Annotated in this window: 44 protein-coding genes and 5 pseudogenes (2 of these 49 cut by a window edge); 22 read left to right on the top strand and 27 right to left on the bottom strand. The window is 65.3% G+C overall.

Going from position 1 to position 57,671, the window contains the following annotated elements:
- The 6 genes from OKW40_RS23820 to OKW40_RS23795 form a co-directional block, all read left to right on the top strand.
- Positions 1-2,113, top strand: the 3' portion of a protein-coding gene (locus OKW40_RS23820; protein WP_429491799.1) for an acyl-CoA dehydrogenase. 386 nt of this gene lie to the left of the window's left edge; only the last 2,113 of its 2,499 coding nucleotides appear in the window; its start codon lies beyond the left edge, outside the window; its stop codon occupies positions 2,111-2,113.
- 144 nt (positions 2,114-2,257) lie between these two features.
- Positions 2,258-3,673: a 3-oxoacyl-ACP reductase gene (locus OKW40_RS23815; RefSeq protein WP_429491797.1), complete on the top strand. Its 1,416-nt coding sequence runs from the start codon at positions 2,258-2,260 to the stop codon at positions 3,671-3,673.
- 14 nt (positions 3,674-3,687) lie between these two features.
- Positions 3,688-4,620, top strand: a complete 933-nt coding sequence (locus OKW40_RS23810) for a MaoC/PaaZ C-terminal domain-containing protein (RefSeq protein ID WP_090804158.1) — start codon at positions 3,688-3,690, stop codon at positions 4,618-4,620.
- Between the two features lie 59 nt (positions 4,621-4,679).
- On the top strand, positions 4,680-5,981 hold the full coding sequence (locus OKW40_RS23805; protein WP_429491795.1) for an acetyl-CoA C-acetyltransferase: 1,302 nt from the start codon (positions 4,680-4,682) through the stop codon (positions 5,979-5,981).
- A gap of 37 nt (positions 5,982-6,018) precedes the next feature.
- A complete protein-coding gene (locus tag OKW40_RS23800) occupies positions 6,019-7,806 on the top strand; it encodes an AMP-binding protein (RefSeq protein ID WP_429491793.1) in 1,788 nt (595 codons plus the stop codon).
- A 97-nt stretch (positions 7,807-7,903) separates the two neighbouring features.
- Complete coding sequence (locus OKW40_RS23795) at positions 7,904-8,842, top strand: DUF1571 domain-containing protein (protein ID WP_429491792.1); 939 nt, start codon at positions 7,904-7,906, stop codon at positions 8,840-8,842.
- Here OKW40_RS23795 and OKW40_RS23790 read toward each other — a convergent pair.
- The 5 genes from OKW40_RS23790 to OKW40_RS23770 form a co-directional block, all read right to left on the bottom strand.
- Positions 8,839-9,267 carry a hypothetical protein gene (locus OKW40_RS23790; protein ID WP_429491790.1) on the bottom strand — a complete coding sequence of 143 codons (429 nt, stop codon included), beginning with the start codon at positions 9,265-9,267 and terminating at the stop codon, positions 8,839-8,841. The genes OKW40_RS23795 and OKW40_RS23790 overlap by 4 nt on opposite strands.
- 60 nt (positions 9,268-9,327) lie before the next feature.
- Positions 9,328-10,905: an FAD-binding oxidoreductase gene (locus tag OKW40_RS23785; protein WP_429491788.1), complete on the bottom strand. Its 1,578-nt coding sequence runs from the start codon at positions 10,903-10,905 to the stop codon at positions 9,328-9,330.
- Positions 10,906-11,001: 96 nt separating this feature from the next.
- A complete protein-coding gene (locus tag OKW40_RS23780; protein WP_429491786.1) occupies positions 11,002-11,910 on the bottom strand; it encodes an anti-sigma factor family protein in 909 nt (302 codons plus the stop codon).
- Positions 11,910-12,470 carry a sigma-70 family RNA polymerase sigma factor gene (locus OKW40_RS23775; protein WP_429357042.1) on the bottom strand — a complete coding sequence of 187 codons (561 nt, stop codon included), beginning with the start codon at positions 12,468-12,470 and terminating at the stop codon, positions 11,910-11,912. The genes OKW40_RS23780 and OKW40_RS23775 overlap by 1 nt, the downstream gene beginning before the upstream one ends.
- A gap of 26 nt (positions 12,471-12,496) precedes the next feature.
- Positions 12,497-12,634, bottom strand: coding sequence for a hypothetical protein (locus tag OKW40_RS23770; RefSeq protein WP_167368637.1), 138 nt, complete (start codon positions 12,632-12,634; stop codon positions 12,497-12,499).
- Positions 12,635-13,071: 437 nt separating this feature from the next.
- On the opposite strand from OKW40_RS23770, the gene hfq reads away from it, so the two are divergent.
- Positions 13,072-13,545 (top strand): RNA chaperone Hfq, encoded by a 474-nt coding sequence (gene hfq / locus OKW40_RS23765; protein WP_184044097.1) that lies wholly within the window; start codon positions 13,072-13,074, stop codon positions 13,543-13,545.
- A gap of 30 nt (positions 13,546-13,575) precedes the next feature.
- On the opposite strand, the gene OKW40_RS23760 is transcribed toward hfq, so the two are convergent.
- Positions 13,576-13,803, bottom strand: coding sequence for a hypothetical protein (locus tag OKW40_RS23760; RefSeq protein ID WP_429491784.1), 228 nt, complete (start codon positions 13,801-13,803; stop codon positions 13,576-13,578).
- 192 nt (positions 13,804-13,995) lie between these two features.
- Here OKW40_RS23760 and OKW40_RS23755 point away from each other — a divergent pair, with 192 nt between their 5' ends.
- A complete protein-coding gene (locus OKW40_RS23755; protein ID WP_090805694.1) occupies positions 13,996-14,187 on the top strand; it encodes a hypothetical protein in 192 nt (63 codons plus the stop codon).
- A 241-nt stretch (positions 14,188-14,428) separates the two neighbouring features.
- Here the strand turns inward: OKW40_RS23755 and OKW40_RS23750 are convergent, their stop codons facing one another.
- Complete coding sequence (locus OKW40_RS23750) at positions 14,429-15,145, bottom strand: DUF2968 domain-containing protein (protein ID WP_184066800.1); 717 nt, start codon at positions 15,143-15,145, stop codon at positions 14,429-14,431.
- A 205-nt stretch (positions 15,146-15,350) separates the two neighbouring features.
- Here OKW40_RS23750 and OKW40_RS23745 point away from each other — a divergent pair.
- Positions 15,351-15,538 (top strand): annotated as a pseudogene (locus tag OKW40_RS23745) (ShlB/FhaC/HecB family hemolysin secretion/activation protein); the annotation flags it as partial.
- A gap of 201 nt (positions 15,539-15,739) precedes the next feature.
- Entirely contained in the window at positions 15,740-16,225 is a 486-nt protein-coding gene (locus tag OKW40_RS23740) for a DUF2147 domain-containing protein (RefSeq protein ID WP_429491783.1), read from the top strand.
- A 159-nt stretch (positions 16,226-16,384) separates the two neighbouring features.
- On the opposite strand, the gene OKW40_RS23735 is transcribed toward OKW40_RS23740, so the two are convergent.
- The 6 genes from OKW40_RS23735 to typA all read right to left on the bottom strand — a co-directional run bounded on the left by OKW40_RS23735 (position 16,385) and on the right by typA (position 26,223).
- Positions 16,385-16,843, bottom strand: coding sequence for a transposase (locus OKW40_RS23735; protein WP_429491781.1), 459 nt, complete (start codon positions 16,841-16,843; stop codon positions 16,385-16,387).
- Between the two features lie 99 nt (positions 16,844-16,942).
- Positions 16,943-18,040, bottom strand: a complete 1,098-nt coding sequence (zapE, locus tag OKW40_RS23730; protein WP_090804139.1) for a cell division protein ZapE — start codon at positions 18,038-18,040, stop codon at positions 16,943-16,945.
- An 88-nt stretch (positions 18,041-18,128) separates the two neighbouring features.
- Positions 18,129-19,571, bottom strand: coding sequence for a dihydrolipoyl dehydrogenase (gene lpdA / locus OKW40_RS23725; protein ID WP_429491779.1), 1,443 nt, complete (start codon positions 19,569-19,571; stop codon positions 18,129-18,131).
- Between the two features lie 138 nt (positions 19,572-19,709).
- The gene (gene odhB / locus OKW40_RS23720; protein ID WP_184029896.1) at positions 19,710-20,984 is read right to left on the bottom strand and encodes a 2-oxoglutarate dehydrogenase complex dihydrolipoyllysine-residue succinyltransferase; all 1,275 of its coding nucleotides are present in this window, start codon (positions 20,982-20,984) and stop codon (positions 19,710-19,712) included.
- Between the two features lie 141 nt (positions 20,985-21,125).
- Positions 21,126-23,987, bottom strand: a complete 2,862-nt coding sequence (locus tag OKW40_RS23715; protein ID WP_429357035.1) for a 2-oxoglutarate dehydrogenase E1 component — start codon at positions 23,985-23,987, stop codon at positions 21,126-21,128.
- A 406-nt stretch (positions 23,988-24,393) separates the two neighbouring features.
- Positions 24,394-26,223: a translational GTPase TypA gene (typA, locus tag OKW40_RS23710; RefSeq protein ID WP_090804133.1), complete on the bottom strand. Its 1,830-nt coding sequence runs from the start codon at positions 26,221-26,223 to the stop codon at positions 24,394-24,396.
- A 326-nt stretch (positions 26,224-26,549) separates the two neighbouring features.
- On the opposite strand from typA, the gene OKW40_RS23705 reads away from it, so the two are divergent.
- The 4 genes from OKW40_RS23705 (at position 26,550) to OKW40_RS23690 (ending at position 31,561) form a co-directional block, all read left to right on the top strand.
- A complete protein-coding gene (locus OKW40_RS23705) occupies positions 26,550-27,065 on the top strand; it encodes a MarR family winged helix-turn-helix transcriptional regulator (RefSeq protein ID WP_429491777.1) in 516 nt (171 codons plus the stop codon).
- A 52-nt stretch (positions 27,066-27,117) separates the two neighbouring features.
- Positions 27,118-28,638: an efflux transporter outer membrane subunit gene (locus OKW40_RS23700; protein ID WP_429491776.1), complete on the top strand. Its 1,521-nt coding sequence runs from the start codon at positions 27,118-27,120 to the stop codon at positions 28,636-28,638.
- Positions 28,639-28,721: 83 nt separating this feature from the next.
- Positions 28,722-29,963, top strand: coding sequence for an EmrA/EmrK family multidrug efflux transporter periplasmic adaptor subunit (locus OKW40_RS23695; protein ID WP_184029918.1), 1,242 nt, complete (start codon positions 28,722-28,724; stop codon positions 29,961-29,963).
- A gap of 125 nt (positions 29,964-30,088) precedes the next feature.
- Positions 30,089-31,561 (top strand): DHA2 family efflux MFS transporter permease subunit, encoded by a 1,473-nt coding sequence (locus OKW40_RS23690; RefSeq protein WP_429492047.1) that lies wholly within the window; start codon positions 30,089-30,091, stop codon positions 31,559-31,561.
- A gap of 123 nt (positions 31,562-31,684) precedes the next feature.
- Here OKW40_RS23690 and truB read toward each other — a convergent pair whose 3' ends face one another.
- From truB to rimP, 5 genes and pseudogenes are all read right to left on the bottom strand, one after another.
- Positions 31,685-32,620, bottom strand: coding sequence for a tRNA pseudouridine(55) synthase TruB (gene truB, locus OKW40_RS23685; RefSeq protein ID WP_187610397.1), 936 nt, complete (start codon positions 32,618-32,620; stop codon positions 31,685-31,687).
- 78 nt (positions 32,621-32,698) lie between these two features.
- The gene (rbfA, locus tag OKW40_RS23680) at positions 32,699-33,064 is read right to left on the bottom strand and encodes a 30S ribosome-binding factor RbfA (protein WP_008922231.1); all 366 of its coding nucleotides are present in this window, start codon (positions 33,062-33,064) and stop codon (positions 32,699-32,701) included.
- A 222-nt stretch (positions 33,065-33,286) separates the two neighbouring features.
- Entirely contained in the window at positions 33,287-36,208 is a 2,922-nt protein-coding gene (gene infB, locus OKW40_RS23675) for a translation initiation factor IF-2 (protein WP_184066774.1), read from the bottom strand.
- A 94-nt stretch (positions 36,209-36,302) separates the two neighbouring features.
- Positions 36,303-37,778 (bottom strand): transcription termination factor NusA, encoded by a 1,476-nt coding sequence (gene nusA, locus OKW40_RS23670; protein WP_176120042.1) that lies wholly within the window; start codon positions 37,776-37,778, stop codon positions 36,303-36,305.
- A pseudogene (rimP, locus tag OKW40_RS23665) lies at positions 37,775-38,234 on the bottom strand (ribosome maturation factor RimP). Before rimP ends, nusA begins: the two are co-directional and overlap by 4 nt.
- A 654-nt stretch (positions 38,235-38,888) precedes the next feature.
- On the opposite strand from rimP, the pseudogene OKW40_RS23660 reads away from it, so the two are divergent.
- Positions 38,889-39,358 (top strand): annotated as a pseudogene (locus OKW40_RS23660) (IS110 family transposase); the annotation flags it as partial.
- Positions 39,359-39,660: 302 nt separating this feature from the next.
- Here the strand turns inward: OKW40_RS23660 and rluB are convergent.
- The 4 genes from rluB to OKW40_RS23640 form a co-directional block, all read right to left on the bottom strand.
- Complete coding sequence (gene rluB, locus OKW40_RS23655; protein ID WP_429491774.1) at positions 39,661-41,436, bottom strand: 23S rRNA pseudouridine(2605) synthase RluB; 1,776 nt, start codon at positions 41,434-41,436, stop codon at positions 39,661-39,663.
- A 63-nt stretch (positions 41,437-41,499) separates the two neighbouring features.
- The gene (gene scpB, locus OKW40_RS23650) at positions 41,500-42,552 is read right to left on the bottom strand and encodes an SMC-Scp complex subunit ScpB (RefSeq protein WP_429491772.1); all 1,053 of its coding nucleotides are present in this window, start codon (positions 42,550-42,552) and stop codon (positions 41,500-41,502) included.
- Between the two features lie 374 nt (positions 42,553-42,926).
- Positions 42,927-44,147 carry a pyridoxal phosphate-dependent aminotransferase gene (locus OKW40_RS23645; RefSeq protein WP_429491770.1) on the bottom strand — a complete coding sequence of 407 codons (1,221 nt, stop codon included), beginning with the start codon at positions 44,145-44,147 and terminating at the stop codon, positions 42,927-42,929.
- A gap of 190 nt (positions 44,148-44,337) precedes the next feature.
- On the bottom strand, positions 44,338-45,240 hold the full coding sequence (locus tag OKW40_RS23640) for a LysR family transcriptional regulator (RefSeq protein WP_184029942.1): 903 nt from the start codon (positions 45,238-45,240) through the stop codon (positions 44,338-44,340).
- Positions 45,241-45,643: 403 nt separating this feature from the next.
- Here OKW40_RS23640 and OKW40_RS23635 point away from each other — a divergent pair.
- Both OKW40_RS23635 and OKW40_RS23630 read left to right on the top strand, forming a co-directional pair.
- Positions 45,644-46,039, top strand: a pseudogene (locus OKW40_RS23635) (transposase); the annotation flags it as partial.
- Positions 46,040-46,373: 334 nt separating this feature from the next.
- Positions 46,374-46,625 (top strand): hypothetical protein, encoded by a 252-nt coding sequence (locus tag OKW40_RS23630; RefSeq protein ID WP_090804114.1) that lies wholly within the window; start codon positions 46,374-46,376, stop codon positions 46,623-46,625.
- A 373-nt stretch (positions 46,626-46,998) separates the two neighbouring features.
- On the opposite strand, the gene OKW40_RS23625 is transcribed toward OKW40_RS23630, so the two are convergent.
- Positions 46,999-47,322, bottom strand: coding sequence for a hypothetical protein (locus OKW40_RS23625; protein WP_018418368.1), 324 nt, complete (start codon positions 47,320-47,322; stop codon positions 46,999-47,001).
- A gap of 265 nt (positions 47,323-47,587) precedes the next feature.
- On the opposite strand from OKW40_RS23625, the gene OKW40_RS23620 reads away from it, so the two are divergent.
- The 3 genes from OKW40_RS23620 (at position 47,588) to OKW40_RS23610 (ending at position 49,239) form a co-directional block, all read left to right on the top strand.
- Complete coding sequence (locus OKW40_RS23620) at positions 47,588-48,307, top strand: YdcF family protein (protein ID WP_429491768.1); 720 nt, start codon at positions 47,588-47,590, stop codon at positions 48,305-48,307.
- Between the two features lie 199 nt (positions 48,308-48,506).
- Complete coding sequence (locus OKW40_RS23615; protein ID WP_090804113.1) at positions 48,507-48,746, top strand: hypothetical protein; 240 nt, start codon at positions 48,507-48,509, stop codon at positions 48,744-48,746.
- 235 nt (positions 48,747-48,981) lie between these two features.
- Complete coding sequence (locus tag OKW40_RS23610; RefSeq protein WP_090804111.1) at positions 48,982-49,239, top strand: DNA-binding protein; 258 nt, start codon at positions 48,982-48,984, stop codon at positions 49,237-49,239.
- An 80-nt stretch (positions 49,240-49,319) separates the two neighbouring features.
- On the opposite strand, the pseudogene OKW40_RS23605 reads toward OKW40_RS23610, so the two are convergent.
- Positions 49,320-49,481 (bottom strand): annotated as a pseudogene (locus tag OKW40_RS23605) (putative quinol monooxygenase); the annotation flags it as partial.
- A 492-nt stretch (positions 49,482-49,973) separates the two neighbouring features.
- Here OKW40_RS23605 and OKW40_RS23600 point away from each other — a divergent pair.
- Entirely contained in the window at positions 49,974-51,269 is a 1,296-nt protein-coding gene (locus tag OKW40_RS23600; protein WP_429357181.1) for a sensor domain-containing phosphodiesterase, read from the top strand.
- Positions 51,270-51,281: 12 nt separating this feature from the next.
- On the opposite strand, the gene arfB is transcribed toward OKW40_RS23600, so the two are convergent.
- Positions 51,282-51,686, bottom strand: coding sequence for an alternative ribosome rescue aminoacyl-tRNA hydrolase ArfB (gene arfB / locus OKW40_RS23595; protein ID WP_429491766.1), 405 nt, complete (start codon positions 51,684-51,686; stop codon positions 51,282-51,284).
- A 189-nt stretch (positions 51,687-51,875) separates the two neighbouring features.
- Here arfB and OKW40_RS23590 point away from each other — a divergent pair, with 189 nt between their 5' ends.
- Positions 51,876-52,517, top strand: coding sequence for a VC0807 family protein (locus OKW40_RS23590; RefSeq protein WP_090804107.1), 642 nt, complete (start codon positions 51,876-51,878; stop codon positions 52,515-52,517).
- A 55-nt stretch (positions 52,518-52,572) separates the two neighbouring features.
- Here the strand turns inward: OKW40_RS23590 and OKW40_RS23585 are convergent, their stop codons facing one another.
- Together OKW40_RS23585 and recB are read right to left on the bottom strand one after the other, a co-directional pair.
- Positions 52,573-54,663 (bottom strand): AAA family ATPase, encoded by a 2,091-nt coding sequence (locus OKW40_RS23585; protein ID WP_429491764.1) that lies wholly within the window; start codon positions 54,661-54,663, stop codon positions 52,573-52,575.
- A protein-coding gene (gene recB, locus OKW40_RS23580; RefSeq protein ID WP_429491762.1) for an exodeoxyribonuclease V subunit beta crosses the window boundary here: on the bottom strand, positions 54,660-57,671 show its 3' portion. It continues 714 nt past the right edge of the window; the window shows 3,012 of its 3,726 coding nt (coding positions 715-3,726); its start codon lies off the right edge, out of view; it ends in the stop codon at positions 54,660-54,662. The genes OKW40_RS23585 and recB overlap by 4 nt, the downstream gene beginning before the upstream one ends.

The raw sequence follows: 57,671 nt of genomic DNA, 5'->3' as shown, positions 1-57,671 counted from the left end.
GTTCCTCGACGTCGAATGCGAGCAGCTGTGCGACCTCGCGAACGACTGGGAAACCACGATGGTCTGGCAGGACCTGTCGCCGCCAACGTGGCAGTTCATCAAGCAGCACGGCTTTCTCGGCATGATCATTCCGAAGCAGTACGGCGGCAAGCAGTTCTCCGCGTACGCGCATTCGCAGGTGATCATGAAGCTCGCGACGCGCTGCTCGGCCGCGGCCGTGTCGGTGATGGTGCCGAACTCGCTCGGCCCGGCCGAGTTGCTGATGCACTACGGCACCGACGCGCAGAAGAACTACTATCTGCCGCGTCTCGCGCGCGGCGAGGAAATCCCCTGCTTCGCGCTGACGAGCCCGTATGCCGGGTCCGACGCCGCCGCGATTCCCGATGTCGGCATCGCTTGCCGGGGCCTGCACGAGGGCCGCGAGACGCTCGGCTTTCGCGTCACGTGGGACAAGCGCTACATCACGCTCGGGCCGATCGCGACCGTACTCGGCCTCGCGTTCCGCGCGCTCGACCCCGACCATCTGCTCGGCGCGAACGACGAACCGGGCATCACCTGCGCGCTGATTCCGACCGAACACCCTGGCGTCGACATCGGCCGGCGTCACTGGCCGTTGAACGCGGTATTCCAGAACGGCCCGAACTCGGGCAAGGACGTGTTCATTCCGCTCGACTGGGTGATCGGCGGACGCGCCCAGGTCGGCAACGGCTGGCGCATGCTGATGGAGTGTCTGGCGGCGGGCCGCGCGATCTCGCTGCCGTCGTCGAACGTCGGGATGGCGAAGATTGCCGTGCGCGGCACCGGCGCATATGCCGCGATTCGGCGCCAGTTCCGCACCGCCGTCGGCAAGTTCGAGGGCGTGCAGGAAGCGCTCGGCCGCATGGGCGGCAACCTGTACGTGATGGACGCCGCGCGCCGGCTGTCCGCGCAGGCGGTCGACCTCGGCGAAAAGCCCTCCGTCATTTCGGCGATCGCCAAATATCACATCACCGAGCGCGCGCGCATGGTCATCAACGACGGCATGGACGTCGTCGCCGGCAAGGGTATTTGCATGGGGCCGTCGAACTTTCTGGCGCGCGCGTATCAGCAAATGCCGATCTCGATCACCGTCGAAGGCGCGAACATTCTGACGCGCTGTCTGATCATCTTCGGCCAGGGCGCGATTCGCTGCCATCCGTACGTGTTGAAGGAAATGACGGCGACGCGCGAGCCCGATCGCGCGAAAGCCTTGCGCGAGTTCGACGCGGCGTTCTTCGGTCACGTGAATTTCACGGTGTCGAACGTGGTGCGCAGTGCCGTGTATGGGCTGAGCGGCGGCGCGCTGATCGCGAAGCCGCGCCGCGCGTATGCGCCGCTCCATGCGTACTATCGCGCGGCGACGCGTCTGTCGGCCGTGTTCGCGTTGCTCGCCGACGTGTCGATGTTGGTGCTCGGCGGCGATCTGAAGCGTCGCGAACGCATCTCGGGACGCCTCGGGGACGTGCTGTCGCAGCTGTTCCTGATCTCGGCGACGCTGAAGCGTTTCGAGGACGAAGGCCGACAGCACGACGACTTGCCGCTCGTGCGGTGGGGCGTCGAGGATGCGCTGTACAAGGCGCAGCACGCGCTCGACGGCGTGCTCGCGAACTACCCGAACCGGGTCGCCGCGACGCTCGTGCGTGTGCTCGCATTCCCGTTCGGCCTGCCGCATCGCGAGCCGTCGGACCGGCTCGGCAGCGAGATCGCCGAACTGATGCAAACGCCCGGCGCCGCGCGCGAGCGGCTCGTCGCCGACTCGTACGTGCCGCACCCCGACGTCGATGCGCTCGGCTATGGCGAGCTCGCGTTCGCGCTCAATCCGCAGTTCACGCAAATCGAGCAGAAGCTGCGCGAGGCGGTGAAGCAGGGTCTGCTCGAACCGCTGCCGCAAAGCCTGCCGCAGTTCGCCGCATGGACCGATGCGGCGCAACGCCAGGGCCTCGTCGACGCGGACGAGCGGCGCGTGCTCGACGACTACGCGCGCTACGGCGCGCAGGTCGTCAAGGTCGACGATTTCCCGGCCGACTTCGACCTGCTCGCGAGCTTGCAACAGCGCAAGCAGGCGCTCGAAAAGGCGCTGGAACTGGTGGCCTGATGCGCGCGCTGACGCAGAAAAAACTACCGACCCAGCGCGGCAAACCGTACCCGAGTCACGCAACTCAAGGCACACTGACACACGTCCGGCGCCCCTGAAAATCACGGGGCTGCCTGCGGCGCGTCCAGCAGAGCAACCGATAACATGAACGACTCCTACCTGAAGTTCGTCAACTCGCCGTTCGGCGGCCGTCTCGCGCGCTCGCTCGGGCTGCCGAAGCCCGAGGTGCTGCGGCGCTATCGCGCGGACCGGCCCGAGTTCGACGGACTGATCGCGATCGGCGCGGGCCGCGAGCCGCGCCTGTTCGACGCGCTCGCGAGTCTGATCGCCACCATCGGCATGACGAGCGTCGCGCACGAAAGCGCCGGGCTGTGGGTGCCGCTCGCCCATCGCCACGGCCTGATGACCGGCCGCTTCGAGCCGGCCGAAGCCGGTGCGCCGGGCAAGCTTGCCGCGTTGATGTTCGACGCGAGCGGTATCGACGACAGCAGCCTGCTCGAACCGCTGCACGGCTTTTTCCACGACACGCTGCGCTCGCTCGGCAAGTGTGGGCGCATCGTCGTGCTGGGCCGGCCGCCCGAGGCCTGCGCGAGCCCGCGTCAGTGGACTGCCCAGCGCGCGCTCGAAGGGCTCGTGCGCTCGCTCGGCAAGGAAGCGCGGCGCGGCATCGCCGCGAATCTCGTGTACGTGGAGGAAGGCGCTGAAAACGCCATCGAGGCGACGCTGCGCTTTTTCCTGTCGCCGCGCTCGGCCTATGTGTCCGGTCAGGTGGTGCGGATCGCGGCACATGGCGCGCTGCCGCACGACGCGCCCGCGTTCGACTGGCGCCAGCCGCTCGCCGGCCGGCGTGCGCTGGTCACGGGCGCGGCGCGCGGCATCGGCGCGGCGATCGCGAGCGTGATCGCGGCCGAGGGCGCGCATGTGATCGGCCTCGACATTCCGTCCGCGCGCGACGCGCTCGATGCGACGATGCGGCAGCTGAACGGCAGCCCGCTCGCGTTCGACATCGCCGCGCCCGAAGCGCCCGCGCAGATCGCCGCCGCGCTCGACGAGCTCGGCGTCGACATCGTCGTGCACAACGCCGGCATCACGAAGGATAAGACCATCGCGAAGATGACCGACGCCGTCTGGCAAAGCGTGATCGACATCAACCTGAGCGCGCAGGAACGCATCGACGACGCGCTGCTCGCGGGCGGCATCTTGCGCGACGGCGGGCGCATCGTCGCGGTGTCGTCGATCAGCGGCATCGCGGGCAATCGCGGCCAGACCAACTACGCGACGTCCAAGGCTGGCGTGATCGGCCGGGTGCAGAGCATGGCGCCGCCACTGCGCGCGCGCGGCATCACGATCAACGCGGTCGCGCCCGGCTTCATCGAAACGCAGATGACCGCGAAGATTCCGCTCGCGATCCGCGAGACCGGCCGCCGCATGAACTCGATGAGCCAGGGCGGCCAGCCCGTCGACGTCGCGCAGACCATCGCGTGGCTCGCGCACCCGGGCTCGGCTGGCGTGACGGGCCAGGTCGTGCGCGTGTGCGGTCAAAGCCTGATTGGCGCCTGAACGGGAGCATGGGTATGGACGAACCGCGTGATCCGTTCGGCAGCCGTCAGCTCGCTCCCGCGCCGGGCGACGGCGCGCGGCCGAAAACCGTCGTCATCGAAACGCTGCCCGCGCCGGCCAAGCTGTACGGGCGCGCGCTGACAGGCATCGTCAAGCGCGGCCGCGACACGCGGCTGCCGCCGTTGCGGCTCGTGCGCCCCGCCGTCGTGCTCGAGCCCGGCCCCGTGTGGCGCTATGCGCGCGTGTGCGGCTTCATTCCCGAGCACGGCGTGCCGCTGACCTACCCGCACCTGCTCGCGTTTCCGCTGCATCTGCTGATGCTGACCGACCCCGCGTTTCCGTGGCCCGCGCTCGGTCTCGTGCATTTGGCCAATCACGTGCGGCTGCGCCGCCCGCTCGCCTACAAGGACCTGCTGCGCATCGAGGTCGAATTCGGCGCGCTGCTGCGTCACGACAAGGGCCAGGCGTTCGTCGTGCATACGCGCATCTATCGGCGCGGCGAGGCGGTGTGGGACGGCGACAGCATCTATCTGAAGCGCGCGGTGCCGGCGCTCGGCCATCCGCTCGAAGCGTTGACGCTCGGTCCCGATGCGCTGCAACGGATCGCGCGCTGGCAGCTCGCGCCGCAACTGGGCCGCGACTACGCGAGCGCGTCCGGCGACTACAACCCGATCCACATCAGCGCGCTGTCGGCGAAGGCGTTCGGCTTTCCGCGCGCGATCGCGCATGGCATGTGGACGCTCGCGCGCGCGGCGTCGTCGCTGCAGCCGCCGAAGCCGCTCGCCGAAGCAACGCTCAGCGCCGAGTTCAAGGTGCCGATGCTGCTGCCGGGCGAAGCGTCGCTGTGGAGCGCATCGCCTTCGCTGATCGAGCGCGATCTCGAGGTGCGCGATATCGCCGGGGAAAAGCCGCATTTGCGCGGGCGCATGCAGTGGCGGCTGCTGTGAACCGCGAGCGCGCCGTTCGCATCGAACAATAATCTGGAAACGACCCAAAGGAGCCGAGTATGTCCCACCCGCAACCTGCCGTGCGCCGCGTCGCCGTCATCGGGGGCAACCGGATTCCGTTCGCCCGCTCGAACACCGTGTACGCGAGCGCATCGAATCAGGACATGCTGAGCTTCACGCTGCAAGGGCTGATCGATCGCTATGACCTGCACGGCGTGCGTCTCGGCGAAGTCGCGGCGGGCGCCGTCATCAAGCATTCGCGCGACTTCAACCTGACGCGCGAGTCCGTGCTGTCCACCACGCTCGCGAAGGAAACGCCCGCCTACGACGTGCAGCAGGCCTGCGGCACCGGCCTCGAAGCCGCGATCCTCGTCGCCAACAAGATCGCGCTCGGGCAGATCGACGCGGGCATCGCGGGCGGCGTCGATACCACGTCCGACACGCCGATCGGCGTCAACGAGCGCATGCGCAAGATCCTGCTCGAAGCGAATCGCGGCAAGAGTACCGGTCAGCGTCTCGCCGCACTCAGCAGGCTGCGGCCCGGCATGTTGTTCAGGCCGCTGTTGCCGCGCAACGGCGAGCCCCGCACGGGGCTGTCGATGGGCGAGCATTGCGAGCTGATGGCCAAGCGCTGGAACATCTCGCGCGAGGCGCAGGACGTGCTCGCGTACGAGAGCCATCGCAAGCTCGCCGATGCGTACGCGCGCGGCTTCGTCAACGATCTGATGACGCCGTACAAAGGCCTCGCGCGCGACAACAACCTGCGCGCCGACCTGTCGCTCGAAAGGCTTGCGAACCTGAAGCCCGTGTTCGACCGCGACGCGGGCACGCTGACCGCCGGCAACTCGACGCCGCTGACCGATGGCGCATCCGCGGTACTGCTCGCGAGCGAAGCGTGGGCGGCCGAGCGTGGCTTGCCCGTGCTCGCGTATCTGAGCTGGTCGGAAACCGCGGCGGTCGACTTTTTCGACCAGCAGGAAGGCCTTCTGATGGCGCCCGCCTACGCGGTGCCGCGCATGCTCGCGCGCGCCGGCCTCACGCTGCAGGACTTCGATTTCTACGAAATCCACGAAGCGTTCGCGGCCCAGGTGTTGTGCACGCTCGCGGCATGGCAGGATGACGAATATTGCCGCACGCGGCTTGGCCTCGCCGGCGCGCTCGGTGCGATCGACCGCACCAGGCTCAACGTGAACGGCGGTTCGCTCGCGACCGGCCATCCGTTTGCGGCGACGGGCGGACGTATCGTCGCCGCGCTCGCGAAGATGCTGGCGCAACTCGACCAACCGGCCGGCAGCGCACGCGGGCTGATCTCGATCTGCGCGGCGGGCGGCCAGGGGGTCGTCGCGATTCTGGAACGCTAGCGCGGCAGCGCATACCAACATTTTCAGGAGGCAACCGATGACCGAGCCCACCCAAGCCCCGCTGCACGTGCCGGACGCAGGCGGCACGCCTCGTCAAAACCCGGTGCCCCACCCCGCTCCGAACACCGACGGCATCTGGTACGCGTCCTATCCGGACGACGTGCCGCGCGACATCGACGTCACGCAATACGAGTCGATCGATCAGTTCTTCGACGAATGCACCGCACAGTTCCGCGAGCGCGTCGCGTACGTGAGCGTCGGCGCGAACCTGACCTACGGTGAACTGGGCCGCAAGGCGAGCGCGTTCGCGGCGTACCTGCAAAGCATCGGCGTGGAGCCGGGCGAGCGCGTCGCGATCATGCTGCCGAACACCTTCCAGTATCCGGTCGCGCTGTTCGGCACGATCAAGGCGGGCGCGGTGGTCGTCAACGTGAATCCGCTCTACACGGTGCGCGAACTCGCGCACCAGCTAAAGGACAGCGGCGCGCAGACGATCGTCGTATTCGAGAACTTCGCGAAGACGCTCGAAGATGCATTGCCCGGCACCAAGGTGCGCAACGTGATCGTGACCGGGCTCGGCGATCTGCTCGCCGACGGCGCGAACCTGAAGGGACACCTGCTCAATTTCATGCTGCGTCACGTGAAAAAGATGGTGCCCCCTTACAAGCTGCCGCAAGCGGTGCCGCTCCTGACAGCGCTTTCGGCCGGTTATGCGCGGCCGCACACACCGGTGCGCGCGACCCACGAAGACATCGCGTTCCTGCAATACACGGGCGGCACGACCGGCGTCGCGAAAGGCGCGATGCTCACGCACCGGAACATCGTCGCCAATCTGTTGCAGGCGAAGGCGTGGGCCGCGGGGCAGCTGTCCGGCGAGGGCGAAACGGTGCTCACGCCGCTGCCGCTTTATCACATCTACTCGCTGACCGTGAATGCGCTGATCTTCATGGGGCTCGGCGGGCGCAACATCCTGATCGCGAATCCGCGCGACATGAAGCGCGTGATGATGATCATCCGTCACGAAAAATTCACCGGCATGACCGCGGTCAACACGCTCTATAACGCGTTCCTCGACAACGAGGAATTCTGTCGGCGCGACTTCTCGGACCTGAAGCTCGCGATGGCGGGCGGCATGGCGACGCAGAAAGCCGTCGCCGAGCGCTTCAAGGCGGTGACGGGCAAGCCGATCATCGAGGGCTACGGACTCACCGAGTGCTCGCCGATCGTCTCGATGAATCCGGTCGATCTGACCAATCTGCGCGACTTCGAGGGCTCGATCGGCTTGCCCGCGCCGTCCACGCAGGTGCGCTTCAGGAAAGACGACGGCAGCTGGGCCAATATCGGCGAGGCGGGCGAGCTGTGCGTGAAGGGCCCGCAGGTCATGAAGGGCTACTGGAACCGCCCCGACGAAACCGCGAAGGTGATCGACGACGACGGCTGGCTCGCGACCGGCGACATCGGCGTGATGGACTCGCGCGGCTTTATCCGTCTGATCGATCGCAAGAAGGACATGATCCTCGTGTCGGGCTTCAACGTGTATCCGAACGAAATCGAGGACGTGATCGCAGCGCATCCGGACGTGCGCGAAGTCGCCGCGATCGGCGTGTCCGACCCCGCGCAGGGCGAGCGCGTGAAGGTGTTCATCGTGCGGCGCACGCCGACACTGACCGCCGAGCAGGTGATTGCGTACTGCCGCAAGAATCTGACTGGCTACAAGGTGCCGAAGCTCGTCGAGTTCCGCGACGAGCTGCCGCAAACCAACGTCGGCAAAATTCTGCGCCGTGCGTTGCGCGACGAGGAACTCGCGAAACAGAAGTCCGCCTGACGGGAATAAGCGTTGCTTCAAAGCGTTATTGCTTTGTTGCTTCGCGTTATTGCCTTGCAGGTTGCATGAGCGGCCGCGTCACTTTCTGGAGAAATTCATGAAGCACCGCATGACCGCCCGTTCGCATCGCCGGCGACAGCGCTTGCTGGGTGCGCTGCTCGTCGCGCTCGGCCTGCTGTCGGTGCCGACGGCCTTCGCGCAGAACGACGATCGCCCGCCCCCGCTCAACACCGCGAGCGCCGTCAAGCCACCCACCACGCCGGCCGCGCAGGTCGGCATGCTGACGCTCGACCAGCAGGTCAAATGGCTGCGCGCCGCGCAGCAAAGCGGCACGCTCGAAAAGCTCGACGACGCGCAACTGGTCGCGCTGTTCCAGTCGCTCGATCCGCTCGCGCTGCCGCGCTATATCAAGGAAGGGCCGAACGACTACCCGTCGTACGAGTTCACGATGTCGCGCTCCGAGCGCATTCGCGGCATATGGCCCGACAAGCCCGATCACATGCTGGTGCGCGTCGCGCACGACCCGCTGCGCATCTACGCGAAGTGGCTGCCCGACGGCGCGCACGCGGGCCAGGAAATCATCTACGACGAATCGAAACGTAGCGACGAAACCTACGGCCACCTCGGCGGCATCATGAACGTGATGCCGTTGTGGACGTCGCTGACCGGCGCGCTCGCACGCTCGCAATCGAATCACAGCGTGCGCGATCTCGGCACCGAGTACGTTGCCGATCAATACCTGAGTGAAGGAAAAAAATACACCGAGGCCGGCTTGCCACGTTCGGTGCGGATCGCAGTGAAGACCATCGACGGTGTGCGCGTCGTCGCGTTCACGTTCGAAACACCGGTCGGCCAGCCACAGTTCTACGCGAAAAAAGAAACGCTCGGGCTCGATCTGCGTCATCCGTTCTTTCGCAGCGTCCAGTCTTACGACAACGACGGCAAGATTTTCGAGCAGATCGTGTTCGAGAGCATCACGCCGAGGACATTCGACGATTCGACCTTCGATCCGAAGAACAAGGACTACAAGTTCTAGCGCGCGCTGCGCGGCGTCAGCGCGAAGGCCACGTGGGCGGGTTGCGCGTCCAGCCCCTCGCGCGCTTCGTGACGATGCTCGACGAAGCGTCCCGTGCGAAGCGCGAGGTGTTGCAGGACGAAGTAATCGGACGCGCGCGTAAAGCCGATCAGCGCGGGCATCGCGTGCGGGGTCCGCCCATCGTCGAGCAGTGGCGCAAGTGTGGTGAACCAGAGCGCACCCGCATCGTCGCCGGTTTCGAAGGTCGGCAAGCGAAGATGCGCGGCATAGCGTGCGAACGACGCGCCGCATTCGAGCGTCGAGTCGACGATCGCGAACGCGCGCGCATCGTCAGCGCACGCGGCGGCTTGCGCGAGCCACGGCCATGCGCCGCCCGCGGCCGTCGCGAGGCATGCACCGGTGAGCATGAAAGTGCGTCGATCCATTGGCGTGTACGTTCCGTTCTGTTTGCGCTTCGGTCTGCCGTGCGTGTCCGCACGCGTCGTTCACGTGTACCCCCGCCGGTCGCGCCATGCCGCCGGCCAGATGCCCTGCTTGCCCGGCGCGAGAATGCCGTTCGGATCGAGCGCATCCTTCAGCGTTTCGGCGAAGCGCAGCGACGCACCGTCGTTGAAGCTGTATTGCGCGGCCGCGAAATCCATGTACGCGAGATGCGCGCGATATTCACCGTAGCCGGCCGCGCGCGCGTCGCTCATCAGCGAGCGCAGCAGCGCGCCGGCCTGCTCCACCTGGTTCGCGTCGTCGCGATCGAAAATCGCCGCGAAAATATGATGCAGATGCCGCGCGCCCGCGGTGAAGCCACCGTAGTAGTCGAAGCCGTATTCGGCGGCGCGCGCTTTCACCATCGTGTACTGGCGCATCGCGTCGCGCCCGGTCGCCGGACAGATCGGCGCGAAGTCGACGTGCGCGCCCGCGCCGCCGCGCCAGTCGAGCATGCGAAACGCGGTCATCGCGGGAATGCCGGCCATGTTGCGATCGCCGCCGCCAGTCGGCTGAGCATCGCCCGCATAGCGCGCCGCCGTGAGCCGCGCCTCTGGCACCCGCGCGAACGCGCGCTCGATCAGCGCGTAGCGCGCATCGATCAACTCGGGCGTGCCGTACAGCGCGAAATGCAGGTTCCAGCGCCCGACGCCGAGTTTGTCGAGCATCGCCTGCACCGCGCTCCCGGGCATCGCGCCCGCGCCGTCGTACCACTGCCGGCGTGGCGACAGGCTCGCCGCGCGCCGCAATCCACCCTCGATCACCGCGTGATTGCGGATCGTGCCGTCGAGCCGCAACGGCCGCAGAATCTCGACGATCTCCTCCAGATCGGCCTCGCGACGAAACTGGATTTCGCCGAGCAGATACGCGGGCGGCGCGGGCATCAGCCACACGCCGAGTTTCGTCACGATGCCGTAGTTCGACTGCATGAACATCGCATCGAACGACGGCCCGTAGCCCGGCTGATAAAGCTGCCACGCAGTGCCGATCTCGACGCCGCCCATGCCGGTGCGCAGCACGTCGCCGTTGGCGAGCACGACCTCCATCCCGCATTGGGCCGCCGCGTGATCGCCGTAGTCGGTATAGCCGAAGCCGCGCTCCAGCGTGTTGCCGACCACGCTGCCCCAGCCGGCAGCCGGTGGATCGACCCACAGCTTGTAGCCCTTGTCGCGCAGATGCGCGTACAGATCGAAATAGCTGACGCCCGGTTCGACCAGCGCATAGGCGAGCGTTTCGTTGACTTCGAGGATGCGGTTCATGCGCTGCAAGTCGAGCACGACCGAGCCGCTGAGACGCGGCGCCGCGCCGCCGTACGCGAAGTTGCGCCCGGTCGACACGGTCCACAGCGGAATCCGGTACTGATTGGCGATGCGCAGCACCGCGCGGATTTCATCGACCGACGCGGGCAGCAGCGCGGCGCTCGCGACAAACGCCCCCGGCTCGCCAGGCGCGAACGGATCGACATAGGCGGCGAGGCCGGCGTCGGAACGCAGCACGTGCGCTTCACCGACGATCGCGCGCCAGCCGGCGAGCGCCCGGTCGAACTGCGCGGCGGACAGGTTGGGCGGCAGCGTCTGGGGCAAGGCGTCTCCTTGTCGGTCGGGCAACCCGCGGGTGCAGTCGCGCGGGCAGCTATGCGTGCGTCGCCGCTGACGGCCTTGACGACACGCTACCGCCCGCTACTGCTGCCACGTCTCGGGCTTACCACCGAGCTCGCTGCACACGTCGATCGCGATCTCGCGCAGCTTGCCTTCCGCGATCGCGCCAGACAGCGCGTAGCCCATGCCGTCGCTGATCCAGTAGAAGGTGCGGCGGTTGCCGTCGCGAAACAGACGGAACGCGGTTTCGTTGCGGGTGACGCCGGTCACGTACAGCGTCAGGCGCGCGCCGGTCTGGTTCTCGTACATGAACTGCGCAGCCGGCCCGGCCTCGCCGGGCAACAGCCGGCCGCCCACCAGCGAATAACCATACTCCTGCAGCGACGGCACCGACAGCGGACGATTCAGCCGCTTCGACAGCCAGGTGATCAGATGCTCCTCTTCGCTCGCGGCGACTTCGACCGGATGACGCCGCTCCGGCGAGTACACCGCATACGCGACATCCGCGCGCTGCGCAAAACCGGCCGGCTGTCCGCCGAAGCCGCTCCACGCGCCGCCGGTTAGCCGCGGCGCGAGCGGACCGAGGGCCAGCGCGAGCCCGGCGCCGGCCGCGAGCCAGCAGGCGGCGAGACCCGCGCGCTGCCACCACGGCCGCGTCCGACGCACGACGATAAAAGCCGGCTCCTCCGCCTCCGTGGGCTGGCTGCCTGCATAGCTTCGCTCGCCGGCTTCAGCGGTTTGCTGCCGATCGTCGGCCCGCTGCCCTGCTTGCGCTTGCCGCGCATCGCTGTCCGGCGCGCTGCACAGCGCCCGCAGCGCCGCCTTCTGCGCGCGCCACGCGGCCACGCGCGCGGTGGCCTGCGGATGCTGGCGAAGCTGCGTTTCGATCGCGGCGCGCTGCTCTTCCGGCAATTCGCCATCGACATAGGCCGACAGCGCGCGCAGATCGAGCTCGTCATGCAAGCCGGAATCGGAGTCGTCGTTGTTCATTATCGGTTTCTCACCACTTTCAGCGGCGCGACTTTATGCGCCGCCCGCGGCGCACGGGGCTGCGGTCCGTGCATCGGTCCTGGCGGCTCCTCGCACAGCAACGCGCGCATATGCTCGCGCGCCCGCGACAGCCGCGACATCACCGTACCGATCGGCACCCCCAGCGCGCTCGATGCCTGCTGGTACGACAGCTCCTCGACGCACACCAGCAGCAGCACCTCACGCTGCTCGAGCGGCAGGCAGTACAGCGCGCGCTGCACGTCGCGCAGCACCAGACCGTCGACCTCACCTTGCGGCGCCTCGAGATTGCGCCACGGCGCGCTTTCGTCGTCGACGGCGATCTCGCGGCGCCCGCGCAGCTGGTCGATGTACAGATGCCGCAGGATCGTCAGCAGCCACGCGCGCAGGTTGCTGTTCGGCCGGAATGCCGACCAGCGCGCAAGCGCGCGCTCCGCCGTATCCTGCACGAGATCGTCGGCCCAGGCGCGGTCGCCCGTCAGCGCGCGCGCATAGCGGCGCAGCTGGGGCAGCCACGCGATCACTTCCGCTTCGAATGTCACCCGGCGTGCCAGGCCCGGTCGCGGCGTTAGTAGCCGCCGCCGCTGCTGTTGCTGTTGTTGCTCGAACCCGACGCGGCGTTGTCGGTATCGGCCGCGTGCGCGAGGGAGCCGCACGCGAGCGCGAGCAGGACGAAGAGCGCTGACAGAATACGGGATGCTTTCATGGTGAGCCTCCTGGCAGATGCCCGGCACGCGATCGACCGACCGGCGCGGCGGGCGGCAGGCCGCGGAATGCGGTACTGCCATACTGGACTCAACGCCGCGATCGCGTGGTTTATTCCATCGCCGTCGTGGCGCTGTTTCGCTGCGCTGTTTCTCCGGGCTTTTCGCGGCGCTTCGACGCCGCCGCCGTGGTCGCGCAACATGCCCCTATGTTCTTCCTTTTCCGCCAACCATGCCGGCAATGCCTGGAGAGACCGGAAGTAGACGACATTGACCAGCAGATTCGTAACTCAACGTTACAGTCCCGCGTTATCGGATGCTTATGTGCTCACAAGTCGTTATAGTGGACAAAGTTCGCCCCGTCGACGCGTTCTGCCCCCGCATAGGGTAGAAAGGGTAAAATCGCGGCGAACCACCGTCTATCTAACCTGAATTGTCCATGGCTTCCGCAGAATCGCATCCGCAAAACGACTTCATGAACGCTGCGCGCAAGGAACGAAAGCGCGTCGAAATCTATCTGGTCAACGGCATCCGCCTGACCGGATGCATCGAGTCGTTCGATCAGTACCTGGTGATGCTGCGCACGCCGGTTGGCCTGCAAGGCATCTACAAGCGCGCGATCTCCACGATCCAGCTCGACACCGGCACGCGGCCGGCGCCGCGCACGGGCCGAACGTCGCATGGCGAACATGGCGCGCGCGGTCCCCATGGTTCGCGCGAACATCGCGAGCCGCGCGAAGGGCGTGAATCGTACGGCACGCCGTCGGCGGAACGCGCGCCGAGCGAGCGCAGCGGCAACTCCGAAGGTCCGGTGGTCGTCACGCGGCGGCGGCGTCTGTTTGGCACCGGCGGCGAAAGCGGCAATCATGGCGGCAACCACGGCGGCGGCAGCTCCGGCGGCAATCAGGAATAAATACGAAGAAGCTGTAGCGGCCGCGCCTCGCTACTCCGCGGACGAACCGAGGCGCCGCAGAATTTTCTCCAGTTGGGTCGGCTGACGCTCGGTCAGCTCGAATCTCCCCTTGACCGCCAGCACGCGGCGGCGCCAGTAGCCGGCGTCGAACAGGTGCAGCGCCGGTTGCCGCGTCGCCCAATCCAAGTGTTCCAGTTCGGCTTCCACGACGTGGGCTGCGAGCACTCGTCGCGAGCCCGCCGGCTTTTTCCCGTTCATCTGGTTCGCTGTGTGATGGATCGATGGAGGTGTCGTTCGCGGCTCGAGCGCGGCTCAAGCGCGGCTCGAGCGCGGCCGGGACACTCGGTGCCGGCCAGCTTTAAACGACGCGCCTGCGCCATCTCGCGGTCGTTCGCCGATAGCCGCGATGCGCTATGCTGAATGATCGACCCTCTACCGATGGAGCGCGCCATGACCAGCAAAAACCAGCATGCCTCCCGACCGGCGCGCACGCGCCGGACGCCCCCGACGTCCGCCGATACGCGGCTCGACGAAGCGCTGATGGAAAGCTTTCCCGCCAGCGATCCGATCGCCGTCGACGTGACGCAGCCGCCTCGCGAACGGATGCGCAAAACGCAAGCGGATACGCGCAAGCGGCATTGAAGTCGCGCCGTCTTGCGTCGTACGACGGCGGCGCACAACGACGCGGCAACGAGCCGTCAGGGCTCGCGAAAAATGCCGAGTGCAAATGCCGAAAAGCCCGGCGGTAAAAGTGCGATGCGCGGGCTGGCGGGGTATGGAAAGCACCGCTCAAACATAACAACGGTAACGCCCGCGGACGAGCCGGACGGCGCACCGATTTCCGCGCCGTCCCGCCACTCCACCCAGGCTCACACCGTCGTGCTCAATGCACCGGCAAGCCGCTATTGAGCTGACGCTGCAGGTCGCGCACCTGGCGCTGGGCGACGCGCAACTGATCCTGCGCGGCGGCCTTCTGCTGCGCCAGTTCGGTCGCCTCGGCGCGCTTCTGCTCCTGCTGGCTCGCGACGATGCTTTGCTGCTGACGCGCGACGTCGAGGTCGGCCTGCAGCCGGCTCGCGCGTTCCTGCGACAGCGCGACCATGCGCTGCGTGAACGCCTTCTGCGCTTCGAGTTGCGTACGGCGGATCTCGATGTCCGACAGTTGCATCGTCTGCCGCGCGAAATCCTTGTAGATCAGCTCGGCGCGCGCGGCGTCCTGCGACTTGATCACGCGCCAGAAGTTTTTCTGCTGGAACAGCGCGACGTAGTAGGTCATCTCCTTGCCGTAGAACAGCAGGCTCGCGCCATAGCTGCCGTTATACGTGGTGCGCAATTCGCTCAGATCCGGGCCGTGGATCATCTGCTGCAATTCAGCCACGTTCCCGGTGGCGGATTGCCGGTTTTCATCCGGCGTCAGTGCAGTGGTTTCCGCCTGGCCGGCCTGCGAGGTGTCGGGCAACGCACTCGTCGTACCCGGCTGGGACACGACCGTACCGCTCGCACCACTGTTCTGCAGAGCCTGTGCATTCGCGCCCTGAAGGGCCCCCAATACGATGCATGCGGCCAGAGCAATCTCTCGTAGCTTCGACTTTCGGTCCATGTGATACCTGTTGAACAGATTTTGTTTTAGTAGAAAACGGGGAATTATTACTCACTTTGGCGGCTTTCGGGCTCTTCGTCGAAAATATGGTACTTGCGCGTTTGCTTCTATAACAGGCACAAGCGTAGTCCCGCCTCACCGGCGCAGCGGTAGACGACGATCCGTTCGATTCCCTGCCGCTGATCGCTCGTCGGCGAGGACATGCCATGAGCCGGGCGATGCGTCGGGCGATTCCGGCTGGGGCGCGACGGTCGAGGCCAACCGGCCGATCACGCTCGGCTTCACATATGCGCACTGCTACAGCCTCGATGTGTCCGTCGGAAAAGCGCTCGGTGATGCGCCGCATCGCACAGTCCGCGCATCAACGCGAGGTTCTGCTACCAGCTGAATTGACACGCTTCAGAAGTGCCGCGAGCGGATTAGAAGCTCCACTATCAAACGACACATGCACTTTCGCGTATTCTGCGCTGACGCTGCAAACGGCACACCGCTGGCATCGTTCCGCATCGCGAGGGCCGGTACCGCACATCCGACCACGATGCCCATAACGCCGCGCGACCATGATCGCGCTGTCTCATATCAAGGAGGAAGGCAATGACGCAATTCACTCGACGTGCCGGCGCGCTTGCGCTGCGCACCGCCCGTCACGCCGCGCTCGCCGGCGCCCTGCTCGCCAGCGCCGTGACCGCGATGGCGCAGACCGATACACCGATCGGCACGTGGCAAACCATCGACGATCACACGGGCCAGCCGAAGGCGCTCGTGCAGATCACACAAGACAGCAATGGCGAACTGAACGGCAAGGTTATCAAGGGTCTCGGCGCGAACGACCAGCCGGATCGCCGTTGCACCGAATGCACCGACGCGCGCAAGGATCAACCGGTCCTCGGCATGACCATCATCAACAGCATGAAGAAGGATGGCGACGCATGGGATCACGGCCAGATTCTCGATCCTGAAAACGGCAAGGTCTACAAATGCAAGATGCATCTCGAGGACGACGGCAACAAGCTCGTGGTGCGTGGCTACATTGGGGTCGCGCTGCTTGGCCGCTCGCAAACGTGGATACGGCAGCAATGAGGGTCGACGTGCGGCGCATGCGTGGCGCCTGGCACGTCGCCTGAATGTGCGCATGATGCTGCAACGATGCGCGCTCTGCGTCAGGAGGTGCAACATAAAAAACGGCCGGCGATCAAGAATCGCGCGGCCGTTTTCATTGGGGCAAGCTGTTTGCGATGCTCATGCTGCCTGCTTGAGCGGTGCAGCGTAAGCGATCGGCGACGCCGGCACCGACGTGGCCGGTACCGGATCGTATGCGGCGGCCGGAATACGAAACGCCGCGGGCACGCGCTTGGACGCGGCGCGCTTGTGCCGCACGCTCGCGTGCGTGCGCATACGCGCTTCCATCAATCTGCAGAAATCTTCGCTCGCGGTGCCGAGCAGTTGCTCCGTGACGTGCTTGAGCACGCCCAATTCGTACCACGACTTGAAGCGGCGATGACAGGTCTGATATGACGGGTAGCGGCGCGGCATTTTGGACCAGGTGGCGCCGTTATACATGACCCAAAGCACGCCGTTGAGCACCGAGCGGGTATCGGCAAGTGGACGGCCACGCATTTCGGTACGCGGCCGGAGTTCGGGCAGCAGTGGCGCAACGCGCTGCCATTCTTCATCGGTGATTTCGCGATACGGGTACATGCTTCCTCCTTTGTCAGAACAACGACAAAAGATAGCCAGTCATCCGTGCGCGGAATATCAGACCACTCCGAATCCTGAAAATATGTCGTGCGCGGTAGCTCAGGTTAGGGACGTGTCGACGATCCGGCGCGGCGTGTCGAGATACTCCTTCGACTGCATCTCGACGATGCGCGACACCGTACGCGTGAATTCATTAGCCATCGGACCGTCGACGTACAACTGCTCCGGCGGCACCGCAGCCGACATCAACAGCTTGACCTTGTGGTCGTAAAACACGTCGATGAGCCACGTGAAGCGGCGCGCTTCCGACGCCATGCGCACCGACATCTGCGGCACGTCCGACAGGATCACCGCGTGAAAGCGGGTCGCGAGTTCGAGGTAGTCGTTCTGCGAGCGCGGGCCCCCGCACAGCGTCGCGAAGTCGAACCAGACCACGCCATCCGCGCGGCGCAGCGCCTTCAGCTCGCGCTTCTCGATATGCAGCAGCGGGCTTTCGTCGGGCACCGCGGCGAGGCGCGCGAAGGCGTCGCGCAGCGCCTTGCCGGCGGCGGCGTCCAGTGGCGTGTGATAGACCTCCACCTGCGCGAGCGTGCGCTGGCGATAATCGATCCCCGCGTCGACGTTGATCACGTCGAGCTTCTGCTTGATCAGTTCGATCGCGGGCAGCATGCGGTCGCGATGCAGGCCGTCCGGGTACAGCGTGTCGGGCGCGTAGTTTGACGTCATCACGAACTGCACGCCGTTCTCGAACAGCTTGTCGAGCAGGCGATACAGGATCATCGCGTCGGCGATATCCGAGACGTGGAATTCGTCGAAACAGATCAGCCTATAGCGCTTCGCAATGCGGCGCGCGAGTTCGTCGAGCGGATCGGCCCGGCCTTTGAGTTCTTCAAGCTCGCGATGCACTTCGCGCATGAACTCGTGGAAGTGCAGACGGGTTTTGCGATGCAACGGCACGATCATGTAGAAGCTGTCCATCAGGAAGCTCTTGCCGCGGCCCACGCCGCCCCACATGTACACGCCGCGCGGCAGATCGGGGTGAATGATCAGCTTTCTGAACGCGTTCGAGCGGCGCGACTTGTATGCGACCCACTCTTCATAGCACCGCTGCAGGCGGTCGACCGCCGCGCGCTGCGCCGGATCGGATTGATAACCGCGCGTCTGCAGTTCTTTTTCGTAGTATTCGGTGACGTTCATCGTGTTGCTGCAAAAAGAAAGGCGGGAGGGATTGAACCCCGCCCGCCTTTGGTGATGCCAAGGTTGCGTTTCGCTCAGGCGTGCGTACTTACATGTTCAGCGCGCGCTTGTCGACGGCGAGTGCCGCTTCGCGCATGACTTCCGACAGCGACGGGTGCGGATGGCAAATACGGCCGATGTCTTCCGACGCCGCCTTGAACTCCATCGCCACCACGGCTTCCGCGATCAGGTCCGATGCGTTCGCCGAGATGATGTGCACGCCGAGCAGTTCGTCGGTCGTCGCGTCGGCGATCATCTTGACGAAACCGTCCGCCTTGTTGATGCCGAGCGCGCGGCCGTTCGCCATGAACGGGAACTGGCCGGTCTTGATCTCGCGGCCTTCCGCTTTCAGTTGCTGCTCCGTCTTGCCGACCCATGCGATTTCCGGTTCGGTGTAGATCACCCACGGAATGCAGTTGTAGTCGATGTGCGGCTTCTGACCGTCGATCACTTCGGCAACCAGCACGCCCTCGTCCTCAGCCTTGTGCGCGAGCATCGGGCCACGCACCACGTCACCGATCGCGTACACGTTCGGCACGGCCGTCGCGCAGTGGTCGTCCACGTCGATGAAGCCGCGCTCGTTGGCCTTCAGGCCGATCGCTTCGAGGCCGAGGTTGTCGGTGTTCGGCACGCGGCCGACCGACACGACCAGGCGGTCGGCTTCGAGCGTCTGCGCGTTGCCGTCCTTGTCCGTGTAGGCGATCGTCACGCCGTTTTCGCTCGTCTTCACTTCGCCGACCTTCACGCCGACTTGGATGTCGAGACCTTGCTTCTTGAACTGCTTGGCCGCTTCCTTCGACAGCGCCTGGTCAGCCACGCCGAGGAATTCCGGCAGCGCTTCGAGCACGGTCACGTCCGCGCCGAGGCGGCGCCACACCGAGCCGAGTTCCAGACCGATCACGCCTGCGCCGATCACGGCGAGCTTCTTCGGTGCCGTGTCGAACGACAGTGCGCCTTCGTTGTCGGCGATCAGCTTGTTGTCGACCGGAATGCCCGGCAGATGACGCGCCTTCGAACCCGTTGCGATGATCACGTTCTTCGCCGTGACGACTTCGCTGCTTGCACCATCTTCGCCTTCGCCGCTCACTTCGATCTGCACGCCGGCGTCCGTCTTGCCGGTGAACTTGCCATGGCCCTTGAGCCACGTGATCTTGTTCTTGCGGAACAGGAATTCGATGCCCTTGGTCATCTTCTCGACGATGCCGTCCTTGCGGCCCATCATCTTCGAGATATCGACCGAAACGTTTTCCACCGAGATGCCGTGGTCGGCAAGGTGATGCGACGCGTTCTCGAACTCTTCCGACGAAGCGAGCAGCGCCTTCGACGGAATGCAGCCGACGTTCAGGCAGGTGCCGCCGAGCTTCAGCGTGCCGGCCGGGTTCTTCCACTTTTCGATACATGCGACGGTCTTGCCGAGCTGCGCTGCGCGGATGGCGGCGATATAACCGCCAGGGCCTGCGCCGATCACGACGACGTCAAATTCTTTGGACATGACAATCCCTTTGATGGCGGAACGGCGCCGGGCCACTCGAGGTGGCGCGCGCCGTTCCTGTACTGCGGAATGCTAAAGACGTGCTACGGATGACGCCGGCCCGCGCAAACCACGGGCCGGCGTCGGTGGAACGTGCGCTTACAGGTCGAGCAGCAGGCGAGCCGGATCTTCCAGCGCATCCTTCATCGCGACCAGCGACAGCACTGCTTCGCGGCCGTCGATGATACGGTGGTCGTACGACAGCGCGAGGTAGTTCATCGGGCGGATCACGATCTGGCCGTTTTCGACCACTGCGCGTTCCTTGGTGGCGTGCACGCCGAGAATCGCGGACTGCGGCGGGTTGATGATCGGGGTGGACAGCATCGAGCCGAACACGCCGCCGTTCGAGATCGAGAACGTACCGCCGGTCATTTCTTCGATGGACAGCTTGCCGTCCTTCGCCTTCTGGCCAAATTCGGCGATCTTCTTCTCGATGTCGGCGAGGCTCAGCTGATCTGCATTGCGCAGGATCGGCACCACCAGACCGCGCGGCGAACCGACAGCGATACCGATGTCGAAGTAGCCGTGGTAGACGATGTCGTTACCGTCGATCGACGCGTTCACGAGCGGGAACTTCTTCAGCGCGTGAACAGCCGCCTTCACGAAGAACGACATGAAGCCGAGCTTCACGCCGTGTTCCTTCTCGAACTTGTCCTTGTACTTGTTGCGCAGCTCCATGACCGGCGCCATGTTCACTTCGTTGAACGTCGTGAGGATGGCGTTGGTTTGCTGCGACTCGAGCAGACGCTCGGCGATACGAGCACGCAGACGCGACATCGGCACGCGCTGTTCCGGACGGTCCTTCAGCCATTGATCGGCCGATGCCGGGGCCTTGACGTCCGGCAGCGACGGCTTCGCAGCCTTCGGTGCGGCAGCCGGAGCCGGTGCAGCCTTGGCAGCCGGAGCAGCCTGGCCGGCGACGAGCACGTCGCCCTTCGTGATACGGCCGTCGCGGCCGGTGCCGGCGACGTCGCCCGCAGCCAGACCCTTCTCTGCCATCAGCTTGCCGGCAGCCGGCGAAGCAGCGGTGTTCGACCCCGTTGCGACAGCGGCCTGAGCCGCCGGTGCGGGAGCCGCGGCAGCGACCGGAGCCGGCTTCACTTCGGCTTCGACAGCGGCGGCGCCTGCGGTGCCTTCCGTGTCGATCTTCGCGATCACCTGCTCAGCCGTGACCGTGTCGCCGTCGTTCGAAATGACTTGCGCGAGCACGCCTGCTGCCGGTGCCGGCACTTCGAGCACGACCTTGTCGGTCTCGATTTCGATGAGGATTTCGTCCTGAGCGACAGCCTCGCCGGGCTTCTTCTTCCACTGCAGCATGGTTGCCTCCGAGACCGACTCGGAGAGCTGGGGAACCTTGACTTCAACAATAGCCATTATGAGTATCCTGAATACGTATCGGGTGACGGCGCTTCTTCACGACCGCCTGCGAACCGTGAACGCCGCGCCTGAACCTCATGGGAAACGTTCGGCGCGGCGCGGGAAAGCGCACTGCGCTTTCCCGGCTCGTCTGTTTCTTTATTTAGCGATCGACGCGCTCTTGAGACGGCCGAAAGCGCCTTCGATCAGCGCCTTCTGCTGCTCGTAGTGCTTCGCGTAGTAGCCGACTGCAGGCGAAGCCGAAGCCGGACGGCCGCTGTACGCCAGCTTCTGCCCTTCCTTCATGCCTTCCTTCAGATGGTGCTCGATGTAGAACCACGGGCCCTGATTCTGCGGCTCGTCCTGCACCCACACCACTTCGGTTGCGTTGTCGTACTTCTTCATTTCCGCTTCAAACTGCTTGTGCGCGAACGGATAGAGCTGTTCGATACGGATGATCGCAACGTCGTTCACCTTCGCTTCGCGGCGATGCGCGACCAGGTCGTAGTACACGCGGCCCGAGCAGGCCAGCACGCGCTTGACCTTCTTCGCGTCGATGGTTTCGTCCACTTCGCCGATGACCGGCTGGAACGAACCCTTCGCGAGTTCCGACAGATCCGACACGGCTTCCTTGTGACGCAGCAACGACTTCGGCGTCGCGACGATCAGCGGCTTGCGGAATAGGCGGATCATCTGGCGACGCAGCAGGTGGAAGACCTGCGCCGGCGTGGTCGGCTGAACGACCTGCATGTTGTGGTCTGCGCACAGTTGCAGGAAACGCTCGATACGCGCCGACGAGTGCTCCGGACCCTGGCCTTCGTAGCCGTGCGGCAGCAGCATGGTCAGGCCCGACACGCGGCCCCACTTCACTTCGCCCGACGAGATGAACTGGTCGATCACGACTTGCGCGCCATTCACGAAGTCGCCGAACTGCGCTTCCCACGCGACGAACGTGTTCGGTTCAGCGGTCGAGTAACCGTATTCGAAGCCGAGCACCGCTTCTTCCGACAGCACCGAGTCGATCACCGTGAACTTCGCCTGACCTTCGGCGATGTTCTGCAGCGGCACGTAGGTGCCGTCGTTCCAGCGCTCGCGGTTCTGGTCGTGCAGCACTGCGTGACGGTGCGTGAACGTGCCGCGGCCCGAATCCTGACCGGTCAGACGAACTGCGTAGCCCGAAGCGACCAGCGATGCGAACGCGAGGTGCTCGCCCATGCCCCAGTCGAGCTTCGCTTCGCCGCGGCCCATGGCGCGACGGTCGTTGATCACGCGCTCGACGAGCGGGTGAACCTTGAAGTTTTCCGGAATCGTGGTGATGCGTTCGGCGAGGCGCTTCAGTTCCGCGAGCGGCACGGCCGTGTCGGCCGCGTCGGTCCACTTGCGGTTCAGGAACGGCACCCAGTCCACCGCGTACTTGCTCTTGTAGTTCGAGAGCACCGGGTCGACCGTGTGGTGGCCCTCGTCCATCGCCCTGCGATAAGCCTTGACGAATTCCTCGCCATCCTCGGCCTTGATGACGCCCTGCTGAACGAGCTTTTCAGCGTACAGCGCGCGCGTGCCGGGGTGCTTCGAAATCGTCTTGTACATCAGCGGCTGCGTGACCGCCGGGGTGTCCTGCTCGTTGTGGCCCAGCTTGCGGAAGCAGACGATGTCGACGACGACGTCCTTGTGGAACTGCATGCGGAAGTCGATCGCCATCTGGGTGGCCAGCACGACCGCTTCGGGATCGTCACCGTTCACGTGCAGCACCGGCGCTTCGATCATCTTGACGACGTCCGAGCAGTACAACGTGGAGCGCGAGTCGCGCGGGTCCGACGTCGTGAAGCCGATCTGGTTGTTGATGACGATGTGCAGCGTGCCGTGCGTGCCGTAACCGCGCGTTTGCGCGAGGTTCAGCGTTTCCATCACGACGCCCTGGCCGGCGAAAGCCGCGTCGCCGTGGATCTGCACCGGCAGCACCTGAACGCCGTTTTCGTCGCCGCGACGGTCCATACGCGCCTTCGCCGAGCCCTCGACCACCGGGTTGACGATTTCGAGGTGCGACGGGTTGAACGCGAGCGACAGGTGAACCGGGCCGCCTTCCGTCGCGACGTCCGACGAGAAGCCCTTGTGATACTTCACGTCGCCAGCCGGCAGATCATCGACGTGCTTGCCTTCGAATTCGGCGAACAGGTCTGCCGGCATCTTGCCGAGCGTATTGACCAGCACGTTCAAACGGCCACGGTGAGCCATCGCGATGACGATTTCCTGAACGCCGCGCAGACCGCCGTGACGCACGACTTCGTCCATCGCCGCGATGAAGCTCTCGCCGCCTTCGAGCGAGAAGCGTTTCTGGCCGACGTACTTGGTGTGCAGGAAACGCTCGAGGCCTTCGGCGGCCGTCAGGCGATTCAGGATGTGCTTCTTCTTGTCGTTGTTGAAGCTCGGCGTCGAACGGATCGATTCGAGGCGTTCCTTCCACCAGCGCTTCTGCTCCGGATCGCTGATGTACATGTACTCGGCGCCGATCGTGCCGCAGTACGTGTCGCGCAGGGCTTTGACGATCTCGCGCAGCGTCGCGCGCTCGAACCCGAAGTACAGATTCGTTGCGCTGAACTCCTGGTCCATGTCGGCTTCGGTGAAGTCGTAGAACGCGGGTTCAAGTTCGGGGATCGCGGGACGCTCGCGGCGCTTCAGAGGATCGAGATTGGCCCATTGCGAGCCGAGGAAGCGATATGCGCCGATGAGGGACTGGACGTAAACCTGTTTGCGGGCGGTTGCGAGATCTTCGCCGCCGACCGTTGCGCGCGGCAGGAAGGCATTGGCCTTGGCGCGCTGGGCAAACGATTCGACGATCGGGCCATGGGCCACGTCGTTGGCGTTGCTGCCGTCCGATGCGGGCACGTTCTGCAACGCATCGAAATAGCTGCGCCAGGTCTCGGGCACTGACGCCGGATTATCGAGATACGCTTCGTACATTTCTTCAACGTACGGAGCATTGCCGCCGAACAGATAAGAGTTCGACTGGAATTGCTTCATCATTTTTACGCTCACCTTTCTTCGAGTTTCTCGAGAAATAGGCGGGTTACCGAACCTTCCGCGACACGGCCTGACCGTTTAGCGGATTGCGCGAATCAAGTCTTGCTTGGAAGGACCTAAAACTTTGCACCCGGGAGCATAGCACAGAACGAATAGCCCAGATAGCGAACGGCACAGGCGCAAAGCCTGTGATGGCGGGCGTTTCGCGGGCGACGGGGTGCCTTTTCACAGCGCGCAACAGTGTTCTGTGAGAAATGAAGGCGAACGGCGCAATGGGTGTCTACATGTGTGCCGCCCCGGAAAGTGGCAGGCATGATGCAGCGCCAAACGTTTTGATGCGCCAAAAACAAGGAAGCCACCCGAAGGTGGCTTCCGCTTCCTGCTATCCAGAAGGATATTCGAGTCCGGCTTATTCGCCGGCAACCTTGTTGCGGCTCGCGCTGCGGCGCTCGTGTTCCTTCAGGTAGCGCTTGCGCAGACGGATCGACTTTGGCGTGACTTCGACCAGCTCGTCGTCGTCGATGAACTCGACCGCGTATTCGAGCGACAGCTGAACCGGCGGCACGAGACGCACGGCTTCGTCGGTGCCAGACGCGCGCACGTTGGTAAGCTGCTTGCCCTTGATCGGGTTCACGACGAGATCGTTGTCGCGGCTGTGGATGCCGATGATCATGCCTTCATACAGCGCTTCTCCCGGCGCCACGAACATGCGGCCGCGGTCCTGCAGCTTCCACAGTGCGTATGCGACTGCCGCGCCGTCGTCCTGCGAGATCAGCACGCCGTTGCGACGTTCGCCGACCGCGCCTTCCTTGACCGGCTGGTAAGAATCGAACGTGTGGCTCATCAGACCCGTACCGCGCGTGAGTGTGAGGAATTCCGACTGGAAGCCGATCAGACCACGCGCCGAAATACGGTACTCGAGACGCGTGCGGCCACGGCCGTCCGATGCCATGTCGAGCATTTCGCCCTTGCGGCGGCCAAGTTCTTCCATCACGCCGCCCTGGTGGGGGTCTTCCATGTCGACGGTCAGATTTTCGTACGGCTCGTGCTTCTCGCCGTCGATTTCCTGCATCACGACGCGCGGACGCGACACGGCCAGCTCGTAGCCTTCGCGGCGCATGTTTTCGACCAGAATGGTCAGGTGCAGCTCACCGCGGCCGGCCACTTCGAACGTCGTTTCGTCGCCGGTATCGCGCACGCGCAGCGCGACGTTGTGATTCAGTTCCTTCATCAGGCGGTCGCGAATCTGGCGGCTCGTGACGAACTTGCCTTCACGGCCCGCGAGCGGCGACGAGTTGACGAGGAAGTTCATCGTCAGCGTGGGTTCGTCGACGGTGATCATCGGCAGCGCTTCCGGCTGTTCCGGCGAGCAGATCGTCACGCCGATGCCCACTTCCTCGATACCGTTGATCAGCACGATGTCGCCCGCCTCAGCCGAGTCGACCTGCACGCGATCGAGACCCTTGAACGACAGCACCTGGTTGATCTTGCGATTGAGGATTTCGCCTTCCGGGCCCGATCGCACCGCGACGGCCATGCCCGGCTTGATGCGGCCGCGCGTGATACGGCCAATGCCGATACGACCAACGTATGACGAGTAGTCGAGCGACGTGATTTGCAGTTGCAGCGGACCTTCCGGGTCGGCCGGGCGCACCGGCACGTGCTGCAGGATTGCCTCGAACAAAGGACGCATGTCGCCGTCGCGTACATCAGGCGTGAGACCCGCGTAGCCGTTCAGGCCCGATGCGTAGACGATCGGAAAGTCGAGCTGCTCTTCGCTGGCGCCGAGCTTGTCGAACAGGTCGAAGGTCTGGTTGATCACCCAGTCGATCCGCGCGCCCGGACGGTCGACCTTGTTGACCACGACGATCGGCTTCAAACCCAGTGCGAGCGCCTTCTTCGTGACGAAGCGGGTTTGCGGCATCGGGCCTTCCACCGCGTCAACGAGCAGCAGCACCGAGTCGACCATCGACAGCACGCGCTCCACTTCGCCGCCGAAGTCGGCGTGCCCCGGCGTGTCGACGATATTGATGTGCGTGCCCTCGTACTCCACCGCGCAGTTCTTCGACAGGATCGTGATGCCGCGCTCTTTTTCGATGTCGTTCGAGTCCATCACGCGCTCGGCGATCTGCTGGTTCTCGCGGAACGTGGCGGTCTGACGGAGGAGCTGGTCGACGAGCGTGGTCTTGCCGTGGTCGACGTGAGCAATGATGGCGATGTTGCGTAGGGCGCGGGTCATAGGAAACCTGAAGACGGTTGAGTGCGCCGCTTGCTTATGCTGCTGGTTGAGGAGCCAAACCACGACAACAAGCCCAAAGCGCACTTTTGGGAACCCAAAATTATAGCACGCACGGATGATCCTTTTCCGGTATTCCCCGATAGACCGTCCGCTCCCCGCGCCTGCGCGAGTTGCGCGAATCGCGCCTTGCCCCGCCCTGCGTCATTCCGTACGGTTTGTTGCTTGAGCGCGAAATAATCCTTGCCTAAGCTGTATTAACGCTTGTCGCGTCAATCAACAGCCAGCTATACTAATGCCTAGTCAACCATTGCATTCGCACGAGAATCATGACGGAGCCGTCCAACGAATCCACGCCGGATCTCAGCGAGTACCAGCTCGGCGAAAGCGTCGGCTATCTCATCTCACGGGTGAAATCGACGCTATCAAACCTGATCACACAGCGCAGCATGGCCGAACTCGGCATCACCAGCCAGCAGGGCAGCATCCTGTTCATGGTGGCGAGCGGCAAATGCCTGCTCGCGGCTGAGTTGGCGCGTGAATACGGTATCGACGCAAGCGCCGTCACGCGCCTGATCGATCGGCTCGAAAAGCGCGGCCTGCTCACGCGGGTGCGCAGTAACGAAGACCGGCGCGTCGTGCGCCTCGCGTTGACGCCGGAAGGCCATGCGATCGCGGCTCGCATGCCGGCCATTTTCAATGGCGTGCTCGATAACCTGCTGAGCGGGTTCACCCCGGAAGAAGTGGGCTTCCTGAAGAGCATGCTGCGTCGCGTGCTCGTCAATTCCGGCGAACACTCGGGACTTTCCCGCGACGCCGCAAGCCATCCCAATAGCAAATCGTAATAGCTTGCTTGCTGCGTCCATCAATACATTCCACTCAAAGAAGAGTCGAGCGATGAAATCCCTTTCCCTGTCCGCGCCCGCGCTGTCGAGCCGGGCCGCTGTCGCCGCCGCGGTGACGGCGCTCGCCCTCACGGGGTGCGCGAACTACTTCGGCGTCAAAAGCGACAAGCAGATCGCGTCGCCGACGCAGTACGAGTCGACGCAGAGTCTGCCCAACGAGGGCGGCCAGTGGCCATCGCTCGACTGGGCCAACCAGTTCGGCGACCCGCAACTGCCGAAGCTGATCGCGGAAGCGCTCGAGGGCAGCCCGTCGATCGCCCAGGCGCAAGCGCGGCTCGCAAAGGCTTCGTCGTATATTGAAAGCTCGCGCGCAGCGCTGTTCCCGAAGGTCAGCGCGAGCTATTCGTGGACCCGCGAGCTGTACTCGGCAAACTCCCTTTACCCGCCTCCGTTCGGCGGCACCTGGTATAGCGAGAACAACGTGCTCGCGAGCGCGTCGTGGGATCTCGACCTGTGGGGCAAGAACCGTCAGCGGCTCGGCCAGGCCGTGTCGCAGCAGAAAGCCGCCGAGGCCGATATGCAGCAGGCGCGCGTGACGCTCGCCGCGTCGGTCGCGAGCACCTACAACCAGCTAGCGCAGCTGTATGCGTTTCGCGACATCGCCGCGCGTGAAATCGCGAACCGCCAGGACGTCGGCCGTATCACGAATGACCGCGTGACGGCCGGCCTCGACACCAACGTCGAGAAGCAGACCGCCGCCGGCAACGTCGCGACGAGCCAGTCGAACCTGACCGACCTCGACGGCCAGATCACCGTCGTGCGCTACCAGTTGGGCGCGCTGCTCGGCAAAGGCCCGGACCGTGGCCTGCAGATCGAAAAGCCGGTGCTCACCGGCGGCGACGTGGTCGCTCTGCCGGACAACATCCCGGCCGACCTCGTGGCGCGTCGCGCGGACATCGTCGCCGCGCGCTGGCAGGTCGAAGCCGCGATGCATGACGTGAAGGAAGCGAAAGCCGAGTTCTACCCGGACGTGAATCTCGCGGCCGGCTTCGGCTTCGACGCGTTCGGCTGGGGCCGTTTCCTGACCGCGTCGAGCCGTCAGATCCAGTTCGGCCCGGCGATCCATCTGCCGATCTTCGACGCCGGCGCGTTGCGCGCGCAGTTGAAGGGCCGCTACGCCGACTTCGAGGGCGACGTCGCGAACTACAACCAGACGCTGATCAACGCGCTGCAGGACGTCTCGACGCAGGTGTCGTCGATCCGCTCGATCGACCGCCAGGAGGGTGACGCCCAGCGCGCGCTCGACGCGTCGAGCAAGGCGTACCAGCTCGCCGTAATCCGCTACAAGGCCGGCCTGTCGCCGCAGCTGCAGGTGCTCACCGCCGACGAAAACCGCCTTGCCGCCGAGCAGACGGTCACGGGTCTGCAGATGCGCCGCCGTAGTCTGCAGATCGGTCTGATCAAGGCACTGGGCGGCGGCTTCGACGCAACCCAGACCGGTCTCGTCGTGCCGACCGATGCTCCCGCATCGGCCAACGCCGCGAACCACGCCACGAGCACCGCCGCGAACTGAGCGAGCCCGCCCGCGCCGACGCACACGCATACACACGAACACCCGAATAAACGACGACGTTCAAAAGAACCCGGAGCACATCAATGAGCACCCCCCAGCAGCCCGCCACTCCACCGCAAGCGGCGAACAACGGCAAACGCAAGCGCATGATGACGCTGCTCGTCATCGTGATCCTGATTGCCGCGGTCGCGTACGGCCTGTACTACTTCCTCGTCGCGCGCTTCCATGAAGACACCGACGATGCCTACGTGAGCGGCAACGTCGTGCAGATCACCCCGCAGGTCACGGGCACCGTGATCGCGGTCAACGCGGACGACACCCAGGTCGTCAAGGCCGGCGACCCGCTCGTCGTGCTCGACCCGGCCGACGCGCGCGTCGCACTCGAACAGGCCGAGGCCAATCTTGCGCAGGTGGTGCGCCAGGTGCGCGGTCTGTTCGCCGACGACAGCCAGTACGAAGCGCGGGTCGCGGCGAGCCAGGCCGATCTGTCGCGCGCCCAGGACGACCTGAAGCGCCGTATGACGGTCGCGCAGACTGGCGCGGTATCGCAGGAAGAGATTTCGCACGCACGCGACTCCGTGAAGAGCGCGCAGGCCGCGCTCGACGCCGCCAAACAGCAACTCGCGGCAAACCGCGCGCTGACCGCGAACACCACGATCGCCGATCACCCGAACGTGCAGGCCGCCGCCGCGAAGCTGCGCGACGCATACCTGAACCACGCTCGCAATACTCTGCCGGCGCCGGTCACAGGCTATGTCGCAAAACGCTCGGTGCAGGTCGGCCAGCGCGTATCGCCCGGCTCGCCGCTGATGGCGATCGTGCCGCTGCATGACGTGTGGGTCGAGGCGAACTTCAAGGAAGTGCAACTGAAGCACATGCGCATCGGCCAGCCGGTCGAACTGACGGCCGACGTCTACGGCTCGTCGGTGCCGTATCACGGCAAGGTGGTCGGCTTCTCGGCCGGCACGGGTTCGGCGTTCTCGCTGCTGCCCGCGCAGAACGCGACCGGCAACTGGATCAAGGTCGTGCAGCGTCTGCCGGTGCGTATTTCGCTCGATCCGCAGGAACTGGAGAAGCATCCGCTGCGTATCGGTCTGTCGATGCAAGCTGACGTGAACATCAAGGACGACACCGGCGGCCAGCTCGGTCAGGCGCCGTCCACGGTTTACCAGACCAACGTCTTCGACAAGTACGGCGCGGAAGCCGATGCGGAAATCGCGCGCATCATCTCGGAAAACGCCGGCACGAACGCGAACGGCGGCGCGCAGAAGTCGACCGCGGCGAGCGCCGCGGCCGCCGCGAAACCGGCGGCCCATAAGAGCTGAGGCTCCGTCCGACGATTCAAAGAAGGCTCTTTTAATGGCTCAGGCTCAGGCGCAAGTCCCTCAACCCGCCGCTCGAGGGCGCGCAACTGGTGATCGGCACCATCGCGGTGTCGCTCGCCGTGTTCATGAACGTGCTCGACACGTCGATCGCGAACGTGTCGATCCCGTCGATTTCCGGCGACCTCGGCGTATCGTCCGACCAGGGCACGTGGGTGATTACGTCGTTCGCGGTGGCCAACGCGATCTCGGTGCCGCTGACCGGCTGGCTCACCGACCGCATCGGCCAGGTGCGGCTGTTCATGGCGTCGATCGTGCTGTTCGTGCTGTCGTCATGGATGTGCGGGCTGTCGCCGAACCTGCCGTTCCTGCTTGCGTCGCGCGTGCTGCAAGGCGCGGTGGCCGGCCCGATGATCCCGCTGTCGCAGACGCTGCTGCTCGCGAGCTATCCGCGCGCGAAAGCGCCGATGGCGCTATCGATGTGGGCGATGACCACGCTGATCGCACCGGTTGCCGGTCCGATCCTCGGCGGCTGGATTTCCGACAACATCTCGTGGCCGTGGATCTTCTACGTCAACATTCCCGTCGGCGCGGTCGCGGCCGCCGCGACGTGGATGATCTTCCGTAACCGCGATTCGGTCATCAGGAAGGCGCCAATCGACGGCGTCGGCCTCGGTCTTCTGATCGTCTGGGTCGGCTCGCTTCAGGTGATGCTCGACAAGGGCAAGGACCTCGACTGGTTCTCGTCGACGACGGTCGTCGTGCTCGCGCTCCTCGCGGTGATCGCGCTCGCGTTTTTTATCGTGTGGGAGTTGACGGCCGAGCATCCGGTGGTTGATCTGTCGCTGTTCAGCCGGCGCAATTTCACCGGCGGCACGATCGCGCTGTCGATCGGCTATGGGCTTTACTTCGGCAATCTCGTGCTGTTGCCGCTGTGGCTCCAGACCGATATCGGCTACACGGCGACCGAAGCTGGACTCGTGATGGCACCCGTCGGTGTGTTCGCGATCCTGTTGTCGCCGCTGACCGGCAAGGTGCTGCCGCATACCGATCCGCGCTATATCGCGACGCTGTCGTTCCTGATTTTCGCGCTGTGTTTCTGGATGCGCTCGCGTTATACGACGGGCGTCGATACGTACTCGCTGATGCTGCCCACGCTGATTCAAGGTATCGGTATGGCCGGCTTCTTTATTCCGCTCGTGTCGATCACGCTGTCGGGCTTGCCGGGCCATCGGATTCCGGCGGCCTCGGGGCTGTCGAACTTCGTGCGGATCATGTGCGGCGGTATCGGCACGTCGATCTTCCAGACCGCCTGGGATCACCGCACGATCATGCACCACGCGCAACTGACCGAACAGGCGAATGCTTACAACCCGGCGTTCGGTCAATCGATTCATCAGATGGGCGCGGTGGGTCTGGATCAGCAGCAGACCTATGGTCTCTTCAACACCATGGTCACGCAGCAGGCCGCGCAGCTCGGCGTAAACGATCTGTTCTTCATTTCGGCCGGTATTTTTGTCGCGCTGATCGCGCTGATCTGGATCACGCGGCCGGAACGGGCAGGCGGCGATGCGGGAGCGGCGGCGGCCGCGGCGCATTGAGGGGGTGTTTGTGATGTTGCTTTAGTTCGACACCGCTCCACCGGAGGGCATGATCAAAACGGGATCGCTCGATGGCGATCCCGTTTTTTTATTGTCCGCGCCGGGCTGGCAAAACGGCGACCTCTAGCTCTCCGTCGTCACGATCAGACGGTCGGGCGCGAGCACGCCTTCGCCCGGCTTCGCGACCCCCAGAAGCCGCCCCTGCGCCGAGTACACCCTCACGCGCGGGGCATTCACCGCGTCGGCGGCGATCGTCAGCGACGACAGCTTCAGGCGCTGGCCGTGAAGGAAGCGGCGCGTGTCATCGTCGTTCAGACAGACCTGCGGGAACGTGGACAGCAGCGCGTCGACCGGTTGCAGCCATGCGTCGCGTTCGAGTTCGGTCGCGTAGGACAACGCGTCGAGCGTGACCGAATGCTCGAGCGTCAGCGCGCCGACGCCCGTGCGCCGCAGCGCGACCAGATGCGCGCCGCAGCCGAGCGCTTCGCCGATATCCTCGGCAAGCGTGCGCACATAGGTGCCCTTGCTGCACGTCACGCGAAACGTCACATCCGGCAACGCGCACGCAATCAGCTCGAGCGCGCGAATCGTCACCTGCCGCCCTTCCCGTTCGACCGTCTGGCCGGCGCGCGCGTACTCGTACAGCGGCTTGCCATCGCGCTTGAGCGCCGAGTACATCGGCGGAATCTGAACGATCTCGCCGATGAATTTCGGCAAAGCTGCCCGCACCGCCGCTTCGTCGCAGTCGACGGCACGGATGTCGAACGCCTCGCCTTCGGCGTCGCCGGTGGTCGTGCGGATACCGAGGCGCATCGTCGCCTCGTAGGTCTTGTCGGCTTCGAGCAAGTCTTGCGAAAACTTGGTGGCCTCGCCGAAACACAGCGGCAGCAGGCCGGTAGCCAGCGGATCGAGCGTGCCGGTGTGGCCCGCCTTTTTCGCCAGATAAAGACGTTTCGCGCGAACCAGCGCGTCGTTGCTCGACAGGCCGAGCGGCTTGTCGAGCAGCAGCACGCCATCGAGCGCGCGACGCGGCACGCGGGGGCGTTGAGGTGCGGTCATGTCGAGGGAGGCAGAACGTTCGGGAAATGCGAAAAACGGCGCCGCGCGCTACATGGAACGCCACGGCATGGCAGACGCTCAGTCGTCTTTCGCGCGCGTGGAATTTGCCTCGTCGATCAGACGCGACATCTCCACGGCGCGCTCGATCGTCTTGTCGTAGTGGAAATGCAGCGTCGGCACCGTGTGGATATGCAGGCGCTTGAACAGCAGATTGCGCAGATGGCCGGCAGCGTGCGTCAGCGCTTCGAGCGTTTGCTGCGGGTCGCCCGTCAGCGTCGTGAAGTAGACCTTTGCGTGCGCGTAGTCGGGCGTCAGCTCGACGCTCTGAAATGTGACGATGCCGATGCGCGGATCCTTGACCTCGCGCAGCAGCTCAGCCAGGTCGCGCTGGATCTGATCGGCGATCTGCACGTTGCGATTGGGAGTAGTACGTTTCTTAGGCATGATGTTGTGTGCTCCGCTAAGACGGATGCAAAAAATTGGTTCGCGCGAGCCGTGTTCGATATTCGTTCGATACGACGGCGTCGCGGTCGCCGCGGCGGGGTGAGAGTCCATTTGCGACGAACGCGGCAGCCAAGCCAGCAACAAACTCGACACTGCGGGCTCAAAAACAACGGGCGGAGCGGGCGTCAAGCCCGTTCCGCCCGTTGTGCCGTGCCGCGTGAATTACAGCGTACGCGCGACTTCGGTGACCTCGAAGACTTCGAACTGATCGCCTTCGACGATATCGTTGAAGTTCTTGATCGACATACCGCACTCGAAGCCCTGACGGACTTCCTTCACATCGTCCTTGAACCGCTTGAGCGAATCGAGCTCGCCCGTGAAGATGACGACGTTGTTGCGCAGCACGCGCACCGACGACGAGCGCTTGACGAAACCGTCCGTGACCATACAGCCGGCCACCGTGCCGACCTTCGGCACCTTGAATACCTGGCGTACTTCCACCGTGCCGGTCACGACTTCGCGCTTCTCCGGCGCCAGCATGCCCGACATTGCCGCCTTCACCTCATCCACGGCGTCGTAGATGATGTTGTAGTAGCGGATGTCGACGCCATTAGCTTCCGCGAGCTTGCGAGCCTGCGCATCCGCGCGGGTGTTGAAGCCGATGATGACCGCCTTCGACGCCGTCGCGAGATTGACGTCCGACTCGCTGATGCCGCCGACCGCTCCGTGCACGATCTGCACGCGTACTTCGTCGGTGGAGAGCTTCTGCAGCGACTGCACCAGCGCTTCCTGCGAACCCTGCACGTCGGCCTTGACGATGAGCGGCAGGTACTGCACTTCGCCCTCGCCCATCTGCTCAAGCATGTTCTCGAGCTTCGCGGCCTGCTGCTTTGCGAGCTTGACGTCGCGGAACTTGCCCTGACGGAACAGCGCAACTTCACGCGCCTTGCGCTCGTCCGGCATCACGATTACTTCTTCGCCAGCCTGCGGCACTTCCGACAGACCCTGGATTTCGACCGGGATCGACGGACCCGCGGACTTGGTCGGCTTGCCGGTTTCGTCGAGCATGGCACGCACGCGACCGTAGGCGCTGCCTGCCAGCACGACGTCGCCGCGGTTCAGCGTACCTGACTGGACGAGGATCGTTGCGACCGGACCCTTACCCTTGTCAAGCTTCGCTTCGATGACGAGACCCTTGGCCGGCGATTCGACCGGTGCCTTCAGCTCCAGCACCTCGGCCTGCAGCAGCACGTTTTCGAGCAGATCGTCGATGCCCGCGCCGGTCTTCGCCGACACCGGCACGAACGGCGAGTCGCCGCCGTACTCTTCCGGCACGACGCCTTCCGTGACGAGCTCCTGCTTCACGCGCTCCGGATTCGCTTCCGGCTTGTCGATCTTGTTGATCGCGACGACGAGCGGCACACCGCCAGCCTTCGCGTGGGAGATCGCTTCCTTCGTCTGCGGCATCACGCCGTCGTCGGCCGCCACCACCAGGATCACGATATCGGTCGCCTTCGCACCGCGGGCACGCATTGCCGTAAAGGCTTCGTGACCCGGCGTGTCGAGGAACGTGATCACGCCGCGCGGCGTTTCGACGTGGTAGGCGCCGATGTGCTGCGTAATGCCGCCCGCTTCGCCTGCCGCAACCTTCGCGCGGCGGATGTAGTCGAGCAGCGAGGTCTTGCCGTGGTCGACGTGGCCCATCACCGTGACGACCGGCGGACGTGGCAGCGCTTCGGCGTCGCTCGCTTCGCCTTCGACCAGCATGGCTTCCGGATCGTCCAGCTTCGCCGCGAGCGCATGGTGGCCCAGTTCCTCGACGATGATCATCGCCGTTTCCTGGTCCAGCATCTGGTTGATCGTGACCATCTGGCCGAGCTTCATCATCACCTTGATGACTTCCGAAGCCTTCACCGCCATCTTGTGCGCGAGATCCGCGACCGTGACGGTTTCCGGCACATGCACTTCACGCACGATCGGTTCGGTCGGCGCCTGGAACGTGGTGCTCTGCTCCTGATGCTTGCCACGCCCCTTCGGACCGCCGCGCCAGCCACGATCGACGCCGCCGCTCGAATCGCCGCGCGTCTTGATGCCGCGGCGCTTCGCTGCATCGTCCTGCCAGCCGCTCTTACCGCCGCCCGGCTTCTTCTTGTCGCCCGCCGACGGTGCGCTCGCGGGCGCCGGAGTCGCGGCGGTTGCCGGCTTTCTCGCTGCCGGGCGCGCCGGTGCTTCACCAGCCGGACGCGCCGGCTTATGCAGCGTGCCCTTGGCTTCGGCCGCCTTGGCCGGCTCGGCGGGCTTCGGTGCCGGTTCCGGCGCCTTCACCTGCGCCTTGCGCGGCGTGTTCATCATTTCGCGAATCGCGCGCGCTTCGGCTTCGGCCGCCGCGCGGCGCTTGGCGATTTCTTCCTGTTCGGCGCGCGCCTTTTCGGCGGCCACGCGGGCGGCGTCTTCCGCTTTCTTCGCGGCTTCGCGTTGCGCGGCGCGTTCCGCTGCCGCGCGTTCGTCGTCCTGCTCGTTTGCCTTCTCGGCAACCGGTGCAGCGGCTTTCGCCGCCGCCTGCTGGGCCTTCTCGCGAGCCGCCGCCTCGGCCGTAGCCGCTGCGCGCTTCTTTGCATCTTCTTCCGCGCGCTGACGCTCGGCTTCCGCGGCCTGCTCGCGCGCCTGACGGTCGACTTCTTCGCGCTCGAGCTGTTCCTGGCGCGCCTTCAGCTCCTGCGCCTGCTTTTCGAGCAGCTCAGCTTCGTGACGTGCTTCTTCCTCACGACGCTGCAGTTCGAGATCTTCTGCGTCCGCGTTCTCGGCCACATGATTCGATGCATCCCCGCCTTCCGCGACAGTCTCGTCGCGGCGGACGAACGTGCGCTTCTTGCGCACCTCGACCTGAATGGTGCGAGCTTTGCCCGTCGCATCGGACTGCTTGATCTCCGACGTATGCCGTTTCGTCAGCGTGATCTTGCGCTTGTCTGCATCAGTCGAGCCGTGAGACTTGCGCAAGTGGTCGAGCAGACGCGCCTTGTCCGTTTCGGACAAGGAGTCGGCTTCGCTCGCTTTTGTGACGCCAGCTGCCTGCAGCTGCTCAAGCAGCACGCCTGCAGGCATTTTCAGTTCCGCGGCAAATTGGGCTACGTTGTTACTCGCCATTCATTCCTCTTAATGCAAGGACCGATTCCTTGCGGTTAGCATCGGGTCATGCGGCCTGACGGCCGCGTTCAATTCAGTGCGCCATGGTCATTTCTCACTGGAACCAGTGTTCACGTGCTTTCATGATCAACGCCTTAGCGGCATCCTCTCCCATCCCAGTCATCTCGACCAGTTCATCCACGGCCAGCTCGGCGAGTTCGTCGCGCGTCTGGATCTGATGTTCGGCCAGTTTCGCGAGCAGGTCGGCGTCCATGCCGTCCAGGCTCTTCAGGTCGAGCGCTACATTCTCGACCTTTTCTTCGTTCGCGATCGCCATCGTCAACAGCGCGTCGCGCGAGCGGTTGCGCAGTTCGTGAACGGTGTCTTCGTCGAATGCCTCGATTTCGAGCATTTCGTTGAGCGGCACGTAGGCGATCTCTTCGAGGCTCGTGAAGCCTTCGTCGATCAGGATGTCGGCGACTTCCTCGTCGACATCGAGACGCGCCATGAACAGGTCGCGCAGGACGCCGCGCTCCTGATTCTGCTTCTGCGCAGATTCGTCCGGCGTCATGATGTTGATCTGCCAGCCGGTGAGCTCGCTGGCAAGCCTCACGTTCTGGCCGCTGCGGCCGATCGCGACCGCGAGTTCGTTCTCGTCGACGACGACGTCCATCGAATGCTTTTCTTCATCGACGACGATCGACTGCACGGCTGCCGGCGCGAGCGCGCCGATCACGAACTGGGCGGGGTCTTCCGACCATAGCACGATGTCGACGTTTTCGCCACCGAGCTCGTTGCGTACGGCCTGCACGCGCGAGCCGCGAATACCGACGCAGGTGCCGATCGGATCGATGCGCTTGTCATAAGCCACCACGCCGATCTTTGCGCGCACGCCCGGATCGCGAGCCGCCGCCTTGATCTCGAGCAGGCCCTGCTCGATTTCCGGCACTTCCATCTCGAACAGCTTCATCAGGAATTCCGGCGCCGTACGCGACAGCTCGATCTGCGGACCACGCGCGGTGCGGTCGACCTTCGCGATATACGCGCGCACGCGATCGCCCACCCGAAGGTTTTCCTTCGGGATCAGCTGGTCGCGGCGCAGCAACGCTTCGACGCGGCCCGATTCGACGATGAAGTTGCCCTTATCGAGGCGCTTCACCGAGCCGGTCATGATGTGTTCGCCGCGCTCGAGGAAGTCGTTCAGGATCTGCTCGCGCTCGGCGTCGCGCACCTTCTGCAGGATCACCTGCTTGGCGGCCTGCGCGCCGATACGGCCGAATTCGATCGACGGCACCGGCTCCTCGATGAACTCGTCGAGCTGAATATCGGGCTGCTGCTCGCGCGCCTCGAACAGCAGAATTTCCTGATCCGGTTCCTGCAGACCTGCTTCGTCCGGCACCACCTTCCAGCGGCGAAACGTTTCGTGCTCGCCGCTTTCACGGTCGATGTGGACGCGGATATCCGCATCTTCTTCGAAGAGTTTCTTGGAGGCCGAAGCGAGAGCCGCTTCGAGCGCGGCAAATACCACGTCCTTATCGACATTCTTCTCGCGTGCCAGCGCATCCACCAGCATCAACACTTCGCGACTCATTGTTTGCGGCTCCTAAAGTCAACTTTCGGAACAAGGCGCGCCTTGTCCATGTCCGCGAGCGTGAAATCGAGCATCGCGGCCCCTTCTTTTCCTTCAAATTCCAGACCGATCGTCTCGCCTTGCGGAGCACGCAAAATGCCCCGGTACGATTTCCGACCGTCCAATGGCTTTTTCAGTGTGATAACCGCTTCGCTGCCCGCGAAACGTTCAAAATCCGCCAGTTTCTTCAGCGGGCGATCGAGACCGGGTTGACGATACTTCGAGCCGCTCGTAATCGATATTTTCGACCGTCAGAACGTGCTGGAGCTGACGCGTGACTTTCTCGCAGTCTTCGATTGCGATGCCGGCTGGCTGGTCGATATAGATACACAACATGCCGCGCCCGGTGCGCTCGAGATCGACGAGCTCGTAGCCGAGTCCCACGACCGTGGTTTCAATCAGTTCCGTCAGTTGCACAGTGCCCTCTTAGATGTTCGCGCAGCGAGCCTCGCCTCTTCTGCAAACAACCAATGCGGGCCGCGCGCCAAGCCGGCGCACGTTCGTGCGAACCCGAGATGCCGAACCACGATGAACTGAGCGGCAAAAAAAAATGGGCTGAACGCCCATCATCTTATTGCCGGTGGTCGCACCTGAGCCGCACATGAAACCGTACGCCCAGCGACTTCGCGATTGTAGCCATTTTCCGGCCCAAACGCAATCCGCGGAACGCCGGGCGATGTGCATTTCCGCTTGAATTGATAGGAATCTTTCGACAATGTGGCGGCAAATCCGGGCTTTTGCAAGGTCGCCCGAGCCGTCGGGAAGGGGAGCCGGACGGGCTACGCCAACACTTTGCGGCGATGCGTCCTGTCGGTCTTCAGCGCAGTTTCGCACGGCGTTTGACGCATCGGAACGCCGTGCGAACGCGGCAAACAAGAGGCGGCATAAAATCGCCAAAAACGATAAACGGCTCGACCGGGAAGCACTCGACATTGCTAGTCAGTATGCAGTATGACTCCCGTGAGGCAATGGCTGGCCCGCCGTAAGGAATCAAGCGCGGGTTAGCATTGCAGCCAGAGCAGCACAGTGCGGACACGGCCGCTCCCGGCGATTTCCGGCACGGCGGCCAGCATGGAAGACGATAGCACGCTGTGCGTCGGTCTCGATGTACACAAGGACTCGATCAAAGTCGCGTATGCGCCGGGCTCGGGCGAAGTCGAACTGCTGGGCAAGATCGGTATGACGCAGGCTGATATCGATCACCTGTGCAGGCGCCTGCAGTCGAAAGTGCGGCACATCTGCGTTGTCTGCGAGGCCGGTCCATGCGGCTACGGACTTTACCGGCAGTTCGTGCAGAAGGGATTCGGGTGCATCGTGTGCGCCCGATCGCTGATTCCGAAAAAACCGGGTGAACGGGTCAAGACTGAGCGACGTGATGCGATCAAGCTTGTGCGGTCTTTGCGCGCCGGTGACCTCTCCGCGGTGTACGTGCCGAGCGACGACGACGAAGCGTTCCGCGATCTGGCACGGACGTGGGTGGCGCCAAAGACGACCTGAAGCGCGCACGGCAACGCGTGAAGGCCTTTCTACTCTCGCTTGGGACGAGTAACCCGCGACCAGGCTACGCAACGGACTACTGCATCCGACTTGCGGTTCCAGATAGCGGCAGGCTCATTGGGCGGACATCTGTAGTGCGGTACCCAACCCGCGGATATCAGCTTGATCCACCGCCGAAATGTACTGCTACGCCGCCCTGAGGAAATTCCGGCAACATGAATTCGAGAAACTAAAAACCCGATCCCGATTGACACCGGGAGTCATATCAGCCTGGCAGGTCATCCGAACTGCACCAAAGGGTATGGCCGTTCAACGGCCACCCCTCAAACGCGGTACAGCGCCCCGCTCAACGGCCGCGCGAGCGACCGCGCGCCGTGCCGCCGCCACGATTCGCGCCGCCCGAACCCGCGTTGCCGCCGGCACGGTTGGCGTTGCCGCCACGATTACCGCCCGGCCCGCGATTGCCGCCGCTGTCGCCGGACGCGCCGGCACGCTTGCCGCCAGTGCGCGCACGGTTGCCGTTGGGCGACGAAGCGCGGTTGCCGTCGACGTCGCGGCCGCGCTGCCCGCCGGCGCCGCGATTGCCCACACCGACACCAGAACCAGTGCCGCCCCCCATCCCCGCGCCGAAGCCACCGCCCGCCGCGCCACGGCGACCCTGTCCGCGCGGCTGCTGCTCGAAGCGGCTGTGCGACATCAACACCGGCTCGCGGTTGATAAAGCCCATCGACGTCTGCATCGGATCCGGCTGACGACGCTCCGGCGCCGCATTGCGGCTACCGCGCTCCTCAGTCGGCGCCTTCAGGCCGACCGATGCCATCAGTGCGCGTACCTGATTGTCCTCGAGTTCTTCCCAGCGGCCGCGCTTCAGACCACGCGGCAGGGAGATCGGGCCGTGGCGCGTACGGATCAGCCGGCTGACCATCAGGCCGGCCGCTTCGAACATGCGGCGTACTTCGCGATTCCGCCCTTCGGCGAGCGCGACGTGGTACCAGTGATTCGTGCCTTCGCCGCCGCCGTCGCGGATGCGCAAGAAATTCGCCGGGCCGTCCTCGAGTTCGACGCCGTTTAGCAGCTTCTGACGCATACCCTCGGCGAGTTCGCCGACGACACGCACCGCGTATTCGCGCTCGACGCTATAACGCGGATGCATGAACCGGTTCGCGAGATCGCCCGAGGTGGTCAGCATCAGAAGACCTTCGGTGTTGAAGTCGAGACGCCCGACCGCGACCCACTTGGCGGTTTTCATCGGTGGCAGCTTGTCGAACACCGATGGACGGCCTTCCGGGTCCGCGTGGCTGACGATTTCGCCGGTCGGTTTGTGGTACAGCAGCACGCGCGGAGGCTTGCCGGCGACCTTGCGCTTGACCGGCTTGCCGTTGATGCGGACCTGGTCGGTCGGCATGATGCGCTGGCCGATGTGCGCCGGTTCGCCGTTCACCGACACGCGGCCGGCGATGATCAGCTCTTCCATGTCGCGGCGCGAGCCCATGCCCGCCTCGGCGAGCACCTTGTGCAGCTTCGGCGCGTCATCATCGGGCGACAGCACGCGCTTTGGGCCCGCTGCCTTGCCATGGCGCAGCATCGGCGCGCGTACGCCGCCAGTCGTGGTGTTGTCGGCATCGAATGCGGGCGACGTCACGTATGAGAACAGATCGTCCTGAGCTGACTCCGCGGCCGCATCGGCGCCGCGGCGATTCTGGCGCTGGCCCTCACGTTGACCTTCGCGCGGCTGACGTTCGCGCTGGTCTTCGCGTGATGCGCCCTCGCGCTTCGCACCGCCAGCGTTACGACGCCCGCCCTGTTTCGCACCCGCGTCCTTGCGCGGCGTGCGCACCTGGGCGACGACCTCGCCGTCCGGCGGCGTTTCGGCGACGACCGGCGCGCCTTGCGCGGGCGCGCCCTCGGCTGCCTTCGTCTTCGCGCCGGCGCGGCGTCGCGCGATCAGGCTGCGCGGCCCGCGACGCAGACCGCGGCGGGGGCGCTCTTCGCCCTCTGCTTCCGCGCCATGAGCCGGGCGCTCGCCCTCGCCTGCCGCCGCTTGCGTAGTGCGTTCGTCGGTCCGCGCCGACGGCACGGGGCGCTCGGATTCGGACGAATCGGTGTCGTGGGTATGTGTCAAAACAACCTCAAAATGTCAGGTCGCGCGCGCCCGTTGCGGGCGCGGCAAAAAAGTTCGGTTACGTCAGGCGCTGCGCGACTCGGTTTCGTCGTCGGTCAGAAAGCCTGCGTCCTGCGCGGCATCGCGGCGATCCTCGGGATCGTCGTGCGCCGCCTCGATCGGGTTCGGCTCGGCAGCGTGCTCCGTATTGCGAGCCACGCCCGAGCCGTGCGCGGGTGTTGCCGGATCGGTCTGGGCGACCGGATCGTAATGCTGTGCCGAGCCGGCGACGCTGGCATGCGCTGCCGCGGGTGCCGGTTCGGGCTGTTGTTGCATGTCGTGCGGCGCGCTCGACGCGTCTGACGCACTCGACGCATTCGTCGTGCCGGCCTGCCCGGTCGCTTCCGCACGGGGCTCCGGTTCGAGCGTCGACTCGGCTACCGTCTCGGGCGGCGCTGCTTCAAATCCCGACGCGGCGTGCTGCGCCGCTTCCGGCGGAGCCGGCTCGCCAGCCTCACCCGCCATGTCGTGCCCGGCATCCTGCACCGGCTGCTGCATGCTTTGCGCGTCGCCCTCGGCAAACTCGATCGCGTGCTGACCCAGCAGATCCGCGTTCAGTTGTGCGGACGGATCGGCAAGCGGAGGCAACTCGTCAAGCGCCGTTAGACCAAGGTCATCGAGGAACTGCCGCGTGGTCGCATACAGCGCCGGACGCCCCGGCACGTCGCGATGACCGATCACCTCGATCCAGCCGCGATCCTCGAGCTGCTTGACGACCTGCGTATTCACCGTCACACCGCGAATTTCTTCGATATCGCCCCGTGTCACCGGTTGCCGGTAGGCAATGATCGCGAGCGTTTCGAGCACCGCGCGCGAATATTTCGGCGGTTTTTCCGGATGCAGCCGATCCAGGTACGAACGCATCGCGGGCTTGCTTTGAAACCGCCAGCCCGACGCCAGCCCGACCAGCTCCACACCGCGCCCAGACCAGTCCCGCTTCAGGTCTTCGAGCAAGGTCCGAACAGTGTCCGCCGACACGCCGTCGGCAAAGAGCTTGCGCAATTCGCCGAGCTTTAACGGCTCCTGCGCGCAGATCAAGGCAGTCTCGAGGACGATCTTCGCCTCTTGGGTATTCATGCAGCTAGGTCAGACCCTGTGGTCAAAGAACCGGATCAAACAGACGATGTGGAACTGAAGACGCGCTCGCCCGATTCTGATCGGTCATATTGATGGGAGCACGCACCGGGGGGTGGCGAACAGACTTATCGAGCCAGACCCAGCCGGACGGAGCGGCGATATTCCTGAAAGGAATCGCGTGACTGAGCGCCATATTACGCAAAAACGACCGGGGCGTAAAGCCGCGATCTGCCGTGCATCTTCTGCTGCGGCGCCGACCGGTGTAGCCGCGCCCGCCCGCGTCGAGTCGACAGCAAGAAGATTCTCACGATTCGCGGCTTTTCGCAGCTCACGGTGCGTCAACACGAAGCGCGGGGGCGTACGAGGCCGCATGATCAGGCCCCGGCGTGGCGCGCCAGAAACCGCGTCAAGCGCTCGACGCCGGCATCGAGCCGCACCGTATCGCACGCATAGCACCAGCGCACGAACCCCTCGCCCTGCGGCCCGAACGCGCTGCCCGGTGCCACGCCGAGCCCGACCTCCCGCACCATCGCCTTGCACAAATCGAGACTGCGCGTCGAGCCCGGCATCGAGAAGAACAGATACATCGCGCCCAGCGGGGCCTTCACATCGACGCCGGGAACCGCCGACAGCGCGCGCACCAGATGGTCGCGCGACGTCCTCAGGTCGCGCACCAGCTGCTGCGTAAAACGCTCGCCCTGCTCGAGCGCCGCGATGCCCGCCTGCTGCACGAACGACGGCGCGCACGACGTGTTGTACTCGACCAGCTTCGCCAGGTCGTCCATCAACGCGGTCGGCGCGACGATCCAGCCGAGCCGCCACCCCGTCATCAGCCAGGCTTTCGAGAACGAATTCACGCAGATCACGCGTTCGTCGCGTGTCGCGAGGTCGAGAAACGATGGCGCGGTGCGCACACCAGCCGCCTGGGCGGCGTCATCGCCGGGATAGTAGAGCCGCTCATAGACCTCGTCCGCGACGATCCAGATGCCGTGCCGCCGGCAATGTTCGAGCACGCTGCGCTGGTCGTCGCGATTCATCACCCAGCCGGTCGGGTTGTTCGGCGAGTTGATCATCAGCATCTTCGTGTCAGGCGTCAGCGCGGTCAGCAATTGCCCGACGTCGAGCTCCCAGCCGCGTTCGCCGTAGCCGAGCGCGACGGTTTCGACATGCGCGCCGAGAATCTTCGGGATTTCGACCAGATTCGGCCATAGCGGCGTCACCGCGACGACGCGGTCGCCGCTGTCGACCACCAGCTGCGCGGCGAGCATCAGCGCGTTGACGCCCGCGCTCGTGACCGCGACGTGCTCGGGCGACGTCACCCCGTGCAACTCGCTGACGTAGCCTGTAAGTGCCGCGCGCAACGGCGCGATGCCGAGATTGTGCGTGTAAAACGTCGCGCCGGCGGCGAGCGCGGCGCTCGCGGCGTCGCGAATGAATGCGGGTGTGACGCGATCGGACTCGCCGAACCAGAACGGCAGCACGTCGTCGACGCCGAAACCGGCGTTCGCGACTTCACGGATTTGCGATGGACGCAGCGCGCGTACGGCGTCGCGCGCATTCGGGATGGAGAGCACGGGCAGGTCCAATTCGCTCATCGAGGCTTCCGGGTGGGTGAAGGATAAGAGGCTCGGGGCGCAACCGCGAAGGCGTGCGCGATGAAGATGGTAGTTTAACGCGCCGGGTAACCGGACAGCGGCGCAGCGAGTAGCGGTAGGCGGCGTGTGGGCGGCGGGCCGCGCCCGGCGCCAATCCACCAGTCGAACGGATCGCACGCGATCCCGCCCGTTAATTCAACTCCTCGGCCCGGCCCGGCAACTGGCGGATCAGATTCCACACCGCCTCGGCCGCGGGCGACAGCGACCGGTCGCGCCGCCGCACCAGTTCGACGAGGCGTTCTGCGCGCGGCACCAGCGGACGCGCGACCAGCGACGCCCCCGCCGGCAGCGGCAGCGCGAGCCACGGCAGCACGCTGATCCCGACGCCCGCCTCGACGAGCCCGAACACCGTCGCCGAATGGCCGAGTTCCTGCACCACGGTGGCGTTCACGCCCTGCGCCTGCATCACGGCATCGATGAGGGGGCGGCTGCCGGACGCATAATCGAGCATCACGAGTTGCTCGCCGTCGAGGTCCTTCCACGTAACCTGCTTGCGCGCGGCGAGCCGGTGATCGTCACGCGACACGATGCAGAACGAGTCCGTCATCAGCGTCTCGCTGAGCAGATCGTCGTCGGAGAACGGGCCGATGATCACGCCGAAGTCCACTTCACCCGACTTCACCTTGCGCACTACGTCGCTTTGCACGTCGTCGCGCAGCCCAAGCGTCACGTAAGGAAACTGCTGTCCGCACGACGCGACTACGCGCGGCATCAACCGGCACGCGACGGTCGGGCTCGCCGCGACCACCACGCGTCCGCGGCGCTGCTCGCCGATTTCGCGGATCTCGCGCAACGCGTCGTCGAGATCCCCCAGCAGCCGCGACACACTCGCCACGAGGTTGCCGCCTACGTCGGTTAGTTGCACTTCGCGCGTCGTGCGATCGATGAGCTTCAGGCCGATCTCGCTTTCGAGCTCGCGTACGCAGCGACTGACCGCCGACTGCGTGAGGCCGATTTCGGCGCCGGCCCGACTGAAGCTTTGCAAGCGCGCCACCTCGATGAAAACCCTGAGCTGTCGCAGCGTCACATTCATTTGTTCACCTCATCAATAGCGCAGCTTGATGCGCATTGTACGACCAAATACATGCGGCATAGCACCGTCCACGTGGGCGCTGCAATGCAGCAAAAAAGCGCGAACGCACGCCGGCCGGGCTTTTCTGCCCCAGATTGGTGATTGTCCCGATTTGCGAGATGGGTTTTTTGGATTCTTATACGGCCCTGGCTGGCGCCCGCGTTGGCCCGCCGCCACGGGGCTTTCAGGCAATCGGCAGCAGATTGGCACACTTCGTGCGTTGTGAAACGCACAGGGAGGGCGCCCTGATTTCCGATGGCAATCCGTGGCAAGCCCGTCCCCTTTGGCACTCGCCTATCGAGTGCGTGAAGAGTGCGCGGCGCGGGGCAGCGCACCGGAGTTAGCTTCGCTGAGGTGAAACATGATGCTGTTCGACGATTTGAGAGATAACGAATGGGCGCTGGTCGAGGCTTTGTTCTGCGCCGAGCCGGCGCGCAGCGAACGGCGCGGTCGACCGCGCGTGGAAGCTCGGGCGGTGGTCAACGCCGTGCTTTGGGTGTTGTCGACAGGCGAAGGCTGGTCCAAGTTGCCGGGCCGCTACCCGTCCCCCCCGACTTGCCGCCGGCGCTTCGACGAGTGGCAAGCCGATGGCACGCTCGCTGAAATTGTGAAACGGCTTGGCACGAGCGGCCGCGAAATCTCGCTGCGCGGCCGGATCGGCGCAACGGCCGCGAAACCGCCGGCACCGCCGAGCCGCGACCGCCTACGCGGCGCGTTCTGGACCAATCCGGAATCGTGGCGCGCGCCGGTCAAGATGGCCTGACGCGAAACTACGCGGTCACCGGGCGCCTGTAGGCGCCCGGTTTTTTATCCAGCCGACTTTCCACGATTGCGTGCGCGCCCACGACCCGCCAGCATTTGACGGTCGCCGCGAGACGCTGTCATCTCCGCTTCGCGCGCCCCTTTCGTCGCGCCTCCCGCACGACCGCCACAGCGCTCCTTGCGCGCTGCCTCAGACTGCCAAACTACCCGATAGCTCCGGGTGAAACATCCATTTACTATTAATTACAGCGTGCTTTCGTCCCCCGGCATACGTTAATACTTATGCAAACAGGCCTTGAGTCGAGGGGCTCGAGGTTGAGGGGGATTTCGGAATGAAACCAATGTCACTGGTGTTGTGCGGCATTGTGATTTCATCGATGGCCGCGCCCGCAATTGCGCAACAACGCCCGCAAGGGTGGAACTGGCGCCCGGACCGCCAAGCCACGCTGGAAGCGTGGCAGCAGAGCGAGGCCCATAATCGCGACTTCACGCCGCCGACGCCGCGTGGCGATCTGCGCGGCGATATCGCCAGCAATGTGCGGGCACGGCCCGATGCGCCGCGTGAGGATCAGCGGCGGCGTTGATTTGCCAAGTCGCCGCTCGGACGGCGCGTCGCGCGACGCGGTGCCCAGTATCTTGCATTGCGCACTTACGATCGGGGAACCACCGGACGCGGCACCAGTCTGACTCAACGCCATTAGCACAGCGTGGCAGTAGTAATTCCGGTATGCCCGTATCTTCGTGATACGGGCTTTTTTTCGCCCTCGAGGCGTTGATGGCATGAAAGGCGCGCAACGGCAACGACCTGCGCGGATCGCGTCGCCGCCTTGTCGATGGGAAGCCGAGATTCGCCCCGGGACGCGCACGGCGACCGGTCGACGTCAGCGACGGCCCGCCGAGGGAGTGACATGCCCGGGGCGGACAGTGACTCAGTTCGGATAAGCGATGAACCTTGAGCTAAGATCTGACTTCGGCTGTCGCGGCGGACTGCGGTTCGGCCGCGCCGAGAACATAATCGTTCATGCGTTGCGCTGTCCATGTGAGCAGACGCTCGTCGTGCTCGAGCCGCGCAAACTCCGCTTTGCCGCGTTCGGTGAGCACCGCGATGTCGACGGGAGCATGAAAGCCTGGCGCCGGTGCGACGGTTCGCTGACGAACGGTGTCCATCAGCCCCAGCGCGCGAAGATATTGGAAGACACCCGGCCTTCTGGCCCAGGGAACCTGACGATATTGCGCTCGCCGCAGCGCTTCAAGTACCGCTTCGTTGGAATACGTGGTCATCTCACTTCTTTCTTAAAGTGCAGCTATGACACATTCATGCCCACGCGTCACTGCGCCACCGGCGACGCGCGTAGCACCCGCTCCTGGTCGGAAGCTCGCCGCCTGTCTGACGGCGGATTTCCGCCAGGTGCTGCCTGGTCTCGTTTTCGGAACCCCCGTCAGAACGGCATGTTAGCGTTCTCTCCATGAACCGACGATGCAACCGCCGCGGCGCGATGGCAGGCCCGTGGATTTGTCCCGAAAGACATACGTTACCCCATTTAAATTGATTCTATTCACTTTATTAGCGCTTTTTTTTGCAGCAATCGTGCTATGGAAACGTGCGCGCCGGCCGCTCGTCGTCTGCATGATCGCGCTGTTCTGGCTGCTCGCGGCCGGCTGGCTAACCGCGCCACTGCTCGATCTGGCGCAGCCGCAACGACAGAGCGCCACGGCCGCCACCTTCGCGCCACGCACCGCGATCATCCTGCTCGGCGGCGGCACGGTCTACGACCACGACCACGTGCTGGTGCCACCGCGCGACGTACTCTCGCGCATCGAGGTCAGCGCGCAGAACTACGCGGCCTGCAAGCGCACGGCGAGCACGTGCCGGGTGATCGTCAGCGGCGGCAATCCGCAGCGGCATAGCGCGACCGAAGCCGACACCTACCTGCCCTATCTGCTGCGTCAGCAGGTGGCGCGCTCGGACATCGTGCTCGAGCAACGCAGCCGCACGACCTATGAGAACGCGCGCAACGTCTCGGTTATTGTCGGTCAATCACATTACGACACGTTGATACTCGTCACCTCCGCGTATCACATGCCGCGTGCGCTGCTCGATTTTCAGCGCTTCGGCGTCGAGCCGCAGCCGCAGATTTCGAGCGCGCGGCGCGCGCGGATCGGCGTGCTGCCGCGCTTCGCCAATCTCGTGGCCGCGGAGATAGCATTGCATGAGCTAATCGGCCTCGCGCAATTTCACCTGTATCGCGCGATCGGCTGGTTCTGACGAACGATGTAGGCCGCTGCGCTCTCGCACTCGAGGACGTCGCAGTTTATTCAACCAGCGTCCAGTTATTACAAAACGTAACAAGTGTTGAGTACGGTTACAAAGCCATCGGCTGGAGAAGAGTTTGCTCGATAGAATGCATTGTCTTTCCCACTGGACAGGCAATACTCGGGTCCACCACCATTCTACGGAGGTAACGATGAAGAAAGTGTCCATGGCGATCCTGGTTTCCTTGTGTGCCGCAGCCGGCGCGGCTCACGCGCAGGACAACGGCATCACGACGAGCACCGATCCGGCGAAGGCCGCCGACGTCGAGCAGCGTGCGCAAGATTTGCAAAACCGCGAGCAGTCGATGGGAAGCGCACCGGCCGCGCCGGCCAAGCATCACAAGATGGCTCCGCATCATCCGAAGAAGGGTGCCGACGCGTCGGGCACCTGAACGACTTCGCGGATTTCGCCTCGCGGCCTCGTCGTGAAGGTGAAAAAGCCGAAGCTGGCAGCGCCGGCTTCGGCTTTTTTTATTTGTGCGACCCGCTCGCTGCTGGCAAGGCACTCCGAGCGTGCACCGGCCTGGCAAGCCGCCGGCGCTCTGCTCTCTGTATGCTAAAGTCGCGCACCGACCGGCGAGCCGCCGGCATCCCCTAACCCGTGCGCACCCTGGTGCGGAGGACAGCATGAGCAACATCCAGCTTGATATCGAATGGACCGAAGCAGCATCTCGCAAGATCGAAAAACTGATGCCGCGTGGCGGTCAGGAAGCGTACCTCGCGCTGCCGCCCGTCGAATGCCTGCCGATGGAAGGCGACGTGCTGTTTCTCGGCCCGGCTGGCAAGCAGGAGCCGTTCATTGTCGCGGAGCGCCAGTATCACCATGACGGCGACGCCGACTGGACCATCATCCTGATTCTCGATGTCCCGCAAGCAACCCACTGATCGCTGACGGCGCGCCGGCGGCCTCAGGGCCGCCCCACCTGTCCAGCGTGTCCGCGCGCCGCTGACGCCCGCGCCCGAATTCAGGCGATCTTCGACACCACGCGAATCTCCGCGTGCTCGATCCAATCCGCGGCCGCCTTCTTATAAGCCTGGATATGCGCGGATTTCGCATGCGCCGCGAGCGCATCCTGGCTTTCCCACCGCTCGATGAACACGAACCGGCGCGGCTCCTGCACGTCGCGCCAGAATCCGCCCGGCAGAGCAGTGCCAAGCCCGCCGCCCGAATGGCCGCATCAGCGCCTACAGCGGCACTAGCATGTGAGCACCGTCGGCCTGGAGTTTGGCGGGCGACCACCGGGCGCCCTGCTACCCTCGGCGTGGTACGGTAACTCATTGCGATTGGGAATCGGTTTCGCGCGTGGCAAGCGCGCGGGACGCTCCGGCGCATTACCGCAACGGATTGCCGCACGGCCGTAGGCAGCCGTTTTGCAGACAATTTTCACGCCCATGCGTTTGTGATAACCCGCACATTGTCGCGCGCTGCAAACTGCTAGACTCATTTTGACCAATTCGCCGGAGTCCAGCGTGGCTGGCACCGCCCTTCGTGTTCGCGGGACGCATTCGTTTCGTTCCGGCGGCGCTTCGGGTGTGCGAGCGCTACGCGCCGAATGGGTTTGCGTGCCCCTTCATTCCCTTGCCGCAACGATCCCATGTCAGCTTTCATGCCCGCTTCTATGCCATCCGTCAGCGAATTGACCGTGAGCGGCCTGCTCCCGCACCTGGTCCGCGGCGAGTCGGGCTGGACCGCGACCTGGCGCGCGTTGACATTGCACAGCGTGTTCCAGCCGGTGCTGTCGGTCACGCATCAGTGCGTGGTCGGCTACGAGGGGCTGTTGCGCGCGTTCGATCCGGTCGGTCTGCCCGTCTCGCCCGAAGTATTGTTCTCCGGCACGCGCTCGGCCGCCGAAGCGCGCGAACTCGATCGCATCGCGCGCTGCCTGCATGTGGCGAACTTCATGGAGCAAGGCATCAGCACCGGGTGGCTGTTTCTGAACACGCGCCCGCAGGTGTTCGAAACCGGCTGGCCGCAGCGCGCTTTCATCGACGAGTTGTCCGCGCATTTCGGGCTGCCGCAGGAGCGCATCGTGATCGAAGTGCTCGAGCAGCCCGCCGACGATGAATCCGCCGTCGCCAGCATGCTCGCCGCCTCGCAGCCGCGCGATTTTCTGATCGCGATCGACGACTTCGGCACCGGCTTCTCGAACTTCGATCGCGTGTGGCGCTTCCGCCCCGACATCGTCAAACTCGACCGCTCGCTCGTCGCGCGCGCGGGCAAGCGCGAGGGCGACGAATCGATGATCAGCCATCTGATCGCCATGCTGCATCAGTCGGGCACGCTCGTGCTCGCCGAAGGCGTCGAAACCGATGAAGAGCTGATGATCCTGATGCAGGCCGACGTCGATTTCGTGCAGGGGTTCTGGTTCGGTCAGCCAGAGAGCAGCGTGCTGGCCGCCTGCACGAAGGTGCCTGCGCTCGTCGCGTCGATCTGGAGCAAGTTCGCCGAATACGAGCGTGCGCACGCCGGCCACCAGCGGCTCGGGTTCGAGGGCTTCGCGGAAGCGGTGCTGGCCGCCGCCGACACCTACAAGGCGACCGGTGACCTCGAACAGGCCGCGCAAAAGGTCTGGCATCTGCCCGAAGCGCGCCGCGTGTTCCTCACCGACGGCCTGGGCGAGCAGACCCAGCCTTCGGTGACGGCGGCGTCGGTCCCGCCGCCTCCGAAGCGGCTCGCGCCGCTCTATACGGAGACGCGCAGCAACTGGTCGCGTCGCGCGTATTTCCGGCACGCGCTCGCGGCGCCGGGCCGCGTCGCGATGATGGGGCCGCATTATTCGCTCGCCGATGGTCAGGACTGCTACACCGCGGCGATCGCGTTCGAGCGCGACGGCACGCACGTGCTGTGCGTCGACTTCGTGCCGGAGGCGTCGCCGCCGGATGTGCGCACCGGCACACGCGGCGCGAGACGTTAGCGAGCCACGCCGCTACTCGTGCACGCGGCCGCGCCCCGTCTTGACCTCGCCGCGTTTGGCCTTGCTGTCGAGCCGCCGCAGGTTCGACGCGCGGGTCGGCCGCGTCGCGACCCGATGCTTGCGGGTCACGCTGACGCTTTCGATCAGTTCATCGAGCCGCGCGAGCGCCGCCGCGCGGTTCATCTCCTGGGTCCGATGCTCCTGCGCCTTGATGATCACGACGCCGTCGCGCGTGAGCCGGTGGTCGGACAGCGCGAGCAGACGCATCTTCAGCACTTCCGGCAGCGACGAGGCACGCACGTCGAAACGCAGATGGATCGCGCTCGACACCTTGTTGACGTTCTGGCCACCCGCCCCCTGCGCGCGCACGGCGGTCAATTCGATTTCGTTGGGCGGGACCGGATAGCGGGATGTCATGGGTGGTCGGCAAGGAAGATGCGTCAGTGTACAAGCGCTCGACGCGAGATGCCCGAACTCGCGGGAAGGCGGCGGAGCGCCCGGTGCGGCGCCCGGCGGCACCGGCTCGCGAACGCTACGAAAAAAACCATTTGCGTCGGCCCGACCGGTTCATCGATACTGGTTCTTTCGCTTACGGCGTAAATTCATATGAAAATCCGTCCCGGTTTCGTGCTCGAACTGGCCGTCAACTTTCTGCTGCCGTGGCTTGCTTACCGGCTCGCGTTGCCGCGGGTCGGCGAGACCGGCGCGCTAATCGCGTCCGCCGTGCCGCCGCTCGTGTGGAGCGCGATCGAACTCGCGCGCTTCAGGCGCGTCGATGCGCTCAGCGTGATGGTGGTGGCGGGCATCGTGCTGTCGGTCGCGGCCATGGCGCTCGGGGGCAGTCCGCGCATGCTGCTGTTGCGCGAGTCGCTGGTGTCCGGCGCGGTCGGCGTCGTGTTCCTGCTGTCACTGCCGATGCGTCGTCCTCTGATCTTCTACCTCGCGCGCGCGACGGTCGCGCGCGAAATGGAAGGCGGCGCCGCGCATTTCGAGGCGCTATGGCGCGAGCGCCCCGGTCTCGCCACCGCGATGCGAACCATGACGCTCGTGTGGGGCATCGGGCTGACCGCCGAAACCGCGCTACGCGCATGGATGGCGCTGACGTGGCCGATCGAACGCTTCCTCGTCGTGTCGCCGTTTATCGGCTACGGCATCTACGCGGGACTCGCGCTGTGGACACTGTGGTATCGCAGGACGATGCGCAGCCGCGTCGAGGCCATCGAGCGGGCGAGCGGGGTTGCCGGTTGAGCGCCGCTCGCACCACAAGTCCGCCACTTCGCTTTTTCTGCCTGCTGCCGCGCAATCAACGCGATGCTTCGGCAATCCGCGCGGCCAGCCCCGAATCACGCTGCGTCGGCGTCGCGATCGCCTGCGCGAGCACGGCCCGCGCGCCGATCACCTCGACACGTTCGCGCGCGCGAGTAATCGCCGTATACACGAGCTCACGCGACAACACCCGGCTGAACGCCGACGGCAGCACCAGCACCGCCTGCTCGAACTCCGAACCTTGCGACTTGTGGACCGTCAGCGCGAACGCGGTGTCGTGCGGCGGCAGCGCGGCCGGCGACACCGCGCGCACACCGCCGTCGCCGGTGCGGAAGTACACGCGCAGCGCGCCACCCGCGCCCGGCAGCGCAATGCCGATGTCGCCATTGAACAGACCCAGCGCGTAATCGTTGCGCGTCACCATCACCGGACGTCCGGCAAACCACTGCGCGCCGACCGCGAGCGTGACGCCCGCGGCGCGGCGCACCTCAGCCGCCATCGCCGCGTTGACCTGATCGACGCCGCGAGGTCCGAGCCGCGTCGCACAGAGGATGCGGAAGCGGTTGAGCGCGTCGAAGAGCGGCACTGGATCGGACGTATCGACGGCGAGCGCCCTGGCAAGCGCGTCGGCGTACGGCGCGAAGCCACCGGCAAGTCTTGCGGTGGTGCGCTCGGCCAGCGTCGTGTGAGCGTCCTCGTGCAGCGCCGCGGCGCAGACCTCGGTCGGGTCGATCTGCAATACGTCGAGCGCCGCGCTCGGTGAGCCGTTGCGAATCGCGACGGACAAACGGCCGATCGGCGACTCGAGGCCGAACCGGTAGTTGCGCTCGAGCCAGACGACGCAGTCCGCGAGCGGGTTGCGTTCGATCGGCGATCGCTTATCGCGATCGGCCTGCTCGCCAGTCGCTGATGTCACGCCGTCACCGAACGGATCGCCCGACGCGGGTGGCTCGAAGGTTTGCGGCGTCTCGGGCGGCGCAAATAAATCGTCCAAAGGTGCTTCATCGACTTCACGCAACGCGCGCGGCAAAGCCCGCGCGAGCCGCGCCTCGTCGATGTCGAGCGCCTGCGCGACCCATTGCAATCCGCGCGCGCTCAACGCCGGCCGCGCGCTGAGTTCGGCGAACACCGCGCCGGCTTCGACCGCGGCGAGCTGGTCCTTGTCACCGAGCATCACGAGCCGCGTTTGCGGCCCGATCGCGTCGAGCAGATGCGTGGCCATCGCCACGTCGATCATCGACGCCTCGTCGATCACGACCACGTCATACGGCAACGGATTATCGCGATGATGCCGGAAGCGCCCGCCCGGCCCCGACCCCAGCAAGCGATGCAGCGTGTACGACGTCTGCGGCAAACGCGCGGCGAGTTCGGGCGGCAGGTCGCCCGCGCGCGCGAGCAACGCTTCCTGCATCCGTTGCGCCGCCTTGCCGGTCGGCGCCGCCAGCGCGATGCGCAAATCGGCCCGCGCATCGAGCAGACACGCAAGCACGCCGACCACGGTCGTGGTCTTGCCGGTTCCCGGGCCGCCGCTGACGATCGTCAGCCGCCCCGACAGCGCCATCACGGCCGCGACGCGTTGCCAGTCGACGTCGTCGTCTCGCGGCGGACCGAAGTAGCGCAGCAGGCGTTCGCGCAAAGCGGCGGGGGCGGTGTCGGCGTCGGCCTTCGCGGTGCTCGCCTCGCCCGTCGCATGCGCGACCAGGGCGTGGGCCAGGCGCCGCTCGTAGTCGTAGTAGCGCGCGAGATAGAGACGCCCCTGCGCGTCGATCACGAGCGGGCGCAACGCCGCCGCGCCCGTCGCGTCCGCTGCGCCATCGCTTGCCATGCCGCTCGCGAGCAGCGCCGCGCGCACTTCGGCGCGCGACGCGTCGAAGCGGCGCGCGAGCGTCGCGAGCGGCACGCACACGTGCCCTTCGGCGGTCGCGCGGCTCGCGGCGAACGCGCCGCGCGCGGCCCACTTCACCACCTCGGTCGATGCGCCACCGCGCCGCGCGAGCATGCCGATACGGCGCGCGAACCCTTCGGCGAGCGCGATGCTGAAATCGGCCGGTGCGGGCAGGTTGACGCCGATGTCTTCGAGCCCGAGCGGCGCGGCCGCGCGCTCATCAAGCGTGCCGGGCGTGCTCATGCGCCACCTCCGATCATCGCCGCGTCGAGCAGCGCCACCAGTTCGAACGGCGCACGCCGCCTGTGCACACCGGCGGCGCCGTCGACATCGCGCCAGTCGGGCCGCACGCCGCGCACGAACAGATACAGGTAGCCGCCGATATGCGTGTCATATGCATAGTCGCGCACGCGCGTCTTCAGATAGCGATGCAACGCGACCGTATAAAGCAGCGCCTGCAGGTGGTACGCGTGACTCGCCATCGCCGCTTCGAGCGGCGCGGCCGCGTAGTCGGCGGCGGTGTCGCCGAGATGGTTCGACTTCCAGTCGACGATCCAGAAGCGGCCGTCTTGCTCGACGATCATGTCGATAAATCCTTTGACGAACCCGCGCAGAACGCCGGGCTCGAGCGCGACGTCGGGATAGCCGTATTCGATCAGCAGCTCGCGCAGCGCCCGAAAATCCAGCGACGGGGCCGCGAACAGAAACTCGAGTTCGTTCAGGCGCCGACGCGGATCGAGCCGCGCGAGCGTCATGCCCGGCACCAGTTCGGTCGAGACGACATCGGCGATCAGCCGATGCATCATCGCGGGCAAGCGCGCGGCGAGCTCGGGCGCGGCAGGCGCCGGACGCTCGCGCAGCGCGCCGCGGATCGCGTCGGGCCAGGTGCGCGCCTCGGTAAAATCGGCGAGTTCGAACATCCGATGCAGGCAATCGCCGGCCGCCGCGCCGCGCGGGAACGCGAGGATGTCGTCGTCGGCATGCGCCGGGGCGCTCGCCGCGGCGAGCGGCGTGAGCAGCGGCGCGGCGGGTAGCGCATCGGCGATTTCATCGTGGTCGGGCCGCACGTCTTCCTGCGGCGCGTGCGCGTGCGCATCCGCGCTCCTGCCGCCGGCCGCGATCAGCCCGCTGAAACTTGCCATGCGCCACTGATCGCGCAACGGCCGCCGATTCGCGCGCGCGCGCAGATGCGCGCCCTGATCCCGCAGACTTTCGAGCGGCACGCGGCGCGTCACTTCGGGCAGCGCCCGCAACGTGACCGGTCCGCCCGCGAGCGCCTGCCAGCTCGCCGCGAGCGCGGCTTCGTCGGGCGGCTCGGCGAGCCAGGCGTCGAACGTGTGGCCGCTGCCGCCGACGAGCCAGTTCAGCACGCTGCGCCGCGACTCCTTCGTCGAGCGCGACGACAGATACGTGCCCGCGACCAGGTAGCAGCGATACACCGCGCGCGTGAGCGCCACATAGACGAGCCGCGCGCGTTCCGCCGCCTGCTCGCGCACCGCGTAACGCGAGGCGCGCTCGGCTTCCTCTTCGTCGCAACCGTAGTGCAGCACCGCCTCGCCGCTGTCGTCGTGATACTCGCGCGCGTCGGGCAAGCCCGACGAGGGCGGCTCGCGCAAGCCGCCATCGTTCAGAAACGGACAGAACACGACCGCGTATTCGAGTCCCTTCGATTTATGGACCGTGACGATCTGCACGAGATTGCGATCCGACTCGAGCCGCAGTTGCGCCTCGTCACCGCCGCCCTGCTCGCGCTGCGCGGCGAGCCAGCGCAAGGTAGGCGCGATGCCGGGCTGGGTGGCCGCGCGCGCCTGTACGAGCTCGGCGAGATGGTTCACGTTGGTCAACCGACGCTCACCGTCGACACCCGCGACGAGCCGCTGCGCGACGCGCAGCTCGCGCACCAGCGTGCGCCACATCACCGCGAAGCCGCGTTCGTGCCACAGCATCCGGTAGCGCGAAAAACGCTCGACCCAGCCCATCGCGTCGGCGGCGTCGAGCGCTGGCGCGGGTTCGTCAACGGCCTCGGCCGCGGGCGCATCGGCGACCTGCGTGAGACGCCACAGCGCGGCGGCATCGAGCCCGAGCCAGTCGGTGGCGAGCGCGGCGCGCAGGCGACGCAGATCGCCGGGCGTGTCGATGGCGGCCAGCACGCGCTCGATCTGCTCGGCGTCGAGCGTCGCGAACACCGACGCCTGCGCAAGCTCCACGCTGCCGACGCCCCATGCCGCGAGCACGCGTTTGACGAGGCTGCCCTGCTTGTGCGTCTGCACGAGCACGGCGATATCGCCCGGTGCGAGCGGCTTGTCGCCGATCGTCACGACACCTTCGCGCGCCCCTCGCAAAAGCCGCACGATCTCGGCCGCGCACGCTTCGCTCGCGGCGCGCTGCGCGCTGCGTTTGTCCAGCGGCGTTGCGCCGCGCGGCAACGTCCAGATGCGGAAATCGCCGCCGCTCGCGTCGGGATCGGTAAACGGCGCGCGGCGCCGCTCGCCCGCACGCACTGGCTGATAGTCGAGCCCGTCGAGCACGAACGCCTGGCGGTTCGCTTCGAAGATCCGGTTGCACGCCTCGACGATCGGTGCGGTCGAACGCTGGTTGACCGCGAGCGTGTAGCACGCGGACGCCGACTCGCGCGCCGCGAGATACGTATGCAGATCCGCCGCGCGAAAACTGTAGATCGCCTGCTTCGGATCGCCGACGAGGAACAGCGGTCCCGCCGGCGCGAAGATGCGGCTGAAGATCGCGAATTGCAGCGGATCGGTGTCCTGGAACTCGTCGATCAGCGCGGCCGGATAGCGGCTACGCAATGCATCGGCGAGCCAGGCATGCGCGGCCAGTGCGCGATGCAGATTCGCGAGCAGATCGTCGAACGATACAACGCGGCGCGTGCGCTTGCGCGCCACCAACTCGGCCGGCGCGTAGTCGAGCCATGTCTGCACCAGCGCGAGCCAGCGCGCGCGCTGCGCGGCCTCGGCGGCGACCACGGCCGCGGCCAGCGCGTCGGCATGCTCGAAGAACGGATGTGCGGGCGGCTCGAACTTGACCTTGGTTGCCTTCTTCAACGCCGACGCCGTCAGCTTCAGCGCGGCGCGCGGCGGCGGCGCATGGCAGTCGCCCTGCGCGAAGTAGTCGGTCCACGCGGCGATCGCGGCGCTCACGTGATCGGGCTTGTGCGTGGTCTTGCTCAGGCGCTCCTGTGCCTCGGCCAGTAGCGCGACGATCGCGTCGCGTTCGGCCCGCCAGATCGCGCA

Origin of the sequence: Paraburkholderia sp. RAU6.4a (assembly GCF_050435625.1) — a bacterium.
Taxonomy (GTDB): Bacteria; Pseudomonadota; Gammaproteobacteria; order Burkholderiales; family Burkholderiaceae; genus Paraburkholderia; species Paraburkholderia tuberum.
Note: the sequence above shows the minus strand (reverse complement) of the source record. Positions and strands in the feature narration are given on the sequence as shown.

Bases quoted from the DNA above. Each gene is read 5' to 3' on its own strand.
- OKW40_RS23810 (WP_090804158.1), top strand. From the start codon at position 3,688: ATGGACGAACCGCGTGATCCGTTCGGCAGCCGTCAGCTCGCTCCCGCG.
- OKW40_RS23590 (WP_090804107.1), top strand. From the start codon at position 51,876: ATGAAAATCCGTCCCGGTTTCGTGCTCGAACTGGCCGTCAACTTTCTG.
- OKW40_RS23805 (WP_429491795.1), top strand. From the start codon at position 4,680: ATGTCCCACCCGCAACCTGCCGTGCGCCGCGTCGCCGTCATCGGGGGC.
- OKW40_RS23740 (WP_429491783.1), top strand. From the start codon at position 15,740: ATGACGCAATTCACTCGACGTGCCGGCGCGCTTGCGCTGCGCACCGCC.
- rbfA (WP_008922231.1), bottom strand. From the start codon at position 33,064: ATGCCTAAGAAACGTACTACTCCCAATCGCAACGTGCAGATCGCCGAT.
- hfq (WP_184044097.1), top strand. From the start codon at position 13,072: ATGGCTTCCGCAGAATCGCATCCGCAAAACGACTTCATGAACGCTGCG.
- typA (WP_090804133.1), bottom strand. From the start codon at position 26,223: ATGACCCGCGCCCTACGCAACATCGCCATCATTGCTCACGTCGACCAC.
- OKW40_RS23790 (WP_429491790.1), bottom strand. From the start codon at position 9,267: ATGGATCGACGCACTTTCATGCTCACCGGTGCATGCCTCGCGACGGCC.
- OKW40_RS23770 (WP_167368637.1), bottom strand. From the start codon at position 12,634: ATGAAAGCATCCCGTATTCTGTCAGCGCTCTTCGTCCTGCTCGCGCTC.
- OKW40_RS23625 (WP_018418368.1), bottom strand. From the start codon at position 47,322: ATGACCACGTATTCCAACGAAGCGGTACTTGAAGCGCTGCGGCGAGCG.
- arfB (WP_429491766.1), bottom strand. From the start codon at position 51,686: ATGACATCCCGCTATCCGGTCCCGCCCAACGAAATCGAATTGACCGCC.
- OKW40_RS23750 (WP_184066800.1), bottom strand. From the start codon at position 15,145: ATGGACCGAAAGTCGAAGCTACGAGAGATTGCTCTGGCCGCATGCATC.
- OKW40_RS23585 (WP_429491764.1), bottom strand. From the start codon at position 54,663: ATGAGCACGCCCGGCACGCTTGATGAGCGCGCGGCCGCGCCGCTCGGG.
- OKW40_RS23815 (WP_429491797.1), top strand. From the start codon at position 2,258: ATGAACGACTCCTACCTGAAGTTCGTCAACTCGCCGTTCGGCGGCCGT.
- OKW40_RS23780 (WP_429491786.1), bottom strand. From the start codon at position 11,910: ATGAACAACGACGACTCCGATTCCGGCTTGCATGACGAGCTCGATCTG.
- OKW40_RS23715 (WP_429357035.1), bottom strand. From the start codon at position 23,987: ATGATGAAGCAATTCCAGTCGAACTCTTATCTGTTCGGCGGCAATGCT.
- OKW40_RS23800 (WP_429491793.1), top strand. From the start codon at position 6,019: ATGACCGAGCCCACCCAAGCCCCGCTGCACGTGCCGGACGCAGGCGGC.
- OKW40_RS23645 (WP_429491770.1), bottom strand. From the start codon at position 44,147: ATGAGCGAATTGGACCTGCCCGTGCTCTCCATCCCGAATGCGCGCGAC.
- OKW40_RS23760 (WP_429491784.1), bottom strand. From the start codon at position 13,803: ATGAACGGGAAAAAGCCGGCGGGCTCGCGACGAGTGCTCGCAGCCCAC.
- infB (WP_184066774.1), bottom strand. From the start codon at position 36,208: ATGGCGAGTAACAACGTAGCCCAATTTGCCGCGGAACTGAAAATGCCT.
- OKW40_RS23700 (WP_429491776.1), top strand. From the start codon at position 27,118: ATGAAATCCCTTTCCCTGTCCGCGCCCGCGCTGTCGAGCCGGGCCGCT.
- odhB (WP_184029896.1), bottom strand. From the start codon at position 20,984: ATGGCTATTGTTGAAGTCAAGGTTCCCCAGCTCTCCGAGTCGGTCTCG.
- OKW40_RS23640 (WP_184029942.1), bottom strand. From the start codon at position 45,240: ATGAATGTGACGCTGCGACAGCTCAGGGTTTTCATCGAGGTGGCGCGC.
- zapE (WP_090804139.1), bottom strand. From the start codon at position 18,040: ATGAACGTCACCGAATACTACGAAAAAGAACTGCAGACGCGCGGTTAT.
- OKW40_RS23695 (WP_184029918.1), top strand. From the start codon at position 28,722: ATGAGCACCCCCCAGCAGCCCGCCACTCCACCGCAAGCGGCGAACAAC.
- OKW40_RS23735 (WP_429491781.1), bottom strand. From the start codon at position 16,843: ATGTACCCGTATCGCGAAATCACCGATGAAGAATGGCAGCGCGTTGCG.
- scpB (WP_429491772.1), bottom strand. From the start codon at position 42,552: ATGAATACCCAAGAGGCGAAGATCGTCCTCGAGACTGCCTTGATCTGC.
- lpdA (WP_429491779.1), bottom strand. From the start codon at position 19,571: ATGTCCAAAGAATTTGACGTCGTCGTGATCGGCGCAGGCCCTGGCGGT.
- OKW40_RS23610 (WP_090804111.1), top strand. From the start codon at position 48,982: ATGAGCAACATCCAGCTTGATATCGAATGGACCGAAGCAGCATCTCGC.
- truB (WP_187610397.1), bottom strand. From the start codon at position 32,620: ATGACCGCACCTCAACGCCCCCGCGTGCCGCGTCGCGCGCTCGATGGC.
- OKW40_RS23705 (WP_429491777.1), top strand. From the start codon at position 26,550: ATGACGGAGCCGTCCAACGAATCCACGCCGGATCTCAGCGAGTACCAG.
- OKW40_RS23630 (WP_090804114.1), top strand. From the start codon at position 46,374: ATGAAACCAATGTCACTGGTGTTGTGCGGCATTGTGATTTCATCGATG.
- OKW40_RS23690 (WP_429492047.1), top strand. From the start codon at position 30,089: ATGAACGTGCTCGACACGTCGATCGCGAACGTGTCGATCCCGTCGATT.
- OKW40_RS23615 (WP_090804113.1), top strand. From the start codon at position 48,507: ATGAAGAAAGTGTCCATGGCGATCCTGGTTTCCTTGTGTGCCGCAGCC.
- nusA (WP_176120042.1), bottom strand. From the start codon at position 37,778: ATGAGTCGCGAAGTGTTGATGCTGGTGGATGCGCTGGCACGCGAGAAG.
- OKW40_RS23795 (WP_429491792.1), top strand. From the start codon at position 7,904: ATGAAGCACCGCATGACCGCCCGTTCGCATCGCCGGCGACAGCGCTTG.
- OKW40_RS23755 (WP_090805694.1), top strand. From the start codon at position 13,996: ATGACCAGCAAAAACCAGCATGCCTCCCGACCGGCGCGCACGCGCCGG.
- OKW40_RS23600 (WP_429357181.1), top strand. From the start codon at position 49,974: ATGCCATCCGTCAGCGAATTGACCGTGAGCGGCCTGCTCCCGCACCTG.